Annotated in this window: 52 protein-coding genes and 1 tRNA gene (2 of these 53 running past the window's edge); 28 read left to right on the top strand and 25 right to left on the bottom strand. The window is 62.9% G+C overall.

Going from position 1 to position 55,967, the window contains the following annotated elements:
* The 11 genes from tsaB to trmB all read left to right on the top strand — a co-directional run.
* Window positions 1-144, top strand: the final stretch of a protein-coding gene (gene tsaB, locus AB4Z53_RS03865; RefSeq protein WP_441594786.1) for a tRNA (adenosine(37)-N6)-threonylcarbamoyltransferase complex dimerization subunit type 1 TsaB. It extends 516 nt beyond the left edge of the window; the window shows 144 of its 660 coding nt (coding positions 517-660); the start codon falls outside the window, past its left edge; it ends in the stop codon at window positions 142-144.
* Between the two features lie 6 nt (window positions 145-150).
* Window positions 151-648: a GNAT family N-acetyltransferase gene (locus AB4Z53_RS03860; protein WP_113536619.1), complete on the top strand. Its 498-nt coding sequence runs from the start codon at window positions 151-153 to the stop codon at window positions 646-648.
* A gap of 153 nt (window positions 649-801) precedes the next feature.
* Window positions 802-1,593, top strand: coding sequence for a lysophospholipid acyltransferase family protein (locus AB4Z53_RS03855; protein WP_113536618.1), 792 nt, complete (start codon window positions 802-804; stop codon window positions 1,591-1,593).
* A gap of 71 nt (window positions 1,594-1,664) precedes the next feature.
* The gene (gene miaB, locus AB4Z53_RS03850; RefSeq protein ID WP_291148459.1) at window positions 1,665-3,065 is read left to right on the top strand and encodes a tRNA (N6-isopentenyl adenosine(37)-C2)-methylthiotransferase MiaB; all 1,401 of its coding nucleotides are present in this window, start codon (window positions 1,665-1,667) and stop codon (window positions 3,063-3,065) included.
* Between the two features lie 27 nt (window positions 3,066-3,092).
* Entirely contained in the window at window positions 3,093-4,148 is a 1,056-nt protein-coding gene (locus AB4Z53_RS03845; protein WP_113536616.1) for a PhoH family protein, read from the top strand.
* An 18-nt stretch (window positions 4,149-4,166) separates the two neighbouring features.
* On the top strand, window positions 4,167-4,673 hold the full coding sequence (gene ybeY, locus AB4Z53_RS03840; protein WP_441594783.1) for an rRNA maturation RNase YbeY: 507 nt from the start codon (window positions 4,167-4,169) through the stop codon (window positions 4,671-4,673).
* A gap of 12 nt (window positions 4,674-4,685) precedes the next feature.
* The gene (locus AB4Z53_RS03835; protein ID WP_441594781.1) at window positions 4,686-5,852 is read left to right on the top strand and encodes a hemolysin family protein; all 1,167 of its coding nucleotides are present in this window, start codon (window positions 4,686-4,688) and stop codon (window positions 5,850-5,852) included.
* Window positions 5,853-6,105: 253 nt separating this feature from the next.
* Entirely contained in the window at window positions 6,106-7,701 is a 1,596-nt protein-coding gene (gene lnt / locus AB4Z53_RS03830; protein ID WP_441594779.1) for an apolipoprotein N-acyltransferase, read from the top strand.
* A 146-nt stretch (window positions 7,702-7,847) separates the two neighbouring features.
* Window positions 7,848-8,264 (top strand): helix-turn-helix domain-containing protein, encoded by a 417-nt coding sequence (locus tag AB4Z53_RS03825; protein WP_113536612.1) that lies wholly within the window; start codon window positions 7,848-7,850, stop codon window positions 8,262-8,264.
* Window positions 8,265-8,463: 199 nt separating this feature from the next.
* The gene (metK, locus tag AB4Z53_RS03820; protein ID WP_113536772.1) at window positions 8,464-9,732 is read left to right on the top strand and encodes a methionine adenosyltransferase; all 1,269 of its coding nucleotides are present in this window, start codon (window positions 8,464-8,466) and stop codon (window positions 9,730-9,732) included.
* 169 nt (window positions 9,733-9,901) lie between these two features.
* On the top strand, window positions 9,902-10,600 hold the full coding sequence (gene trmB, locus AB4Z53_RS03815) for a tRNA (guanosine(46)-N7)-methyltransferase TrmB (protein WP_441594776.1): 699 nt from the start codon (window positions 9,902-9,904) through the stop codon (window positions 10,598-10,600).
* A gap of 334 nt (window positions 10,601-10,934) precedes the next feature.
* Here the strand turns inward: trmB and AB4Z53_RS03810 are convergent, their stop codons facing one another.
* Both AB4Z53_RS03810 and AB4Z53_RS03805 read right to left on the bottom strand, forming a co-directional pair.
* Complete coding sequence (locus AB4Z53_RS03810) at window positions 10,935-11,192, bottom strand: DUF1150 family protein (RefSeq protein ID WP_113536610.1); 258 nt, start codon at window positions 11,190-11,192, stop codon at window positions 10,935-10,937.
* A 47-nt stretch (window positions 11,193-11,239) separates the two neighbouring features.
* A complete protein-coding gene (locus AB4Z53_RS03805) occupies window positions 11,240-11,671 on the bottom strand; it encodes an Hsp20 family protein (RefSeq protein ID WP_441594774.1) in 432 nt (143 codons plus the stop codon).
* 256 nt (window positions 11,672-11,927) lie between these two features.
* Here AB4Z53_RS03805 and AB4Z53_RS03800 point away from each other — a divergent pair, with 256 nt between their 5' ends.
* Window positions 11,928-12,872: a nucleoside hydrolase gene (locus AB4Z53_RS03800; protein ID WP_441594772.1), complete on the top strand. Its 945-nt coding sequence runs from the start codon at window positions 11,928-11,930 to the stop codon at window positions 12,870-12,872.
* 74 nt (window positions 12,873-12,946) lie between these two features.
* Here the strand turns inward: AB4Z53_RS03800 and AB4Z53_RS03795 are convergent, their stop codons facing one another.
* The 3 genes from AB4Z53_RS03795 to AB4Z53_RS03785 all read right to left on the bottom strand — a co-directional run bounded on the left by AB4Z53_RS03795 (window position 12,947) and on the right by AB4Z53_RS03785 (window position 17,896).
* The gene (locus tag AB4Z53_RS03795) at window positions 12,947-15,346 is read right to left on the bottom strand and encodes a methyl-accepting chemotaxis protein (RefSeq protein ID WP_441594770.1); all 2,400 of its coding nucleotides are present in this window, start codon (window positions 15,344-15,346) and stop codon (window positions 12,947-12,949) included.
* Between the two features lie 405 nt (window positions 15,347-15,751).
* Entirely contained in the window at window positions 15,752-16,651 is a 900-nt protein-coding gene (locus AB4Z53_RS03790) for a ribokinase (protein WP_113536605.1), read from the bottom strand.
* A 51-nt stretch (window positions 16,652-16,702) separates the two neighbouring features.
* Window positions 16,703-17,896, bottom strand: a complete 1,194-nt coding sequence (locus AB4Z53_RS03785) for a DNA recombination protein RmuC (protein WP_441594767.1) — start codon at window positions 17,894-17,896, stop codon at window positions 16,703-16,705.
* 151 nt (window positions 17,897-18,047) lie between these two features.
* On the opposite strand from AB4Z53_RS03785, the gene def reads away from it, so the two are divergent.
* From def to truA, 3 genes are all read left to right on the top strand, one after another.
* Window positions 18,048-18,572 carry a peptide deformylase gene (gene def, locus AB4Z53_RS03780; RefSeq protein ID WP_113536771.1) on the top strand — a complete coding sequence of 175 codons (525 nt, stop codon included), beginning with the start codon at window positions 18,048-18,050 and terminating at the stop codon, window positions 18,570-18,572.
* Between the two features lie 163 nt (window positions 18,573-18,735).
* Complete coding sequence (gene fmt, locus AB4Z53_RS03775) at window positions 18,736-19,671, top strand: methionyl-tRNA formyltransferase (RefSeq protein ID WP_441594765.1); 936 nt, start codon at window positions 18,736-18,738, stop codon at window positions 19,669-19,671.
* Window positions 19,671-20,414 (top strand): tRNA pseudouridine(38-40) synthase TruA, encoded by a 744-nt coding sequence (gene truA, locus AB4Z53_RS03770; RefSeq protein ID WP_441594763.1) that lies wholly within the window; start codon window positions 19,671-19,673, stop codon window positions 20,412-20,414. Before fmt ends, truA begins: the two co-directional genes overlap by 1 nt.
* An 85-nt stretch (window positions 20,415-20,499) precedes the next feature.
* Here truA and AB4Z53_RS03765 read toward each other — a convergent pair whose 3' ends face one another.
* The 5 genes from AB4Z53_RS03765 to AB4Z53_RS03745 form a co-directional block, all read right to left on the bottom strand.
* Window positions 20,500-21,096: a hypothetical protein gene (locus AB4Z53_RS03765; protein ID WP_441594761.1), complete on the bottom strand. Its 597-nt coding sequence runs from the start codon at window positions 21,094-21,096 to the stop codon at window positions 20,500-20,502.
* The gene (gene dapE / locus AB4Z53_RS03760; RefSeq protein WP_441594759.1) at window positions 21,083-22,276 is read right to left on the bottom strand and encodes a succinyl-diaminopimelate desuccinylase; all 1,194 of its coding nucleotides are present in this window, start codon (window positions 22,274-22,276) and stop codon (window positions 21,083-21,085) included. Before dapE ends, AB4Z53_RS03765 begins: the two co-directional genes overlap by 14 nt.
* A gap of 225 nt (window positions 22,277-22,501) precedes the next feature.
* Entirely contained in the window at window positions 22,502-25,687 is a 3,186-nt protein-coding gene (locus AB4Z53_RS03755) for an efflux RND transporter permease subunit (protein WP_113536599.1), read from the bottom strand.
* A 129-nt stretch (window positions 25,688-25,816) separates the two neighbouring features.
* The gene (locus AB4Z53_RS03750; protein WP_441594757.1) at window positions 25,817-27,019 is read right to left on the bottom strand and encodes an efflux RND transporter periplasmic adaptor subunit; all 1,203 of its coding nucleotides are present in this window, start codon (window positions 27,017-27,019) and stop codon (window positions 25,817-25,819) included.
* Window positions 27,020-27,103: 84 nt separating this feature from the next.
* Window positions 27,104-27,928 carry an alpha/beta hydrolase fold domain-containing protein gene (locus AB4Z53_RS03745; RefSeq protein WP_113536597.1) on the bottom strand — a complete coding sequence of 275 codons (825 nt, stop codon included), beginning with the start codon at window positions 27,926-27,928 and terminating at the stop codon, window positions 27,104-27,106.
* A gap of 140 nt (window positions 27,929-28,068) precedes the next feature.
* Here AB4Z53_RS03745 and AB4Z53_RS03740 point away from each other — a divergent pair, with 140 nt between their 5' ends.
* Entirely contained in the window at window positions 28,069-28,980 is a 912-nt protein-coding gene (locus tag AB4Z53_RS03740) for a LysR family transcriptional regulator (protein ID WP_113536596.1), read from the top strand.
* A 3-nt stretch (window positions 28,981-28,983) separates the two neighbouring features.
* Here AB4Z53_RS03740 and AB4Z53_RS03735 read toward each other — a convergent pair whose 3' ends face one another.
* Window positions 28,984-29,379 carry a winged helix-turn-helix transcriptional regulator gene (locus tag AB4Z53_RS03735; RefSeq protein ID WP_113536595.1) on the bottom strand — a complete coding sequence of 132 codons (396 nt, stop codon included), beginning with the start codon at window positions 29,377-29,379 and terminating at the stop codon, window positions 28,984-28,986.
* 83 nt (window positions 29,380-29,462) lie between these two features.
* On the opposite strand from AB4Z53_RS03735, the gene AB4Z53_RS03730 reads away from it, so the two are divergent.
* Complete coding sequence (locus AB4Z53_RS03730; protein WP_113536594.1) at window positions 29,463-29,780, top strand: DMT family transporter; 318 nt, start codon at window positions 29,463-29,465, stop codon at window positions 29,778-29,780.
* Between the two features lie 85 nt (window positions 29,781-29,865).
* Here the strand turns inward: AB4Z53_RS03730 and AB4Z53_RS03725 are convergent, their stop codons facing one another.
* From AB4Z53_RS03725 to dapD, 3 genes are all read right to left on the bottom strand, one after another.
* Complete coding sequence (locus AB4Z53_RS03725) at window positions 29,866-31,833, bottom strand: DEAD/DEAH box helicase (RefSeq protein ID WP_291148508.1); 1,968 nt, start codon at window positions 31,831-31,833, stop codon at window positions 29,866-29,868.
* Window positions 31,834-31,972: 139 nt separating this feature from the next.
* A complete protein-coding gene (locus AB4Z53_RS03720) occupies window positions 31,973-32,356 on the bottom strand; it encodes a DUF805 domain-containing protein (RefSeq protein ID WP_291148511.1) in 384 nt (127 codons plus the stop codon).
* 4 nt (window positions 32,357-32,360) lie between these two features.
* Window positions 32,361-33,218, bottom strand: coding sequence for a 2,3,4,5-tetrahydropyridine-2,6-dicarboxylate N-succinyltransferase (dapD, locus tag AB4Z53_RS03715; protein WP_113536591.1), 858 nt, complete (start codon window positions 33,216-33,218; stop codon window positions 32,361-32,363).
* Between the two features lie 367 nt (window positions 33,219-33,585).
* On the opposite strand from dapD, the gene AB4Z53_RS03710 reads away from it, so the two are divergent.
* On the top strand, window positions 33,586-34,485 hold the full coding sequence (locus AB4Z53_RS03710) for an LOG family protein (RefSeq protein ID WP_113536590.1): 900 nt from the start codon (window positions 33,586-33,588) through the stop codon (window positions 34,483-34,485).
* A gap of 198 nt (window positions 34,486-34,683) precedes the next feature.
* Here the strand turns inward: AB4Z53_RS03710 and AB4Z53_RS03705 are convergent, their stop codons facing one another.
* Together AB4Z53_RS03705 and AB4Z53_RS03700 are read right to left on the bottom strand one after the other, a co-directional pair.
* Window positions 34,684-35,205, bottom strand: a complete 522-nt coding sequence (locus AB4Z53_RS03705; RefSeq protein WP_291148516.1) for an EF-hand domain-containing protein — start codon at window positions 35,203-35,205, stop codon at window positions 34,684-34,686.
* A gap of 225 nt (window positions 35,206-35,430) precedes the next feature.
* Window positions 35,431-36,144, bottom strand: coding sequence for a pyrimidine 5'-nucleotidase (locus AB4Z53_RS03700; RefSeq protein WP_113536588.1), 714 nt, complete (start codon window positions 36,142-36,144; stop codon window positions 35,431-35,433).
* 152 nt (window positions 36,145-36,296) lie between these two features.
* Between AB4Z53_RS03700 and AB4Z53_RS03695 the strand changes: the two genes are divergently transcribed.
* The 5 genes from AB4Z53_RS03695 to bchE all read left to right on the top strand — a co-directional run bounded on the left by AB4Z53_RS03695 (window position 36,297) and on the right by bchE (window position 41,740).
* Window positions 36,297-37,088 carry a sterol desaturase family protein gene (locus AB4Z53_RS03695; RefSeq protein WP_113536587.1) on the top strand — a complete coding sequence of 264 codons (792 nt, stop codon included), beginning with the start codon at window positions 36,297-36,299 and terminating at the stop codon, window positions 37,086-37,088.
* 155 nt (window positions 37,089-37,243) lie between these two features.
* On the top strand, window positions 37,244-38,158 hold the full coding sequence (locus AB4Z53_RS03690; protein WP_113536586.1) for a DMT family transporter: 915 nt from the start codon (window positions 37,244-37,246) through the stop codon (window positions 38,156-38,158).
* 57 nt (window positions 38,159-38,215) lie between these two features.
* On the top strand, window positions 38,216-39,295 hold the full coding sequence (locus tag AB4Z53_RS03685; RefSeq protein ID WP_113536585.1) for a bifunctional transcriptional activator/DNA repair enzyme AdaA: 1,080 nt from the start codon (window positions 38,216-38,218) through the stop codon (window positions 39,293-39,295).
* Window positions 39,292-40,062 carry an isocitrate lyase/PEP mutase family protein gene (locus tag AB4Z53_RS03680; protein ID WP_113536584.1) on the top strand — a complete coding sequence of 257 codons (771 nt, stop codon included), beginning with the start codon at window positions 39,292-39,294 and terminating at the stop codon, window positions 40,060-40,062. Before AB4Z53_RS03685 ends, AB4Z53_RS03680 begins: the two co-directional genes overlap by 4 nt.
* Window positions 40,063-40,210: 148 nt before the next feature.
* Complete coding sequence (bchE, locus tag AB4Z53_RS03675) at window positions 40,211-41,740, top strand: magnesium-protoporphyrin IX monomethyl ester anaerobic oxidative cyclase (RefSeq protein ID WP_291148528.1); 1,530 nt, start codon at window positions 40,211-40,213, stop codon at window positions 41,738-41,740.
* 105 nt (window positions 41,741-41,845) lie between these two features.
* On the opposite strand, the gene argB is transcribed toward bchE, so the two are convergent.
* Window positions 41,846-42,733, bottom strand: a complete 888-nt coding sequence (argB, locus tag AB4Z53_RS03670; RefSeq protein WP_043616836.1) for an acetylglutamate kinase — start codon at window positions 42,731-42,733, stop codon at window positions 41,846-41,848.
* Window positions 42,734-43,113: 380 nt separating this feature from the next.
* Between argB and AB4Z53_RS03665 the strand changes: the two genes are divergently transcribed.
* Window positions 43,114-43,842 carry an anti-sigma factor gene (locus tag AB4Z53_RS03665; RefSeq protein WP_223726295.1) on the top strand — a complete coding sequence of 243 codons (729 nt, stop codon included), beginning with the start codon at window positions 43,114-43,116 and terminating at the stop codon, window positions 43,840-43,842.
* Between the two features lie 29 nt (window positions 43,843-43,871).
* A complete protein-coding gene (gene msrB, locus AB4Z53_RS03660; protein WP_441594749.1) occupies window positions 43,872-44,372 on the top strand; it encodes a peptide-methionine (R)-S-oxide reductase MsrB in 501 nt (166 codons plus the stop codon).
* Window positions 44,373-44,415: 43 nt separating this feature from the next.
* Here the strand turns inward: msrB and AB4Z53_RS03655 are convergent, their stop codons facing one another.
* From AB4Z53_RS03655 to rpmH, 6 genes are all read right to left on the bottom strand, one after another.
* Window positions 44,416-44,955 carry a DUF1269 domain-containing protein gene (locus AB4Z53_RS03655; protein WP_223726297.1) on the bottom strand — a complete coding sequence of 180 codons (540 nt, stop codon included), beginning with the start codon at window positions 44,953-44,955 and terminating at the stop codon, window positions 44,416-44,418.
* Window positions 44,956-45,115: 160 nt separating this feature from the next.
* Window positions 45,116-45,769, bottom strand: a complete 654-nt coding sequence (gene yihA, locus AB4Z53_RS03650) for a ribosome biogenesis GTP-binding protein YihA/YsxC (protein WP_441594746.1) — start codon at window positions 45,767-45,769, stop codon at window positions 45,116-45,118.
* Between the two features lie 56 nt (window positions 45,770-45,825).
* A complete protein-coding gene (locus AB4Z53_RS03645) occupies window positions 45,826-46,758 on the bottom strand; it encodes a DMT family transporter (RefSeq protein ID WP_223726298.1) in 933 nt (310 codons plus the stop codon).
* Window positions 46,759-46,915: 157 nt separating this feature from the next.
* A complete protein-coding gene (gene yidC / locus AB4Z53_RS03640; RefSeq protein WP_291148543.1) occupies window positions 46,916-48,703 on the bottom strand; it encodes a membrane protein insertase YidC in 1,788 nt (595 codons plus the stop codon).
* Window positions 48,703-49,101, bottom strand: coding sequence for a ribonuclease P protein component (gene rnpA / locus AB4Z53_RS03635; protein WP_057248057.1), 399 nt, complete (start codon window positions 49,099-49,101; stop codon window positions 48,703-48,705). The genes yidC and rnpA overlap by 1 nt, the downstream gene beginning before the upstream one ends.
* Window positions 49,102-49,121: 20 nt before the next feature.
* Complete coding sequence (gene rpmH / locus AB4Z53_RS03630; protein WP_077962533.1) at window positions 49,122-49,256, bottom strand: 50S ribosomal protein L34; 135 nt, start codon at window positions 49,254-49,256, stop codon at window positions 49,122-49,124.
* A gap of 395 nt (window positions 49,257-49,651) precedes the next feature.
* Here rpmH and AB4Z53_RS03625 point away from each other — a divergent pair, with 395 nt between their 5' ends.
* The 3 genes from AB4Z53_RS03625 (at window position 49,652) to AB4Z53_RS03615 (ending at window position 53,970) form a co-directional block, all read left to right on the top strand.
* Window positions 49,652-51,655 (top strand): methyl-accepting chemotaxis protein, encoded by a 2,004-nt coding sequence (locus AB4Z53_RS03625; protein WP_291148553.1) that lies wholly within the window; start codon window positions 49,652-49,654, stop codon window positions 51,653-51,655.
* A 504-nt stretch (window positions 51,656-52,159) separates the two neighbouring features.
* Window positions 52,160-53,641 (top strand): sensor histidine kinase, encoded by a 1,482-nt coding sequence (locus tag AB4Z53_RS03620; protein WP_113536576.1) that lies wholly within the window; start codon window positions 52,160-52,162, stop codon window positions 53,639-53,641.
* A gap of 252 nt (window positions 53,642-53,893) precedes the next feature.
* Window positions 53,894-53,970 (top strand) — tRNA-Arg (locus tag AB4Z53_RS03615).
* Window positions 53,971-54,164: 194 nt separating this feature from the next.
* Here AB4Z53_RS03615 and AB4Z53_RS03610 read toward each other — a convergent pair.
* A complete protein-coding gene (locus AB4Z53_RS03610; protein ID WP_441595224.1) occupies window positions 54,165-54,593 on the bottom strand; it encodes a 2'-5' RNA ligase family protein in 429 nt (142 codons plus the stop codon).
* A gap of 308 nt (window positions 54,594-54,901) precedes the next feature.
* Window positions 54,902-55,967: the 3' portion of an MFS transporter gene (locus tag AB4Z53_RS03605; protein ID WP_291148560.1), read on the bottom strand. The gene runs 509 nt beyond the window's last position; only the last 1,066 of its 1,575 coding nucleotides appear in the window; its start codon lies off the right edge, out of view; it ends in the stop codon at window positions 54,902-54,904.

Genomic DNA, 55,967 nt, shown 5'->3' with positions numbered 1-55,967 from the left:
GCCAAGGCCCCCGAATTCATCGATATTGCCTTCGTCGCCACGCTCGGCGCCGCTGCCGATCCAGCCTCGGCCAAGCCGCGACCGCTATATCTCAGAGGCCCCGACGCCAAGCCGCAGGCGGGCTTTGCGATTGCCCGAGCGTAGACCGAGATGAGCTTTACCGACTACTTCACCCGCCGCACCGAATTCGACATCTTCCCGCTGGAGGAAGCCGATCTGCTGGCTGCGGCAGCGCTGCATCGCCAACGGTTCGCTTCCCCCTGGAGCGATGGAGAAATTCACGCGCTGCTCGTGCAGGAGACGGTGTTCGGCTTTGTCGCCCGGCAGACCAATGGCAGCTTTCGCCCGGCCTTCGGCGGTTTCGTCCTGTCGCGCGCCGTCGCCGGCGAGGCCGAAATCCTGACGATCGGTGTCGAGCCGCGCTATGCACGCTCCGGCCTTGGCTGGCGGCTGATGCAGGCGGCGATGCGCGAGGCGCTGGTCAAGGGCTCCGAGGCGTTGTTCCTCGAAGTGGACGAGACCAATCAGGCGGCGATCGGGCTTTACCGTAAGCTCGGCTTCAACAAGGTCGGCGAACGCCGTGCCTATTACCAGGACAAGGCCGGCCAGCGGACCGCCGCGCTTGTCATGCGCCTCGATCTTCGCTAGTCCCAAGCGCATAAGAGCGCGATGAGGACAAGTGTATGCGGTATTCCGCCCGCATCCTGCTCTAACTTTTTTGGTGTCGATCACGTCATGATTTCGGGTGGATTCGACCCAGGACCATCGTGATCCAAGGTCGCGCAGGAACTCTTTTCCCGGATGATCAATTGGCTACGGATAGCGATCTTCGCAGCGCTTCTGGCGCTGGTTTCGCTCGTCCTGATGCCGATCCAGATCGTCTGCCTCTGGCTAAACCTGAAACTGCGTCGCCGTTTGCCGCGATACTGGCACCGGCTCGCCTGCTACCTGCTCGGCATCAAGGTGCGGGTCCATGGCGAGGCGGAGCGCCGCCGGCCGTTGCTCATCTGCGCCAACCATGCCTCCTGGAAAGACATTCTGGTGCTGTCTTCGGTCGCCGATGTCGTCTTCGTCGCCAAGTCCGAGGTGAAGGGCTGGCCGGTCTTTGGCGTCCTTGCCCGGCTGCAGGCGTCGATCTTCGTCGAGCGCGAGCAGAAGCGCTCGACCGGCAAGCAGGTGAACGAAATCGGCGAGCGCATGGCGGCGGGCGAGATCGTCGTACTCTTTCCGGAGGGAACGACGTCCGACGGCAACCGTCTGCTGGAGATCAAGACGTCGCTCTTCGGTGCTGCGGCTTCCGCCGTGCCGCATTCGCCGACCGGGCTCGTGCACGTGCAGCCAGTCGCCATCTCCTATACGGGCATCCACGGCATGCCGATGGGCCGCTTCAACCGGCCGATCGCCGCCTGGCCGGGCGATACCGAACTGGTCCCGCATCTGCTCGGGATCCTGCGCGAGGGTGCGATCGAGGTCGACGTCGATTTCGGTGAGGCCATCGACTACGACCGGCACACCAATCGCAAGGAAGTAAGCCGGAAGGTCGAGCAGCGCATCCGCAGCATGTTGTCGGATCGTTTGCGCGGAAGGGCCTGAAACCCTTTCGGCAACGGCGGCCATGCCGAAAATACTTCAACTTCAGACCGCTTTGCACTAAAGAACCCGGCATGACCCAGGAAACAGCCCTTCTGTCGACAACGCCCGTGACGGGCGAAGAGCGCGCACCGGCCCGCAAGGTCTTCGTCAAGACCTACGGCTGCCAGATGAACGTCTACGATTCCGACCGCATGTCGGATGCCTTGTCGCGTGATGGCTATGTCTCGACTGATGTGCTCGAGGATGCTGACTTCGTGCTCCTCAATACCTGTCACATTCGCGAGAAGGCGGCGGAGAAGGTCTATTCCGAGCTCGGCCGCCTGCGCGACCTGAAGAAGGCGAAGGCCAAGGAAGGCCGCGAGATGGTGATCGGCGTCGCCGGCTGCGTGGCGCAGGCCGAAGGCGACGAGATCCTCCGGCGCGCGCCGGCCGTCGATCTGGTGATCGGCCCGACCACCTATCATCGCCTGCCGGAAGCGCTGAAGCGGGCCCGCAACGGTGAGCGCGTCGTCCAGACGGACTATGCCGTCGAGGACAAGTTCGAGCACCTGCCGGCGCCCGACAAGGCAAAGACCCGCGCCCGCGGCGTCACCGCTTTCCTCACGGTGCAGGAAGGCTGCGACAAGTTCTGCACCTTCTGCGTCGTGCCCTATACGCGCGGATCCGAAGTTTCCCGCCCGGTGGCACAGATCGTCTCGGAAGCGGAAAAGCTGGTCGATGGCGGCGTCCGCGAAATCACTTTGCTCGGCCAGAACGTCAACGCCTGGCACGGCGTCGGCCCCGATGGCCGCGAATGGGGCCTCGGCGACCTGCTCACGCGTCTCGGCGAAATCGAGGGGCTCGCCCGGCTGCGCTACACCACCAGCCACCCGCGCGACATGGACGACAGCCTGATCGAGGCGCATCGCTCGATGGAAAAGCTGATGCCTTACCTGCACCTGCCGGTGCAGTCCGGCTCCGACCGCATCCTGAAGGCGATGAACCGGAGGCACACGGCGGCCGAATATCTGGCGCTGATCGAGCGCATCCGTGGGGTCCAGCCGGACCTCGCGCTATCGGGCGATTTCATCGTCGGCTTCCCCGGCGAGACCGACGAGGACTTTGAAGACACCATGCGGCTCGTCGAAGCCGTGGGTTATGCACAGGCATTTTCGTTCAAATATTCGACGCGTCCCGGCACGCCCGGCGCCGAGCTTGGCGACCAGGTTCCCGAGGAGGTGAAAGCCAAGCGCTTGGAAAAATTGCAGGCTTTGCTGTTTTCGCAGCAGCGCGCCTTCGCCGAATCCTGCGTCGGTCGCGAAATCGACCTGCTTTTGGAGAAGCAAGGGCGCATGCCGGGCCAGCTCGTCGGGCGTTCTCCGTGGCTGCAGCCCGTGAATGTTGATGCAAAAGCATCGCAAATCGGTGACATTATAAAGGTGCGAATCATCAAGGCCGGGCCGAACAGCCTGTTTGCAGAGATGATCGGGTAAGGACCGACAACAAGGAGCCTGAACCGCTTGAACGGACACGAATTGATCTCTTCATCATCGCGCCAGTCGAAAACCTCTGCGACAGACGCCAATCACTTCGTGCTGACATTCGAGAACAATCGGTTCGCCAGCGAACTCTTCGGCCAGTTCGACCAGAACTTGAAGCTACTTGAAGAGCGCCTGCGCATCGACGCCCGGCCGCGGGGCAATTCCGTCGCCATATCCGGTGACATCGTTGCCACCAATCAGGCGCGCCGCGCTCTCGATTATCTCTACGGACGATTGCAGAGCGGCGCATCGATCGATACCTCTGACGTCGAGGGCGCGATCCGTATGGCGGTTGCCGCCGACGATCAGCTACAATTGCCGACCATGGAGCGTAAAGCCAAATTGACGATGGCGCAGATTTCGACGCGCAAGAAGACCATCGCGGCGCGCACACCGACGCAGGATGCCTATATCCGTGCGCTGGAGCGTTCCGAGCTCGTCTTCGGCGTGGGCCCCGCCGGTACCGGCAAGACCTATCTTGCCGTCGCCCATGCCGCACAGCTTCTGGAGCGCGGCGCCGTCGATCGTATCGTGCTCTCGCGTCCTGCCGTGGAAGCGGGCGAGCGCCTGGGCTTCCTGCCCGGCGACATGAAGGAGAAGGTCGATCCCTATCTCCGCCCGCTCTACGATGCGCTCTATGACATGATGCCGGGCGACAAGGTCGAACGCGCCATCACCGCCGGCGTCATTGAAATCGCGCCGCTCGCCTTCATGCGAGGCCGCACGCTCGCCAATGCCGCCGTCATCCTCGACGAGGCGCAGAACACCACATCGATGCAGATGAAGATGTTTCTGACCCGCCTCGGCGAAAACGGTCGCATGATCGTCACCGGCGATCCGAGCCAGGTCGACCTGCCGCGCGGCGTCAAGTCGGGTCTGGTCGAGGCTCTACAGATCCTCAGAGGTGTCGAGGGCGTTTCCGTGGTTCGCTTCAAGGACGTCGACGTCGTTCGCCATCCGATGGTGGCGCGCATCGTCAGGGCCTACGAGGCCCAGACGGCCGTGCACGATGAAAGCGAGCAGGGCGACCGCTGATCGGCGGTCGTCGCGATCATGACCGCATTGGATATCCAGATCAGCGTCGAAGAGGGCGATTGGCCCGACGAAGAGACGCTTCTCGCATTTTCTTCACCAGTGCTGGAAGCCGCAGCCGCCTTCCTCGCGGCGGAAGAGGGCCAGCCGTTCCCGAAGATGCAGCCCGAACTGTCGCTGGTCTTCGCGGACGACGCTTCCATTCGGACGATCAACGCCGAATGGCGCAATCAGGACAAGCCGACCAATGTGCTGTCCTTTCCCGCCTTCCCGGTGACGCCGGGCGCGATGCCGGGGCCGATGCTGGGCGACATCATCGTCGCCCGCGAAACGCTCGAGCGCGAAGCCGTGGAACTCGAGAAGTCTTTCGATGCGCACCTGACGCATCTTCTCGTGCATGGATTCCTGCATCTTTTCGGTTATGATCATATGGCAGATGACGAAGCCGAAAGAATGGAAAGCCTGGAGACTCGCATTTTGGCGCGTCTTGGCTTATCTGACCCCTACGGGGATCGTACCCCGGATTAACAGTTTGGACCGATGAGCGATTACAAAACACAGCCTGTCGCGCTGGCGACCGAGGAGGCAGAGGCCTCCGGAGAGGCGGAGGCGGGCAGTAGTAGCACCGCCGCTCGACACGAGGGCACGAAATCCACTTCAACTTTCTGGAGCCGGGCCGCGCGCCTGCTGCGCGGCGCAAGCCCGTCGAGCTTGCGCGAAGATCTCGCCGACGCACTCCAGACGGATGCCGACAGCAACACGGCCTTCTCGCCCGGCGAACGGGCGATGCTCAACAACATTCTGCGTTTCCGCGAGATCAGGGTCGAGGACGTCATGGTCCCGCGTGCCGACATCGAAGCGGTCGACCAGAGCATCACCATCGGCGAACTGATGGTGATCTTCGAGGAGTCGGGCCGCTCGCGCATGCCGGTCTATAACGAAGGCCTCGATGATCCCCGAGGCATGGTGCACATCCGCGACCTGCTTTCCTACGTCACCAAGCAGGCCCGCAACCGTCGCCGCAACGGCAAGGCGCCCGCTGCCGCGACGGCTACCGGCGAAAAGACCGAGAAAACGCCCCGCTCGCCGAAGGCGAGCTTCGACCTCTCGCGCGTCGATCTCGGCAAGTCGCTGGAAGAAGCGGGCATCGTCCGCCAGCTGCTGTTCGTGCCGCCGTCGATGCTGGCGTCCGACCTGATGCAGCGCATGCAGGCCGCCCGCATCCAGATGGCGCTCGTCATCGATGAATATGGCGGAACCGATGGTCTCGTCTCGCTCGAGGACATCGTCGAGATGGTCGTCGGCGATATCGAAGACGAACACGACGACGACGAAGTGATGTTCGCCCGCACGTCGGACGACGTTTTCGTCGCCGACGCCCGCGTCGAACTGGAAGAAATCGCCGCAGCGATCGGTCCCGACTTCGATGTGCGCGAGCAGCTCGAGGACGTCGACACACTCGGCGGCCTGATCTTCGCTTCGCTTGGCCGCATTCCGGTGCGCGGTGAAGTCGTGCAGGCCATTCCGGGGTTCGAGTTCCAGATCCTCGACGCTGACCCGCGCCGCGTGAAACGCGTTCGCATCATGCGCAAGCGTCCGCCAGCTCGCCGTCGCGTGTCGCGACCGGAGGGCGAAATCGCTCCGGAGACAGTTCCCGTCAATCGTACCAATGGGGCTGCCCCCTCCGCGGCAGCCGACGAGCAATAATCGCTCCGCCCCGCGCGTTTCTTCGTGCGCGCGGGGGCGTATCTCCTGCCATCCGCTCCACGTCTCCCGGTTTGAAAGAGGACCGGGACGGATTGCAGCGGATCGCTGACCTGACGGAAGGACATGCCTTCCGCAGCCAATTCCCCTCCTGAAGGGGACAAACAGCCCGTTTTTTGGAAGACTGGCGCCGATTGATTCGGTGGTTGTTTCGCTCCGGCGCCGTGGCTAGCGGCCGGGATCGACTGGAGGCTGCATGGTAAGACTGGCTGGCAGGGTGATGCTTCTGTCCGGGTTCCCGAGGGTATTGCTCGCGTTCTTCGCTGGGCTAATCACCGTTCTGGCCCAGCCGCCCTTCGGCATTTTCGCCTTCGCCTTCGTCTCCTTCCCCATCCTCGTCTGGCTGCTCGACGGCGCGAGCGGAAATCCGGATGGCGGCATCGTCAGGCGGCTCTGGCCGGCGGCAGTGATCGGCTGGTGGTTCGGTTTCGGCTACTTCCTCGGCGGTCTCTGGTGGCTCGGCAATGCACTGCTGGTGGAGGCCGACGAATTCGCCTGGGCCTTGCCGCTCGCCGTCGTCGGTCTTCCGGCTTTTCTCGCGCTCTTCTATGCGCTTGCGACGCTGGCCGCGCGGATATTCTGGTCCGATGGGGTGGGGCGGATCGCGGCGCTTGCGCTGGCCTTCGGCCTTTGCGAACTGCTCCGCAGCTTCCTCTTCACCGGCTTTCCCTGGAATGCCATCGGTTACGCGGCGATGCCGATGCCGTTGATGATGCAGTCCGCAAGCGTGGTCAACCTTGCGACCATCAACATGCTGGCGGTCTTCGTTTTCGCGGCACCCGCCCTCCTTGCCACGGGCAGGGGGAGCCGGATCGGCCTGTCGGCGGCCCTCGTCCTCCTCACGGCGCATGTCGGTTTCGGCTTCTATCGGCTTGCGCAGCCGTCCCCGGCTTCGCCCGAGCCGCCGGTGACCGTCCGTCTCGTCCAGCCGGTGATCGACCAGGCAAAGAAGCTCGACGATCGCGAACGGGCGGCCGTCTTTGAGGAACATCTCTCGCTCACCACCGCTGCCCCCGAAAAAGGCGGCAAGCGACCGGACATCGTCGTCTGGCCCGAAACGTCGATCCCCTTCATCCTCACCGACAATCCCGACGCCCTGGCACGGATCGCCGAGGTGCTCGATGACGATCAGATCCTGATCGCCGGCGCCGTGCGCGCGGAGGATGCGGGCGCCGGTCTGCCACCGCGCTACTACAACTCGATCTATGTCATCGACGGACGCGGCCAGATCATCGGTGCTGCCGACAAGGTGCATCTGGTCCCGTTTGGCGAGTATCTACCGTTTGAGGAGTTGCTGTCCTCCTGGGGCCTGAGTTCCGTTGCTGCCTCGATGCCAGGCGGCTTTTCGGCGGCGAAGAGCCGTTCGCTATTGACCCTGCCGAGTGGCAGGACGCTCTATCCGCTGGTCTGCTACGAGGCGATCTTCCCCGACGAAATTGGCGGCGCCGCGCGTGGTGCGGACGCGCTTCTCAACATCACCAACGACGCGTGGTTCGGAGACACGCCCGGTCCGCGCCAGCATTTCCATCAGGCCCAACTACGCGCCGTCGAGACCGGAACACCCCTTATTCGCGCTGCCAACAGCGGTATATCAGCAATTGTTGATGCACGTGGGGTTTTAATGGTAGGATTGTCCTACAATTATAGGGGAGTGGTCGACACACTTCTGCCGGGAAAGATGCCTAGGCCTTTGGACGACGCTATGCGAAGCCGAATCTTCTGGCTGAGTGCACTGTTCCTTCTTCTGGTTGCAGTGTTTTCGCGTGTTGGTTTTAATATTAGGAAGAATTGACCTAAAACCCCTAAAATTGCATAGTGGTCCGCACCATCGTCCTTGTTGTGGCGGCATTGTCGTATCACCGTGGCGGTCGCCCCGGTGAGCGGCGCTCCCGTGTGAGGCGGTGGATCAAACGAAACAGCGTGTTTGGGAACGCAGATATGATCGAAAACAAAAAGAAGCCGAACCCGATCGACATCCATGTCGGTAGTCGGATTCGTCTTCGCCGCACGATGCTTGGCATGAGCCAGGAGAAGCTCGGCGAAAGTCTGGGGATCACCTTTCAGCAGATTCAGAAGTACGAGAAGGGCACGAACCGCGTCGGCGCGAGCCGCTTGCAGAACATTTCGGGCATTCTGAACGTTCCGGTTTCCTTCTTCTTCGAAGATGCGCCGGGTGACACCTCCGGCCAGCCGGGCATGGCGGAAGCCTCCAGTTCCAACTACGTTGTGGATTTCCTTTCGTCTTCCGAGGGGCTGCAACTCAACCGTGCCTTCGTCAAGATCACGGATCCGAAGGTTCGTCGCCGCCTCGTCGATCTCGTCAAGGCGCTCGCTGCGGAAGCGGAAAGCGAATAGTTCCAACGTTCCCGTCGGGACTTGAAAACAAAGCGGCCTCTTGTGCCGCTTTTTTCATGCGCGCTTTTCCGCCGGCGCACCAAAGTGATTGGCTTCGGTGGTGATATAAAGATATATTTATGTCGTTGTGCGCTTGTTTTTCGGGCGCAAAACCACTAACACCATGCCAGCGCTTTTCTTCATTGAGGGGACTTCCCGCATGCGTGCAAACTACCTGTTCACGAGTGAATCCGTAGCCGAAGGTCATCCGGACAAGGTGTGTGACCGTATCTCCGACGAGATCGTGGATCTGGTCTACCGTGAGGCCGCCAAGACCGGTGTCGACCCATGGGGCGTTCGCATCGCTTGCGAAACCTTGGCGACCACCAACCGCGTCGTCATTGCCGGCGAAGTGCGCCTGCCGCCGAGCCTTCTGAAGAAGGACAAGGACGGCAACGACGTCATCAACCCCTCGAAGTTCAAGTCCGCCGCCCGCAAGGCGATCCGCGAGATCGGCTACGAGCAGGACGGCTTCCACTGGAAGACGGCGAAGATCGACGTGCTGCTGCACTTCCAGTCGGCCCATATCGCTCAGGGCGTCGACAGCGCCGCCGACAAGCAGGGCGAAGAAGGTGCTGGCGACCAGGGCATCATGTTCGGCTACGCTTGCCGCGAAACCGCCGAACTCATGCCGGCCCCGATCTACTACTCGCACCGCATTCTCAATCTGCTCGCCGCCGCCCGCAAGAAGGGCGAGGGCGAAGTCGCCAAGCTCGGCCCGGACGCCAAGAGCCAGGTCACCGTACGATACGTCGACGGCAAGCCGGCGGAAGTCACCTCGATCGTCCTGTCGACCCAGCACCTCGACGACACCTGGGATTCCACCAAGGTTCGCTCGGTTGTCGAGCCCTATATTCGCGAAGCGCTTGACGATCTGAAGATCGCTGACGATTGCACCTGGTACATCAACCCGACCGGCAAGTTCGTCATCGGCGGTCCGGACGGCGACGCCGGCCTGACCGGCCGCAAGATCATCGTCGACACCTATGGCGGTGCAGCACCGCACGGTGGCGGCGCCTTCTCGGGCAAGGACACGACCAAGGTCGACCGTTCGGCTGCCTATGCCGCGCGCTACCTGGCAAAGAACGTCGTTGCTGCCGGTCTTTCGGACCGTTGCACGATCCAGCTCTCCTACGCCATCGGCGTTGCCCAGCCGCTGTCGATCTATGTCGACCTGCATGGCACCGGCAAGGTTTCGGAAGACCAGGTCGAACAGGCCATCCGCAAGACGATGGATCTGTCGCCGTCGGGTATCCGTCGTCACCTGGATCTCAACAAGCCGATCTATGCCAAGACGTCTGCTTACGGTCACTTTGGCCGCAAGGCTGGCCGCGACGGTTCCTTCTCCTGGGAGAAGCTCGACCTGGTCAAGCCGCTGAAGGCGGCGATCGACCAGGGCAGTGCCGTCAACGGCCGGGCCGCTGCCTAAGCGAGCGATCAGCGTGGCCGACAAAGCCGCGCATTGAAGATAGCGCAGTGGCCTGCTATCAGGCGCTTGCGAAATTCAGGGCGGGTGCTCCGGCAAGGAGCGCCCGCTTCGTTCATTTTGATTTTGGGTTGGCTTGATCCGGGATCAGCGTGACCAAGGGACAAACGACATGACCGAACCGCGCCGTGCCAGAGCAACCGAGGCCTTCTTCGGCCGCCGCAAGGGCAAGCCGTTGCGCGAGCGGCAGGCAGCGCATCTGGAAACCGTGCTGCCGACGCTGAAGCTTGATCTGTCGAGCGCTGCTCCGGCGGAGCTGAAGACACTGTTTCCTCAGGATGTCGGGCGAATCCGGCTGGAAATCGGCTTCGGCGGCGGCGAACATCTGATCCACCGCGCCGCCGAAACGCCCTCGACCGGCTTCATCGGTGTCGAACCCTTCGTCAATTCCATGGCCAAGCTCGTCGGTCACATCGAGGATCGCGGCGTCAGCAACATCCGCCTTTACGACGACGATGCCACCCAGGTTCTCGACTGGCTGCCGGCCGCATCGGTCGACCAGATCGACCTGCTTTATCCGGATCCGTGGCCGAAGCGCAAACACTGGAAGCGTCGTTTCGTCTCCAAGGTCAATCTCGACCGTTTTGCGCGCGTGCTGAAGCCGGGCGGCGCGTTCTGCTTCGCCTCGGACATCGACACCTATGTCAATTGGACGCTGTTGCATTGCCGCGATCATGCGGCCTTCGAATGGACGGCGCAGAAGGCAGCTGACTGGCTGACGCCCTACGAGGGATGGCCGAGCACACGCTACGAGGCCAAGGCGCGCAGGGAAGGCCGGAGCTCCGCCTATCTCACTTTCCGGCGCGTCTAAAGCAATTCCAGGAAAAGTGCGAAGCGGTTTTCCGTCCGGGATTGCGTTGCTCTAAATTCAATTCCAGGAAAAGTGCGAAGCGGTTTTCCGTCCGGAATTGCGTCGCTTTAAATCCAATTCCAGGAAAAGTGCGAAGCGGTTTTCCGTCCGGAATTGCGTTGCCTCGAATTCAACTCCAGGAAAAGCGCGACGCGGCTTCCCGTCGGGAATTGCGGACCAGAAGACCAATCCCAGGAACGGGCGCGAAGCGATTTTCCGCCCGGAATTTCAGGCTCGAGAGAGCGGCTGCGTCATCCCGAGAGGTCAGCCCCCACCGTCAATGGAGGGCGTAAGATCAGTGCAGTGTGACAGTGCGCAGATCGTCCTCGGCGGCCTTGAAGAAGGTGCTGGAACGGTTGTCGGTCAGGAGGATCGGCGTGCCGTCGGCGCCGAAGAGCGCCCAGAGATCAATACCCGGTCCCATCTCGGGTGCTTCCGGGAAGCAGCGCGACACTTCGTCCGAACGCATTTTCCGGATGTAACCGATTTCGCCTTCGCCCAGATGCGCGAGGTCGTTCTTCGACAGTGACGAGCTGATGGCTTTCAGTCCCATGGTGATACTCCGTGGTCGCCGGCCAGGGGAGAATCCCGCCGGTTATCCTACTCTGGGACTGAAATGTTAATTTTCTTTACCATACGCACCGGCTCAGGACGAACGAGGTCAACCGAGAGCAGGCCGTTGCGCAGCTCGGCGCCAAGAACCTTCATGCCATCGGCCAGAACGAAGGTGCGTTGGAACTGGCGCGCGGCGATGCCGCGGTGCAGGTAATCACGATCGCCATTGTCGATCTGGCGGCCGCGAATGACGAGCTGGTTCTCTTCGGTGGTGACCTCGAGGTCCTCTTCGGAGAAGCCGGCCACCGCAAGCGTGATGCGCAGCCTTTCAGGCTCGTCGATCGATGCATCGCCGCGAACGCGTTCAATATTGTAAGGCGGATATCCGTCGTTGCCCTTGGCGATACGCTCAAGGGTCTTTTCCATCGTGTCGAAACCCAGCAGCAGCGGGCTCGTAAAGGGCGTAATTCGGCTCATTCCTCAAGTCCTTGCGAGATCAAGCGACCGTTGTTCGGACCTGCCCAGCAGCATCCTTGCGGCAATATGGTAGCTGTGCGCAATGAGTGCAAGCCGCTTGCCTCAGACGTGCACGCAAATCATAGTCCGCTCTCGCAGAATCCAACAGCGAAGCGAGGAGGGCGCATGCGGCCTCGTACCCGCTCCGGTGCATTGTAATCGATCGCGCTTTGGGTCGGGTAGACCCAGCCAAACGTGATCCAGGGAGGACGAGAGAGTGCCCGTGCCGAGAAAGATAATCATAGACACCGATCCCGGGCAGGACGATGCCGCCGCAATCATGCTCGCGTTCGGGAGCCCGGAAGAGATCGACTTGCTCGGCATCACCACGGTTGCCGGCAACGTGCCGTTGGCCCTGACGGCCCGCAACGCCCGTATTCTTTGCGAGCTCTGCGATCGGCCGAAAGTTCGGGTCTTTTCCGGCGCCGACAAGCCGATCGCCCGCCCGCTGGTGACCGCCGAGCACGTCCACGGCAAGACCGGCCTCGATGGCCCGACGCTCGACGAGCCGACGATGAAGCTCGAAGAACAGCACGCGGTCGACTTCATCGTCGAAACGCTCCGCAACGAGGCCGAGGGCACCGTGACGCTCTGCACCCTCGGTCCGCTCACCAACATTGCGCTCGCGCTTCAGAAGGCGCCCGAGATCGCGCCGCGGGTGAAGGAACTGGTGATGATGGGCGGCGGCTTCTTTGAAGGCGGCAACATCACGCCGGCGGCAGAGTTCAACATCTATGTCGATCCGGAAGCCGCCGATATCGTCTTCCGCTCGGGCATTCCGATCGTGATGATGCCGCTCGACGTCACCCATCGCGTACTGACCTACAAGGCGCGGGTGCAGAAGATCCGCGACATCGGCAGCCGCCCGGCGATCGCCATGGCGGAGATGCTCGAATTCTTCGAGCGCTTCGATATCGAGAAATACGGCACCGATGGCGGCCCGCTGCACGACCCGACGGTCATCGCCTATCTGCTGCGCCCCGAGCTTTTCACCGGCCGCGATTGCAACGTCGAGATCGAAACCAAGTCGCCGCTGACGGCGGGCATGACGGTTGTCGACTGGTGGCAGGTCACTGGCCGGCCGCGCAACGCCAAGGTCATGCGCTTCGTCGACGACCAGGGCTTCTTCGATCTTTTGACCGAGCGGTTGGCGCGCATCTGATCCCGCGCCAGATCGCCACGCATCAAACAAAAACGGCGCCCCGAGGGCGCCGTTTCTTTTTCTCGATCTGTTGATCAGAACTCTTCCCAATTGTCCTGGGCAAGCGCGTTGGCGCCTGAGGTCTGGGTGAGTACCCGCTGCGTCGAGGCGGAGTAGCTGCTGCGTGCCGGGGTTGCCGCCGGAGCCGGTCGCGCCTCGCGGACAGGAGCCGGTGCCGGACGTTCGGCCGCACGCATGCGTTCGGCTGTGCCACGCAGCATCTCGGACGAGGAGGGCTGCGACGAACCGGAGGCTTGGGCGACGCGGAAGCGGGCAACCAGCGCGTTCAGCGTCCGGGCCTCTTCGTTGAGCGCCATGCCGGCGGCCGTCGTCTCTTCGACCATGGCGGCGTTCTGCTGGGTCACCTGGTCCATCTGGTTGACGGCCGAGTTGATCTCCTTCAGGCCGACGGCCTGCTCGGAGGCCGAGCTCGAGATCTGGCGGATGAGGCCGTTGATCTGAACGACCTGCTCAGCGATCTTCTCGAGTGCGCCGCCGGCCTTGCCGACGAGATCGACGCCTTCGCGCACCTGTCCGGCCGAGGTGTTGATCAGAGTCTTGATCTCCTTGGCGGCATTGGCGGAGCGCTGGGCGAGCTCGCGCACTTCCTGGGCGACGACGGCAAACCCCTTGCCGGCATCGCCGGCACGGGCGGCTTCGACGCCGGCGTTGAGCGCCAAAAGGTTGGTCTGGAAGGCGATCTCGTCGATGACGCCGATGATGCGGCTGACTTCGTGCGACGACTGCTCGATACCCTTCATCGCGGCAATGGCCTTCTGCACCACTTCGCCCGACTGTCCGGCATCGCTGCTGGCGACGTCCACCGACTTGGCGGCGACCTTGGCGTTTTCGGCGCTGGCGTTGACCTGCGACGTCAATTCGTCGAGGGCCGCCGCGGTTTCTTCCAGGCTTGCCGCCTGCTGTTCGGTGCGGTGCGACAGGTCGTTGGCGGCGCTGCTGATTTCGCTGGTGCCGTTGCCGATGTTGACGACCGAATGGTTGACGGTGCGGATCGTCTCTTCGAGGCTTTCCATCGTCGCGTTGAAGTCGCGCTTCAGCTGAGCGTATTCGCCGGGGAAATCGTCGGTGATGCGGAAAGCGAGATCGCCGGACGAGAGGTGCGACAGGCCCTTGCCGAGGCGGGCGACGATGTCGCGCTGAAGGGCGCCGGTTTCGGCACGCTCGGTTTCCGAGCGATTGCGCTCGCGTTCGGCCTGTTCGCGCTCGTGGCGGGCTTCGCCTTCCAGGCGCTTGGTGTCGGCAAGCTGATGGCGGAAGCCTTCGAGCGCCTTGGCGACTTCGCCGGTTTCGTCGGAGCGATCCTGGCCGGCAATCGACTTGGTGTAGTCGCCGTGGCTGAGGTTGGCGACGTCCTTGACCAGCGCCGCGAGAGGCTTCTGCACGAAACCACGCACGGCGAGATAGAGACCGAGCAGCACGGCGCCGAGTACGACGAGGCCGCCGACGATCATCATGTAGGTCTGGTCCTTGACCGGAGCATTGATCGCGGTGCGCGGCACGTCGACGAGCACGACCCAGTTGGTGTTCACGCCCGAGAGGGTGAACGGATAGACGAGACGGTCGAAGGGCTCGTTGCCGTCATAGGAAAGGTTGGAGATGATGCCCGGCTTGCCGGAGGCAAGCGCATTCTTGACGACATCGTTGCCTTCGCCGTCATATTCCTTGAGCAGGAGTTCCGGGATCGGCGCCACCAGCCACTTGCCGCTCTGCGACAGGAGGTAGACGCGACCGGTGTCGAAGGGCTTCAGCTTTGCCAGGCCATCGCCGAGCGAGGCCAGCGAAATGTCGACGCCGGTAACACCCAGAAGCTTGCCGCCGGACATGACCGGATAGGCGATCGAGCTCATTGCGGTCGGAACGTCGGTGTCCTGCGCGGTGTAGGGCTGGGTGATCGCGCCCTTGCCGCTTGTTGCAGCGAGTTTGTACCACTCGGCCGCGTAGTCGGCGCCGAACGTGGAGTACTGGATTTCATTGGTGCGGCTCTTCGACCAATAGGGCGTGAAGATGCCCTTGTCGTTACCGCCCAGTTCCTTGTTGTTGACGACGTCCTCCTGGCGGCCGTCGAAGGCCTTGGGCTCCTCCGCGAACCAGCTGCCGAAGGCAAACGGGTTCTGCTCGAGGTTCGCCCTCAGGATATTGATCACCCCGGTGCGCTCCAGCGACTTTTCGGCATGCGCGCGGCCAAGAATGCCGGCCATCGAGCGCGCTGCACTTGCAAGCTCGCCGATGTCGCCGGCGATGTCCGAGGCGATTGCCCGGGCTTCACCGCTTGCCTGTTCGAGGACCAGCGTTTCGACGCGATCCTGGGTCTGGGAGATGAGAACGAAATTCGAAGCGAGCAGGACTAGTGCGATCGTGCCGCCTGTCACCGCGATCAGTTTGGTCGCCAGCGATTTGGCTTGGAACTTGAACATGAAATCCTCACGTGCTGGGAGGTCCGCAGGCTTTCACCTGCGGTGGACGCATTTCGCAATGGGGGTGGACTCCATCATGGAGCGTCAGATGCCGACCGGCATGTCGGAGGCAACCGGGTCATTTTCGACCGGCTCTCTCAGGGTCCTGAATAGACTGGAGATTCTTAAGATAGGGCCAACGCGGACGCTGTTTTACCGATCGCTTTGATAAAATTGCGCGCAAAGTTTTATCTCCGCGACATCGCCTGTCCGGATTGCGCAAACGCTGATTTCAAGGGCTGGAGACGGCCGAGCGCCAGAGCGTGGCAGGAAGAAAGTGCGGGCGCGTTTCGCCCGCACTCGGCTTGGTTTTCGCCGAGCATTCGCATTGTGGGTCCGGTCGATCCGGCCCAGACGCGTTACGAACTAAAGGCGTGATGCCACTTCCGTGGCAAGCGGGATCGAAGGTTGCGCGCCGCGCTTGAGGCAGGCGAGCGAACCGGCAACTGCGGCACGGCGCAACGCATCGGGGAAGGCAATGCCGGCATCCAAGCTGGCCGCGAGATAGCCACAGAAGGTGTCGCCGGCGCCGACCGTATCCACCGGTTCGATCTTCAGGCCCTTGGCACGCTGGATTTCGCCCTCGTGCACCGCGACGACGCCATCGGCGCCAAGCGTGACGATGACAGTCTGTCCGGTCTCCGCATGGAGAGCCTTCATCGCGTCTTCGCGCTCCGCACTGCTGATGCCGCTCTTGCCGGCCAGCAGCTCGAATTCGGTCTCGTTGGCAATGACGATATCGGCCATGCGACCGAGACGTGCCGCATCCGGCGTCAGCGGCGCGATGTTGATGACCGAACGCACGCCCTTCTGTTTGGCTGCGTTCAAGGCCCTCTCGACGGATGCCGCCGGAATTTCGAGTTGCAGCATCAACGTGTCGCCAGGCTTCATGCCGTCGACGGCCTTCACCGCATCGGCCTCGTCGACGGTCGCATTGGCGCTCGCGACCACGACGATGACGTTTTCGCCGTCACCACCGACGAGGATATGCGCGGTGCCGGTCGGCTCATCTACCGTCTTGGTCAGCGACATGTCCGTGCCGGCACCCTTCAAGAGTTCCAGGGCACCTTCGGCGAAGCTGTCGGCCCCGATCGCACCCGCCATCTGCACTGTCGCTCCGGCACGTCGTGCGGCCAGGGCCTGGTTTGCGCCCTTGCCGCCGGCGGCGGTCGAAAAGCCCGTTCCGGCGACGGTCTCGCCCGGCTTCGGAAGGCGTGCGGTCGTGGCGATCAGGTCCATGTTGATGGACCCAAAAACAGTGATCATGTGAAAATTTCCCGTCGGATTGCAGAGTGGGCCGGAGAGTGCCCGAGAGCCTCAGTCCTCGTCAACCACCCGCAGGCGCAATTGCCCCACCCGGTTGTCGACGGCAGCGCGCGGGTCGGTCGTTTCCTGCGTGCCGCCTTCGGCCTCGAGTTCGAGCGCCTCGATCTTTGCGCCGCGCCGGGTAAGCTTGCTCGATGAGATCAGAATGTCCTCGACGTCTTTCTGGCTCATGGCGAAATGGCCCTGGAGCTTGCGCACGCGCTCGTCGAGACGGCCGAGATCCTCCATCAATCTGGCGACTTCGCCCTGGATCAGATGCGCCTGCTCACGCATGCGCGCATCCTTGAGGATCGCCTGAATCACCTGGATCGACAGCAGGAGCAGGGAAGGGGAAACGATGACGATCCGCTGGCGGTGTGCCTTCTGTACGATCGCTTCGAAATGCTCGTGGATTTCGGCGAAGATCGATTCGGACGGCACGAAGAGGAACGCGGTGTCCTGCGTCTCTCCGGAGATCAGATATTTGCTGGCGATATCGCGCACATGCGTTTCCATGTCGCGGCGGAAAAGCTGGGCGATCTGCTGGCGGCGTTCGGCATCCGGTGCGTCACGCATCGCGTTCCAGGCTTCCAGCGGAAACTTGGCGTCGATGACGAGCGGCGGCTGGCCGTTCGGCATGCGGATCGTGCAGTCGGGTCGTGCACCGTTCGACAGCGTCGTCTGGAAGGCGAAGGCGCCCATAGGCAGCCCGTCGGCGATGATCGCTTCCATGCGCGACTGCCCGAAGGCGCCGCGCGTCTGCTTGTTGGAAAGGATTGCCTGCAGCCCGGCCATGTCCTTGGCCAGCGACTGGATGTTGTTCTGGGCGTTGTCGATGACCGCCAGCCGTTCCTGCAGCCGCCTGAGGTTTTCGTGCGTCGCCTTGGTCTGTTCGGTGATCGAGGCGCCGATGCGATGGGTCATGCCGTCGATGCGCTGGCTGAGCGTCTGGTTGAGTTCTGCCTGCCGCGCGCCGAAGACCTCGGCCATGGCGGCGACCCGCCCTTGCATCTCCGTCTGGGCGGCGAGCAGCATTGCCATCTGCTCCTGCCGCTCCTCGTCGTCGTTGTCCCGTCGCCGCGAAAGCGCCATCAAAATTGCAACGACGACCACCAGGCCGACGGCAATCGCGAGATGGCCAAGGGTGATCGGCAAGGTGCCGATGAAAAACAGCGGCTGGGCGAAGGGAAGAGGCGCAGGTTCCATGCGCCAAACCTAACAGATTCTTTGGTTATGTGTAGATCAAAACAAGAACATTCGCGCCGTGCAGTTAACGCCGGCCCGTCCAGGAAAGGCTGCCGAAGGTGGCAAGCCAATTTCCTTGCACGCCGATGGAAAGATCGGCTATGGGAGCAGCATGACGATCAAGCCGCTTATCATCCTTCCCGATCCTGTGCTTCGCCAGGTTTCCACGCCGATCGAAACCGTCGACGCGGACGTCCGCCGTCTGGCCGACGACATGCTCGAAACCATGTACGATGCCCCCGGCATCGGCCTTGCCGCGATCCAGATCGGTGTCGCCAGGCGCATGCTGGTGCTCGACGTTTCGAAAGAGGGCGATGAGAAGACGCCGCTCGTCTTCATCAATCCCGAGATCGTCGCTTCGTCCGAAACCTATTCGGTCTACGAGGAAGGCTGCCTGTCGATCCCGGATTACTACGCCGAGGTCGAGCGCCCCGCGTCGATCACCGTCAAGCATCTCGACCGTGACGGCAAGCAGCAGACGATCGAAGCCGACGGCCTGCTCGCCACCTGCCTGCAGCACGAGATCGATCACCTGAACGGCGTGTTGTTCATCGATCACATCTCCAAGCTCAAGCGCGACATGGTGATCCGCAAGTTCACCAAGGCCGCCAAGACGCGCGGCGCCAAGGCGATCTGAGCTTCGATCGCACAAGCGGTCGCGAACAGATCGCGCGAACGGCTGAATTTGACTCCAGGAAAAGCGTGAAACGGTTTTCCTCCCGGGGTTGCCCTGTTTCAGAGAATGAGATCATTTCGCCGTTTCCCCGCATGAAGTGATCTGAGAGGACGGAGTTACCGCCTTGTCGCTTCGCATCATCTTCATGGGTACGCCGGAATTTTCCGTGCCGACGCTGGCAGCGCTCGCAGAAGCCGGTCACCAGATCGTTGCCGCTTATACGCAGCCGCCACGGCCCGGTGGTCGCCGCGGGCTCGATCTGCAGAAGTCGCCGGTGCACCAGGCAGCTGAACTGCTCGGCATTCCCGTGCTGACGCCGCTAAACTTCAAGGACGAGGCGGATCGCCAGACCTTCCGTGATTTCGACGCCGACGTCGCCGTCGTCGTCGCCTATGGCCTGCTTCTGCCCGAGGCCATCCTCACGGGCACCAAGCTCGGCTGCTACAATGGCCACGCCTCGCTGCTGCCACGCTGGCGCGGTGCCGCACCCATCCAGCGCGCGATCATGGCCGGCGATCATGAGACCGGCATGATGGTGATGAAGATGGAAAAGGGGCTCGATACGGGCCCGGTCGCTCTCACCAAGACGGTCCAGATCGGCGAGACGATGACCGGTGGCGAGCTGCACGACCGCCTGATGCAGGTTGGCGCCAGCCTGATGCGGGAAGCGATGGCGAAGCTCGAGGCCGACGATCTGCCGCTGACGGTCCAGGCCGAGGATGGTGTCGTCTACGCCCAGAAGATCAGCAAGGCGGAAACCCGCATCGACTTCGCCCGTCCTTCACGCGAGGTGCATGATCATATCCGCGGCCTGTCGCCGTTCCCGGGCGCCTGGTTTGAGCTCGAAATCGCCGGCAAGCCGGAGCGCATCAAGGTGCTGAACTCCGAGCCCGCTTCCGGCACGGGTGAGGCCGGAACGGTGCTCGACGACAGCCTGACGATCGCCTGCGGCGAAGGCGCGGTTCGGCTGACCCGCCTGCAGCGCGCCGGCGGCAAGGCGCTCGGAGCGGCCGACTTCCTGCGCGGAACACCGGTTGCGCCCGGCACGAGGATCGGCTGATGCCGCGGTTCAAGCTGACCGTCGAATATGACGGCTCGGACTATGTCGGCTGGCAGCGGCAGGACAATGGCGAGTCCGTGCAAGGGGCGATCGAAAAGGCGATCCTGTCTCTGACCGGCGAGGCCGTTTCGATCCGTGGCGCCGGCCGCACCGATTCCGGCGTGCACGCCAGCGGCCAGGTCATGCATGCCGATCTGACCCGTCCGTGGAAGCCCTATACGCTTCGCAATGCGCTGAACGCGCATCTGGGGCTTGCGGGCGAGCGCGTGGCGATCCTTGAGGCCGAGGAAGTGTCCGAGGAATTCGATGCGCGCTTCTCGGCGCTGCGCCGGCATTATCTCTACCGCATCATCTCACGGCCCGCGCCGCTGGCACTTGAAGCCCGGCGCGCCTGGTGGGTGCCGAAGCCGCTCGACCATGAGGCGATGCATGCGGGCGCCCAGCGCCTCGTCGGCCATCACGATTTCACCACCTTCCGCTCCGCCCATTGCCAGGCGACGAGCCCGGTGCGGACCCTCGACCGGCTGGACGTCGCGCTCGTCGGCGGCGTCATCGAAATCCGCGCGACGGCGCAGAGCTTCCTGCACAACCAGATCCGGTCCTTTGCGGGATCGCTGAAGCTGGTGGGCGAGGGCAAATGGTCGCCGGACGATTTGCAGGCAGCGCTTGAGGCGCGCAACCGCAAGGCCTGCGGCCCCGTGGCCCCGCCCGATGGGCTCTATTTCCTGCAAGTGGATTACTGATCGCAAGCCGATCCCGAAGCTCTGAAGCGCGATCTCACAGCATACCGTTGTAGCAAAACCGCAGCATACTTTTGCGCGGCGCACTCTAGCTCGGGATCAGGCCGAAGAAGCGCTGCAGCAGGTCGCCGATCATCATCGAGGGCAGCAGGAAGAGGGCCGTCAGCGCCGAGGCCAGCAGCGTCTCGTTGCCCGTCAGCATGCGCAAGAGCCGGAAGAGCACGGCGATGCTGACCACGAGCAGCGTCAGCCAGATCAGGCTCGTCAGGCCTTGGCTTCCGGGAATGGTGAGCCTGATCGCCGCCGGCACCGCCATCGCGTAGGAAAGCGGCACGGAGAGCCAGTTGGTGGTGACGATGATCGGCACCACTGCTCCTGCAAAACCGAGCGGACGGGACAGAATGGCGATCAGCACCAGCGGCAGCAGCCAGCTGACGAGATCGACGACAAGCAGCTTGAAGATGAAGCCTATGCCGATCGCCGTCCCATCGGGCATCGCCGACAGATAGTAGAACCGCCAGGACGCCCAGGTAACGGCGATCGCCGGCAGGCACCAGAGCATCGACGTGAACGAGCGCCAGAGGCCGCTCTCGCTGAAATCGAGCCAGCGGAAACCCTCTTCGTTGCCCTGAGCCAAGAGCCAGAGGCCCCTGATATAGGCAAGCACCTCGTCAAGCAGCGGCATGGCCGAACCAGCGCAGGACGAAGGTCTCGTAAATATTGGTCAGGGTTTCGAGGTCGGCGACGGCGACACGTTCGTCGACCATGTGCATGGTCTGGCCGACCAGGCCAAACTCCACCACCGGGCAATAGTCCTTGATGAAGCGCGCGTCCGAGGTGCCACCGGTCGTCGACAGCTTCGGCTGCCGGCCGGTGACGGCCTCGATGGCGCCCGAGAGCGAATCGATCAGCGCATTGTTGCGCGTCAGGAACACGTGGCTTGGGCGCTCGCTCCAGACGATTTCGTAGCGGACGGGCGCGCGGTCCGGGCGCAGGCTGCCGGCCGCTGCAGCGCGGTCGAGCCGTGCGATGATCTCGGCCATCAGGCTTTCGGCCGTCCACGAGTCGTTGAAGCGGATGTTGAACGCGGCGGTGGCTTTCGCCGGAATGACGTTGACCGCACCATTGCCGACGTCGATCGTCGTCACTTCCAGGTTCGATGCCTGGAAGCTCTCGGTGCCGTTGTCGAACGGCGGATCCATCAGCGCCTGTGTCAATTGCAGGATGCCGCGCACGGGACTGTCGGCGAGATGCGGATAGGCCGCATGCCCTTGCACGCCATGGACCGTGATGCGGCCCGACAGCGAGCCGCGACGGCCGATCTTGATCATGTCGCCGAGCTGGTCTGGATTGGTCGGCTCGCCGACGAGGCAGGCGTCCCAGCGCTCGCCCTTGTCGGCCGCCCATTGCAAGAGTTTGGTGGTGCCGTTGATCGCCGGCCCCTCTTCGTCGCCGGTGATGAGGAAGGAGATCGAGCCCTTCGGCGCGCCATGCTTCTCGATGTGGCGGGCGACCGCCGCGACGAAGCAGGCGATGCCGCCCTTCATGTCGACGGCGCCACGGCCGTACATTTCCCCGCCGGCGATCTCGGCCGAAAACGGCCCATGGCTCCAGGCGGCTTCGTCGCCGACCGGAACAACATCGGTATGACCGGCGAACATCAGATGCGGGCCTTCGGTGCCGAGCCGTGCATAGAGGTTCTCGATGTCGGGCGTGCCGGCGTCCTTTGCCACCACGCGGTCGACCGCAAAGCCGAGCGGCTTCAGCATGGCCTCGAGGGCGGAAAGCGCTCCGCCTTCGGCCGGGGTGACCGAGGGACAACGAATGAGGGTGGCGAGATTGGCGATTGGATCGGTGGGGGTCATCTAACGCTATGCCGTCTGCTTGGCCGCTGGAGCCAATGGAATGGAGGCTGCTGGTTTATCCGATCGTCAGTGAACTGTCACGTGGGATGGGCACCGCTACGCGGCAGGGCGATTTGTCCAGCGGGATGCAATGCGGCGCCGCGCCTGGGCGGAGGCGCAACGCCGCAGCTTCAACGGGCCGGAGTGATCCGGCCCGCCTGAAGATCGCGAAAGGGTAGGAGAGGCTTACTCTCCCGGTGCGAGATGCGGCGCCTCGATATGGGCCCCGGCGTGCTTCAAGGGCCGCTCGCCGGTGAGCTTGCGGATGAGCACGTAGAAGACCGGGGTCATGAAGATGCCGAACGCCGTGACGCCGATCATGCCGGCAAAGACCGCGACACCCATGGCCGAGCGCATTTCCGCACCCGCGCCGGTGGACATCACCAAGGGCACCACGCCCATGATGAAGGCCATCGAGGTCATCAGGATCGGGCGCAGACGCAGCCGGCTCGCCTCGATCGCGGCTTTCACCGGCGTGCTGCCTGAGAGTTCCAGTTCGCGGGCGAACTCGACGATCAGGATGGCGTTCTTCGCCGATAGGCCGACCAGCACGATCAGACCGATCTGGGTGAAGACGTTGTTGTCGCCTCCCGTCAGCCAGACGCCCACCAGCGCCGCCATGATGCCCATCGGCACGATCAGAATGATCGAGATCGGTAGCGTCAGGCTCTCATACTGTGCGGCAAGCACGAGATAGACGAGCAGCAGCGCCAGCGGGAAGACGAGCAGGCCCGAATTGCCGGCCAGGATCTGCTGGTAGGTGAGATCCGTCCATTCGAAGCCGATGCCGGGCGGCAGCGTTTCGGCGGCGATCTTCTCGATGGCAGCCTGAGCCTGGCCGGACGAGAAGCCCGGTGCCGGGCCGCCATTGATGTCGGCCGACAGGAAGCCATTGTAGCGGATCGCCCGTTCGGCGCCGACCGTCTGCTCGACCTTGAGAAGCGCCGACAGCGGGATCATCTCGCCGGACTGCGAACGCACCTTCAGCTTGCCGATGTCGTCGGCATGGCTGCGGTAGTTGGCGTCCGCCTGGATGCGCACGCTGTAGGTGCGGCCGAAGGCGTTGAAGTCGTTGACGTAGAGCGAGCCCAAATAGATCTGCAGGGTCTCGAAGACGTCGGTGACGGCCACGCCGAGCTGGCGCGCCTTGACGCGGTCGAGGTCGGCATAGAGCTGCGGCACGTTGATCTGGTAGCTCGAATAGAGACCGGCCAGTTCAGGTGTCTGGTAGGCCTTGGCGAGGAATGCCTTGGTTGCCTCGTCGAGCGCCTGGTAGCCGAGGCCGTTCTTGTCCTCGAGCTGCAGCTTGAAGCCGCCGGTCGTGCCGAGGCCCTGGACGGGCGGCGGCGGGAACATGGCGATGAAGGCATCCTGGATCGCGCCGAATTCCTGGTTGAGCTGCATGGCGATCGCGCCGCCGGACAGTTCGGGCGTCTTGCGTTCCTCGAAGGGCTTCAGGGCGACGAAGACAATGCCGGAGTTCGACGAGTTGGTGAAGCCGTTGATCGACAGGCCCGGGAAGGCGATGGCGTTCTCGACGCCCGGATGCTTGAGCGCGATCTCGCTCATGCGCTTGATCACGTCTTCCGAGCGATCGAGCGTGGCTGCATCCGGAAGCTGGGCGAAGCCGATCAGGTACTGCTTGTCCTGCGCCGGCACGAAGCCGCCAGGGATGGCGCGGAACAGCGTGAAGGTCACGCCGAGCAGCACCACATAGACGACCATGATCAGCGACTTGCGGGTCAGGATCCGTCCGACGCCGCGGCCGTAGGCTTCCGAGCTTGCTCCGAAGAAGCGGTTGAAGCCGCGGAAGAACCAGCCGAAGAGCTTGTCCATCGCCCGCGTCAGCCAGTCCTTCGGCGCGTGGTGGTCCTTCAAGAGAAGGGCGGCCAGAGCCGGAGACAGCGTCAGCGAGTTCAGCGCCGAGATTACCGTGGAGATCGCGATCGTCAGCGCAAACTGACGATAGAACTGGCCGGTGAGACCGGTGATGAAGGCAAGCGGGACGAAAACGGCGACGAGCACCAGCGCGATTGCGATGATCGGGCCTGACACTTCCTGCATGGCGCGGTAGGTTGCCTGGACAGGCGACAGGCCCTGTTCGATGTTGCGCTCGACGTTCTCGACTACCACGATCGCGTCGTCGACGACGATGCCGATCGCCAGCACCAGGCCGAAGAGGCTGAGCGCGTTGATCGAGAAGCCGAAGACGTACATCACCGCGAAGGTACCGACGATCGAGACCGGAACGGCGACGAGCGGGATGATCGAGGCGCGCCAGGTCTGCAGGAAGACGATGACGACGATGACGACGAGGGCGATCGCTTCGAGCAGCGTATGGATGACCGATTCGATCGAGGCGCGCACGAACTGGGTCGTGTCATAGACGATTTCGTAGTCGACGCCCTCGGGCATGGTGAGCTTCAGCTCGGCCATGGCCTTGTGCACGTTCTCCGAGATCTGGATCGCGTTCGAACCCGGCGCCTGGAAGATACCCATGCCGACGGCCGGCTTGTTGTCGAGCAGCGAGCGCAGCGAATAGTCGGCAGCGCCCATCTCGACGCGGGCGACGTCGCCAAGGCGGGTGACTTCGCCTTCTGCGCCGGACTTGACGACGATGTTGGCGAAATCCTCAGGCGTTTGCAGGCGGCCCTGCGCGTTCACGGAAAGCTGCAGGTCGAGGCCCGGAACGGAAGGCGAGGCGCCGATGACGCCGGCGGCTGCCTGGACGTTCTGCCCGCGCACGGCGTTGGCGATGTCGCTCGCCGCAAGGCCGCGCTCGGCTGCCTTTTGCGGGTCGATCCAGACGCGCATAGAATAGTCGCCGCCGCCGAATATCTGCACCTGGCCCACGCCCTCGACGCGCGCCAGCCGATCCTTGACGTTCAGCACACCGTAGTTGCGCAGATAGTTGATGTCGTACTGCCCGTTCGGCGAGATCAGGTGCACGACCAGTGTCAGGTCGGGCGAGCTTTTGACGGTGGTTACGCCGAGGCGGCGCACTTCCTCGGGCAGCCGCGGCTCGGCCTGCGAGACGCGGTTCTGTACCAGCTGCTGGGCCTGGTCGGGATCGGTACCGAGTTCGAAGGTGACGGTCAGCGTCATCAGGCCGTCGGCGGTCGCCTGGCTCTGCATGTAGAGCATGCCTTCGACGCCGTTGATCTGTTCTTCGAGCGGCGTTGCCACCGTCTCGGCAATGACGGCCGGGTTGGCGCCCGGATATTGCGCCCGCACCACGATCTGCGGCGGAACGACTTCGGGATATTCGGAGATCGGCAGACCGGTCATGCCGATCAGGCCGGCCACGAAGATCAGGACCGAAAGGACGCCCGCGAAGACCGGGCGGTCGACGAAGAAGCGTGAGAAATTCATGGTATCCCCCTTGGGACGTTTTAGGCAGACCTCGGGCGTTCGCGGCGAAATCTCCGCCGCGCGGCATAGTCTGCTGAGTGATGCCTTGGCTGGCTGCTCGTCGCGCTCAGCGAGGAGCAGCCAGGACCATTACTTGGCGATCGAAGCGGTCGTTTCCTCGACCTGCTGTGGCGCGACGACGACGCCGGGGCGAACCCGCTGCAGGCCGTTGACGACGATGTTCTCGCCGGACTTCAGGCCGCTTTCGACGATGCGCAGACCGTCGGAATTCGGTCCGAGCTTGACCTGGCGGTACTCGACCTTGTTGTCGGTACCGACGACGAAGACGAACTTCTTGTCCTGGTCGGAACCGATGGCGCGGTCGCTGACCACAAGCTTCTCCTCGGGGTCCGGCTCGCCGATGCGGATGCGGACGAACTGTCCGGGGATCAGCTTGCCTTCGGCGTTTTCAAGCGCCGCACGCACCCGGATCGTACCGGTCGCCGCATCCACCTCGTTGTTGATGAGCTGGATATGGCCTGTGATCGGCGTGCCGTCGTCGGCAGCGGTGCCGACCTGCACCGGGAGGCGCTCGATCGCGCTGCCGCCGGCAGAGGCCGCGAGCTTCGCAAGCGCGGTGGTTACCACCTCTTCGCTGGCGTTGAAGCTTGCATAGATCGGGTCGACCGAGACGAGCGTCGTCAGCACCGGCGAGGCGGAACCGGCGGCGACGAGATTGCCGGCGGTGATGTCGAGCCGGCCGACGCGGCCGGAGATCGGGGCACGCACTTCCGTGTATTGCAGGTCGAGCTCGGCGGTGCGCAGGGCTGCCTTGGCCGAGCGCACCTCTGCCTGGGCTTCGTCATAGGCGCTGGCGCGCTGGTCGACGCCGCTCTGCGGAATGGCGCTGGTGGTCACAAGCTTGCGGCCACGCTCGAGTTCGATCTTGGCGAGTGCGACGCGTGCTTCCGCTGCCTCGACCTGTGCCTTCGCCCGCTCGACGGCGGCCGCATAAGGCTCGGGATCGATCGTCACCAGGAGGTCGCCCTGCTTGACGAGTGCACCTTCGCGGAAGTGCGCCTTGAGGATGGCGCCGCCGACGCGCGGGCGAACTTCCACGCGCTCGATCGCTTCGAGACGGCCGGAGAATTCTTCCCAGGTGGTGATGCGCTTGGACTGTGCTCGCGCCACCGAGACCGGCACGGCCGGAGGTGGCGCCGCGGCGGTCTCGGTTGCGGCGTCGGCTTCGAAATGCTGCGGCAGGCCGAGCATGACGGCACCACCGCCGGCGACAGACAAAAGGATACTCAGGCCGGCGCCCCAGAGGGCCCGACGGGTCACTGTCGATGTCATCTTTTCTCTCCTTGCCGGTTGGGAGCCGGCGCTTTGCTTTCGATGTCAGATCGAGGGAATGGGCTGGGTGATCGCCGCCCCCGTCTAGCGCACCGTCATTTCCGCCGGCTTCGCCCCCGTCTTCTGGAAGAAGCGGGAGAAGATGCCGGTAATCTCTTGCCGTTGTGCCGGCCAGCCTTCGCCGGAAGCCGCACTTTGCGGCAACCATCCGGCTCGTCCGGGCAGGACATGGGATTCAACCGTCACACCCGCCTGCCGCAGGCGCTCGGCATAGGCTTCGGCCTCGTCGCGCATCGGGCACTCTTCGCTGGTCACGATCAGCGAAGGCACAAGGCCGGCGAGCCGTGTGCAGTGGGCCGGCGCGGCGTACGGGTGGGTGAATCCGCCGCTTTGACCAAGGTAACGCTGCCACCCATCGGCGATCGATTGCGCCGAGGATTGCGGACAGTATTGCCGGAACGATTCCGTGGCCAGGCATGGATCGAGCATTGGCGACAGCAGGATCTGGCCCTTGAGATCGGTCAGATACTGGTCACGCGCCATCAGCGCGGCACCGGCGGCGACATTGCCGCCTGCCTCTTCGCCAGCCACGAACAGCGACGATTTCTTGTGCGCGAATTGCGGGCAGCGCGAGCGCATCGACGACAACATGGCATAGGCGACGTCCAGCGCCGCGGGAAACGGATTGAGGCAGGCCGCGGAATATTCCGGAGAGATCACTACCGCTCCGGCTGCCGCGAGTGCCTCGGCGACACGCTCACCGGCGGCGATCGTTCCGCCGACGAAGGAGCCGCCATGCAGGTGCAGCACGACCGGCGGCGGATTGAGCAAAGCTTCGCCGCGGTAGACGCGTGCCGTGCAGCAGCCTTGGCCGGTCTGCATCGTCTCCACTTTGAACAGTTCGCCCATCTCTCTTGCCTTCGGCCCGAGCTCAACCCACATGTGGCGACAACAAGCCACGATAGGAGAATAACATTATCTTCTGTCTGGAATAGTCTTTTCAATCTGACTACACTATTCGTATTCTCGAACAATCACGGCTCTTGAAAATGGACCAGCTCACGGCCATGCGCGCGTTCCTCCGGGTCGTCGAGACCGGAAATTTCACCCGCGCCTCCGCTTCGCTGAATATGCCCAAGGCAACGCTTACCAATCTCATCCAGGGGTTGGAGGCACATCTGCGCACGAAGCTCCTCAACCGCACCACCCGCCGGGTGCTGGTGACGCCGGACGGCGCACTCTACTACGAACGCGCCGCACGCCTGCTGACCGATCTCGACGAACTCGACGGCAGTCTTTCGAGCGCCCAGACCCTGCCGAAGGGTCGGATCAGGGTGGAAATGGCAAGCGCGATTGCCAACCTGATCGTCATCCCCGCGCTGCCGGAATTTCACAAGCGCTATCCCGACATCCAGATCGATCTCGGTGTTTCGGACAGGACGGTCGACTATGTGGCGGAGAACGTCGATTGCGCCATCCGCATCGGCGCACTCACGGACCAGTCGCTAATCGCGCGGCGCATCACCGAGATGAGCTTCGTCGCCTGCGCCGCCCCTGACTATCTCCAACGCCACGCGGTGCCGCAGCACCCGTCGGATCTTTCGAAGAACTGCTATGTCGTCGGCTATTTCCGGCCACAGACCGGCCAGCAGATGCCGTTCTATTTCAAGCGCGGCAACGAAGAAATCGAGGTAAACGGGCGCTACACCGTGGCGGCCAACGAAGCGACCACCTATCTCGCGGCGGCAAGGGCCGGCCTCGGCGTCATTCAGGCGCCGCGCTTCATGGTGCGCGACGACCTCGTGTCCGGCGCCATGCGGCCTGTTCTGGAGGACTGGGAGGTCGAGTCCATGCCGATCTATCTGGTCTATCCACCGAACCGGCATTTGAGTAGCCGCCTGCGCGTCTTTGCCGATTGGGTGGTCAAAGTCGTCGCCCAGTCGCAGCTCGATGCGGCCTGAGCTTCATTTGCCGCGGTCGGCGTCGTAACGTTCGCGTGCCGCATCCAGCGCACCGAAATGCGTCTCCGCCCAGCGGTCAAGCACCAGCAGGGTTTCGCTGAGAGAACGGCCGACCGGGCTCAGGCTGTATTCCACGTGCGGCGGCACGGTCTTCTTGTCCTCGCGGATCACGAGGCCATTGCGCTCCAGTTCCTTCAAGGTCTGCGTCAGCATCTTTTGCGAGATGTCGCCGAGCCGGCGCATCAGCGCGGCGTTGCGCATCGGTCCGCTTTCAAGCGCCGAGATGATCAGCATTGGCCACTTGCCGGCGACGAGTTCCAGCGCGTGGCGTGACGAACAGGTCGGATCGAAGACGTCGGGAATGGATGTCGCGGGCGCTGACGTGTCGGGATTTTCCATAGTTACCAAAAGGTGCGTAATTGTCTTCTGGTGCCTATGCTATCAGCTTGTGGGCCATGTGAGAATTCCAGTGGAGACGAAACATGGCATGGATCATTCTGATAGTGGCGAGCCTCATCGAGATCGTCATGGGGCTGGCGCTGAAATATGCGGAGGGCTGGACGAAACTGGTGCCGAGCGTGATCGGCATCGCCGCAGCACTCGGCAGCGTTTACCTCCTGACGATCGCGATGCGGGACCTGCCGGCCGGCACCGCCTACGCCGCCTGGACCGGTATCGGCTCGGTCGGCATCACCGTGCTCGGCATCGTGCTCTTCGGCGATCCGGTGTCATGGATGCGCATCACCTGCATTGCGATGATCATCGTCGCCGTCGCCGGCCTTCGCTTCCTGGAAGCCTGAGCCGGCAAGTCACGATCCTCGAAACGAAACAGCGCCGCGATCGGATCGCGGCGCTGTTTCGTTGGCCATCATGTCTGCGCCGGCGTTAGCTTTGGCGGTTCTTGGCGTTGCCCTTGGGCTTGGTCTTGGCTTTGAAGCCGCCGTCCTTGCCGCCTTGCGGCTTGTCCTTCTTCTTGCTCCAGGGCTTGTCTGCGCCCTTGGCTGGCGGCCGGTCCTCGGTGTAGGCCGGTCCTTCGGAGTATCCGGCTTTCTTCTCGAACTTGCGCTTCGGCTTGAAGTCGCCGCGGTCGTCATTACGAGGAGCGTCGTCGGAATAGGGGCGCTTCTTGGCAAAGCCCGGCTTATCCTTGGAGAAGCTCGGCTTGTCCTTGGAATAGGCAGGCTTTTCCTGGCGCTGCTGCGAAAGGTCAGGCGCACCGGCGAGCGGCTTCACGCGGATGCCCTTTTCCAGCATCTTGTCCTTGCCGATCGCCGACAGGAAGCGTTCGGCGCCTTCGGCCGTCATCTCGACGAAGGTCTCTTCCTGCTGCATGCGGATCGCACCGATGTCGCGCTTGGTCAGCTTGCCGTGGCGGCAGAGCATCGGGATCAGCCAGCGCGGTTCGGCGCTCTGCTTGCGGCCGACCGAGAGCGAGAACCAGCTGCCGTCGCTGAAATCGGCCCGGTCGGCGCCGAAGTCCTCGCGCGGTGCACGATCATCGCGCGGTGCGCGTTCGTCTCGGCGCGGCTTGGCGCCGACAGCGACTTCGATCAGGTCTTCCGGAGCGGACCGTCCCGAACGGAACTGGCGCACGAAGGCGGCGGCCATCTGTTCGGCGCCGTGGCGCTCGAGAAGCGCTGCCACGATCGCCTGCTCGTCCTCGCGGATCGGCTCGGCAAAGCTCGTATCGGCAAGCAGACGCTCGTCGTCACGCTGGCTGACTTCGTCAGCCGACGGCGGGCGTGCCCAGGTCGCGGTGATCCGGCCGCCGTCGAGCAGGCGCTCGGCCTTGCGGCGCTGGTTGACCGGAACGATCAGTGCGCTGACGCCCTTCTGGCCGGCCCGTCCTGTGCGGCCGCTGCGGTGAAGCAGCGTCTCGGAATTGGTCGGCAGATCCGCGTGAATGACCAGTTCCAGGCCCGGCAGGTCGATGCCGCGGGCAGCGACGTCGGTGGCTATGCAGACGCGGGCGCGGCCGTCGCGCATGGCCTGCAGCGCATGGGTGCGCTCGTTCTGGCTGAGCTCGCCCGAAAGCGCCACCACCGAGAAGCCGCGATTGTTGAAGCGGGCGGTCAGATGGTTGACGGCGGCACGCGTCGAACAGAAGACGATGGCGTTCTTCGCTTCGTAGTAGCGAAGCACGTTGATGATCGCGTTCTCGCGATCGTTCGGCGCAACGGTCAGCGCGCGATACTCGATGTCGACATGCTGCTTCTGTTCGGAAGCGGTGCTGATGCGCACGGCATCGCGCTGGTAGTTTTTCGCAAGCGTCGCGATCGACTTCGGCACGGTGGCCGAGAACATCAGGGTACGGCGGTCTTCCGGGGATTCTTCCAGAATGAACTCGAGATCCTCGCGGAAGCCGAGGTCGAGCATCTCGTCGGCCTCGTCAAGCACGATGGCCCGCAGCGACGAAATGTCGAGCGAGTTGCGGCGGATGTGGTCGCAGAGACGGCCGGGCGTGCCGACGACGATGTGGGCGCCGCGCTCCAGCGTGCGCTTCTCGGTGCGCATGTCCATGCCGCCGACACACGAAGCGATGGTCGCGCCGGTCTCGCCGTAGAGCCATTCGAGTTCGCGCTTGACCTGCAGCGCCAGTTCACGCGTCGGCGCGATGGCGAGCGCCAGCGGTGCGCCGGCCGGTCCGAAGCGGCGCTCGCCGCCAAGCAGCGTCGGTGCCAGCGCCAGGCCGAAGGCCACCGTCTTGCCGGAGCCGGTCTGTGCGGAAACCAGCGCGTCGCGCTCGGCGAGTTCCGGGTCGCGCATCGCCTGTTGAACCGGCGTCAATTCGTTGTAACCGCGTTTTGCCAACGCCTCGGCGATCGCAGGCGCGATCCCTTCGAATTCAGTCATATCTTGTCTTTCGGATTTCGGTCGTCATGCCCAGGACGATCGGATCGTCATCGGCGCGAATTGCCGTGGCCAACACGTCGCGGGCCTGTCATGGCGCGCTACATACGCGCTCGCACGGTTCTTGTACAGGGGCGAAGGGTCAGGGGCCGGGCTCGTCGCTGCGCGCGCCGAATTCGTTGGGTCCCGGCTCCCCCGGCCAAAGGCAAAGGGCGAGGAAGACGACCGGGCTGAGAACGGGGATGAACAGACAGAGCGAGAGCGGGCCGGGATAGCCGATGTCGTGCAGGCGCTTGATTGCCAGCATGGCGATCGAGGGCAGGGAGACGATCGCCGAGATGGCGAACGCCAGTGTCCAGAGGGCGAGCGCCGTCTCGTATTCCTCGTTGGCAACCATCCTGGCGACGATGAAACCGCCGATCAGAAACCAGAACAGCCAGGAGAGAAAGAAGGGCAGACGGCCGATGCGGCCGGAGGGGCTGAAGAACAGCCAGGTCATACTCGGCTGCGGCCCCTCCGGTGTCATCGCATCAGTCTCGGAGCAGTTCGTTGATACCGGTCTTCGAGCGGGTCTTTTCGTCGACGCGCTTGACGATGACGGCGCAGTAGAGGTTCGGTGCGGGCTGGCCGTTGCCCATGGTCGAGCCCGAAGGCATCGAGCCTGCGACGACGACGGAATAGGGCGGAACTTCGCCATAGGTCACTTCGCCGGTGGCGCGGTCGACGATCTTGGTTGACTTGCCGATGAACACGCCCATGCCGAGGACCGAGCCCTCACGCACGATGCAGCCTTCGACAACTTCCGAGCGGGCGCCGATGAAGCAATTGTCCTCGATGATCGTCGGGCCGGCCTGCATCGGCTCCAGAACGCCGCCGATGCCGACGCCGCCCGAGAGATGCACGTTCTTGCCGATCTGGGCGCAGGAGCCGACGGTTGCCCAGGTGTCGACCATCGTGCCTTCACCGACATAGGCGCCGAGGTTGACGAAGGAGGGCATCAGGATCGCGTTGGGGGCGATATAGGCCGAACGGCGCACGACGCAGTTCGGAACGGCGCGGAAGCCGGCTTTTTCGAATTCGTTGACGCTCCAGCCATCGAACTTCGACGGCACCTTGTCCCACCAGACGGACTGGCCGGGGCCCCCCTTGACGATTTCCATCGGGTTGAGCCGGAAGGACAGGAGTACCGCCTTCTTCAGCCACTGATTGACCGTCCACACACCATCCGCGCCGCGTTCGGCGACGCGGACCTTGCCGCTATCGAGCAGGTTCAGAGATGTTTCCACGGCGTCGCGCACCGCGCCACGCGTTCCGGTGTTGATGGAATCGCGGTCTTCAAAGGCGGTCTCGATCGTCTGCGACAGGGAGGCGAGGTCGTGGTTGTTCATCGGAATTCCTTAAAGTTCGGCGGTTATCCTGCGAAAGCTCTACTGCATAATTCCTTAAATCGGAATCGATTTAAGGACAAAAACATGCAGCAGTTCAGAGTGCTACAGCGACCTCGCGGCCTTGAAGGGAACGCGGCGCTGTAGAGCGTGATCCTGAAAAGTTGAAGGGCTTTTCGGGTTCATGCGCCCCGCCGGGGCTTGGCAAGTCTCGGCGAGTCCGGCACTACAGCGCCGCGCACCGGTGCAGGATGCGCAAGGGCCGCTGCGACGCGTTGATGCGTTTGCGACCTTCATGACCGAGGAAACAGGATAGGACGCGTCCGGACGAGATGCAGATTGTCCGGAACGCGACGGGAAAGACGACACTATGGCACGTATGAAGAAACGCGCGCTGCGCCGCAAGGATGGGGTCTGGGATCCGCTGGCCGACAGCACGCAGAGCCGCCAGCGCGCGCAGACGGTTCCGGTTACGCCGCAATCGGCCTCGCCCTCCTATCGCCTCGCCTATATCGACGACGATTTCCTGTGCCGCGAGGAGCTGCGCCCGATCCGCCTGCAGCTTGAGCTGCTGAAGACCGAAATGATGCTCGAAGAACGCGGCATCAACTCGACCGTGGTCATGTTCGGCGGCGCCCGCATTCCGGAGCCCGGCGGCGATGCCTGGGCGGCAAAGAATGAGACGCAGCGCAAGAACCTGGAGGCGGCCTCGGTCTATTACGAGGAAGCGCGCAAGTTCGCACGAATCTGCTCGGAACACTCGGCCAAGCTGGGTCACAAGGAATATGTCGTCGTCACCGGCGGTGGACCGGGTGTGATGGAGGCGGGCAACCGCGGTGCCGACGACGTCGGCGCCCCGTCGATCGGTCTCAATATCGTGCTGCCGCATGAGCAGGCGCCGAACCGTTTCGTGACGCCGGAACTGTCGTTCAACTTCCACTACTTCGCCATCCGCAAGATGCACTTCCTCTTGCGCGCCAAGGCCGTCACCGTTTTCCCCGGTGGCTTCGGTACGCTTGATGAACTCTTCGAAACGATGACGCTGATGCAGACCGGCCGCCTGGCGCTGGTACCGCTCATTCTGTTCGGCGAGAAATTCTGGCGCTCGATCGTCAACTTCGACGCACTTGCCGAGTTCGGCACGATCGCGCCCAACGACGTTGACCTGGTACAGTTCGTCGATACGGCGGATGAGGCCTGGGAGATCATTTCCCGCTTCTACGAAACTGTCGACCCAAAGTCGGTGCCGATGGCGAACGGACGACGTTAGCGTTCGCGGCCCGATCAGGCCCTCTTCGTCAGATGAAAAGACAATGCCGCGCGCCTAGCTGGCGCGCGGCATTGTCTTTTTGGGAGGATTGGTTTCTGGGAATTCACGCCTCCCCCTGGCGATCGCGTCCGATGCGAGGGGGAGGCGCCACGCAGACGACACGCTCCACCGGGCGGGAGAGCGCGTCGTCATCCGGGTTTAGATCTTCTTGGTGAAATCGGCGGCATCGATGACGCCGTCGCCGTTCTTGTCACGCCGCTTGAACATCGTCTCCGCGGCGCTCGAAACTTCGTTCGCGCTCAAGGACCCGTTACCGTCGGTGTCGACACGCTTGAAGGCTTTCGGCCGGAGACCCGGCAGCATGCCGGGGTGAACTTCCTTCAGCTTGGCAAGTGCTGCCTCGCGGTCGGTGCCGCTCTTGTCCTTGGCTTCGCGCCAGGCTTTGCGCGCCTCGCGGAAGGCTTCGCGTTTCGCCTTCATCTCGTCGGCGCTGATCTGGCCGTCACCATTGGTGTCGAAGGTCTTGAAATTGGCGGCGACACGCGCCTGGAACTCGTCCAGGCTGACCTTCTGGTCCTTGTTGGTGTCGAGCCGCTGGATCATGCGTTCGCCGCGCTGCTCGGGCGTCAGCTTCTCGCGCGCTGCAAAGGACGGGGCGGCCATTCCGGTGACGGCTACGGCCAGTGCGGTCACACCGAGGATCAGGGTCTTTTTCGGCATCATGCTTCCTTTCGATCGGGTTGTCCCTGATCGAAAGGATAGACGGAGCCGCGCGCCGCACCAGTTAAACTTTTGTAATTTAAGTCATTGGCCGAAAAGGGGTTTTTCAGCGGCCAAATTGTGTCGGGGCGGGTCGGAAATGTGCTTGCGGTCGTCCGCCCGCCGGTATCCCGCTCGAACTTGTGAGAAGCGATTTTGGGTCGATCCGACCCAAATGATCGTGACCTAGAGGCCGGTGACCAGACGGCGCAGGAAGCTGGTGAGATCTTCCGTCACGTAGTCGATCTGCTCGTCGGTGTCGTTCGACTTCTCCCAGGATTCGGCAAAGGTGTATTCGAGATTGCGCGGCACGAGCAGCACTGTCTTCATGCCCAGCGCCTTCGGCACCAGGAGATTGCGGGGCAGGTCCTCGAACATCACGGCGTTGCGGGTGTCGACCCGGTGCAGGCTCATGAACTTGTCATAGGTTTCGCCGGCCGGCTTCGGTACGAAATCGGCAGCGACGATGTCGAAGATGTCGTTGAAGTGGTCGAGGATGCCGAGCGCCCGCGCAGTCATCTCCGCATGGGCGACGCTGCCATTGGTGAAGATGAACTTGCGGCCGGGCAGCGACTTGATGGCTTCGCCGAGCGCCGGATCCGGCGGCACGATGCTGTAGTCGATCGCATGCGCCTGCTCGAGGAATTCATTCGGATCGATGCCATGGTGGACCATCAGTCCCTTCAGCGTCGTTCCGTGGTCGCGGTAGTAGTCCTTCTGCAGCTTCTTTGCGTCCGCCGGGTCCAGCGACAGCAGTTTCGCCACATAGGCCGTCATGTTGCGGTCGATCTGCGCGAACAGGTTGACGTGATGCGGATAGAGCGTGTTGTCGAGGTCGAACACCCAGTCGGTGACGTGGGCGAAGTCGGAATGGGTCGGCAGGCGGTCGAGCTTTTTCATGCCGCCTTATGACATGGGGAACGGTGGCGGCAAACGAGAAAATGCAAATCGCTGCTCGAGCCGCAATGCTGGTGCAAAGAATTCCACTTTGAATTGCTAAACCGGCGTGGCATCTTCGGCCCGCGGTTTTGGCATCAAGGATGCAGGCGCCAATGTCGGACGAACGTTTCTATCTGCTGTTCCTGTTTGGATTCTATGCGTTCACCGTCGTCACCTACTTTGCCCTCGGCTACGGCCTGACCTGGTTCAACCAACGCAATCCAGAGCGAAAGATCCAGAAGGGGCGCAGTTCCGACAAGCGCCGCAACGCTGAAATCCGCCAGAGCCTCGCATCGATGTTCAGCGCCTGCCTGCCGCTGACGATAGGCCTCTACGCCCAGCACAAGGCCTGGGCACCGGCCCCCTGGGCCCTCAGCTGGTGGGCCGCGGTGCCGCTCTTCGTGCTCTGCATGTTCCTCTACGACACCTGGTTCTATTTCATGCACCGGTTGCTGCACACCAGGTGGCTCTATCCGTTGCACGCCCTGCACCACAAAAGCGTCGCGCCGACGATCTGGAGCACCTATTCGGAGGATGTCTTCGACAACTTCCTGCTGCAGAGCTATTCGGCGGTCATCGTCTTCCTTGTTCCGTTCCCGCCCGCGATCCTCATCGGGCACCGGCTGTTCGAGCATTTCAACGGCATGTTCGGGCATTGCGGCTTCGAGTATTTCGCCGCGTCGACGGCGCGTTATCCGTCGCCCCTGCTGTGCACGACTTTCCACGACCAGCATCATTCCGCGTTCCGTTACAACTACGGCAACTATTTCTCCTTCTGGGACCGCGTGCTCGGCACGATCTCACCGCACTATGATCAGCGGGTGAAGACCTTCGAAGAAGAAGGGCCGTCGCTCACTCTCAAGCCGGTCAATACTCCGGTGGAGGCTGCAGAGAAGGCGGACTGAAACGCCAAGATCCGGAGTTCTTGGCAATAGCCGGACCTGTGTGCTAGATGGCTTGATCTTCCTTGAAACAGTGAAGCGATCCAACTCCCTGAAATTATGTAATTTCAGGTGACTGACCGTTTCACACTCTTCCTGAATTGCTCTCGCTCGCAGCCATGGAAACCTGGGTCCTCATCACCGTCGCCGCGGCATTCCTTCAGAATGTCCGCTCCGCCATGCAGAAACACCTGAAAGGCGTCATGGGCACGACGGGCGCGACCTTCGTGCGCTTCGGCTTCGGCCTGCCTTTCGCCTTCCTTTATCTGTTCCTGCTCTGGCAGGTGGCGGGCCGTCCGCTACCGGTGCCAAACGGCACCTTCTTCCTCTGGGCCGTCATCGGCGGGCTGGCGCAGATCGCCGCGACCTTCCTGCTCGTCCATCTCTTCTCCTTCCGCAACTTCGCCGTGGGCACGGCGTATTCGCGTACCGAGCCGGCTCAGGCGGCCCTTTTCGGGCTGATCTTCCTCGGGGAGAAGGCAAGCGAGGGCACGTTGGTGGCAATCGCCATCTCGGTCGTCGGCGTCATGCTGATCTCGGTGGCGCGCACCACCCTGAGCCCGCGCACGCTGGTGACCTCCGTATTCTCGCGCACGGCTGGTATCGGTCTGTTATCCGGCACCTTCTTCGGTCTTTCGGCCGTCTCCTACCGTTCGGCCTCGCTGGCGCTGGCGCCGAGCCTACCGGCGCCGGACTACGTGATGCAGGCGAGCTATACGCTCGGTTTCGTCATCCTTCTGCAGACTATCGTTATGCTCATCTGGATCGTGCTTCGCGAGCGTGACGAGCTGCCGCGTATCGCGGCTGCCTGGAAACCGGCCTTCATCGTCGGCTTCGTCGGGGCCTCTGCTTCCTTCGGCTGGTTCATGGCGATGACGCTGCAGCAGGCGGCCGTGGTCAAGGTCGTGGCCCAGGTGGAAATGCTCTTCACCTTCGCCTCGTCCTTCTTCATCTTCCGCGAATGGATCAACCGGTTGGAGCTCTTCGGCTGCCTGTTGATCGTTCTTGGCGTGGTGATGCTCGTCCTGATCTGAAAATAGACGCCCGAAAACCGGCGCCCTTGCGAATGCGGGCATGGTAGAACCGCCAGCATGTTGTTCGATCTTCCTTCCGACGAAACGCTCTACGACGCCTTGATTGCGCGAAGCACAGAGTACGAGGGCGCCGCCTTCGTCTGCGTCAAGACGACAGGCGTCTTCTGCCGCCTGTCCTGCCCAGCCCGTAAGCCGAAGCGGGAGAACACGATCTTCGTCGGCTCGATCGGCACCTGCCTGGAGACGGGATTCCGCCCGTGCCAGCGCTGCCGGCCGTTGGCTTCCATCCGCACCAAGGACCCGCTCGTCGAGGATCTCCTGCGGGCGCTGGAGGCAGCACCGGAACGCCGCTGGAGCGAAGGCGATCTCGTGCGCCGCGGGCTTGATCCTTCGACGGTCCGGCGCGCTTTCAAGCGCAGCCTGGGCATCACCTTCCTCGACCTTGCGCGCCATCGTCGCCTGGGGCTCGCTGCCCGCCAACTTGCCGATGGCGGCCGGGTGATCGATGCCCAGCTCGAAGCGGGATACCAATCGCCGAGCGGCTTTCGGGCCGCCTTCCAGCGCCTGCTCGGTGACGCGCCGGCGGCGGCTCAGGGAAGGGCCCTGCTTTTCTCCGATTGGATCGAAACGCCGCTCGGGCCGATGGTCGCGGTTGCCGACGCGACACATCTCTATTTGCTGGAGTTCCATGAACGCAAGGCGCTGCCGGCGGAACTGGAGGCGCTGAAGCGCGCGACGCGCTCGGCCATCATCCCCGGCAGGACGGCGCCGATCGACCAGATCGAAAGCGAGCTAACGGCCTATTTCGCAGGCGGGACGGGCGGGTTCCAGACGCCGCTCGCGCCCGGCGGCACGCCTTTTGAGCGCAACGTCTGGGCGAAGCTTGTGAAAATTCCCGTCGGCGGAACACGTTCCTATGGTGACATTGCCCGCGAGGTCGCTACGATCCAGTCCGCACGTGCCGTGGCCAAGGCCAACGGCTCCAACCGGATTGCCATTGTCATTCCCTGCCACCGTTGCCTGGGCTCGGACGGTTCCCTGACGGGTTACGGTGGTGGGCTCTGGCGGAAACAGTGGCTACTCCGGCACGAGGCGAAAGCGAAACCTGTCAGCCTGTTCGTGGAGGAAATGCAATGAACCAGAAGGAAAAGGCGCTCGCCTTTGCTGCTCTGCATCGGAAGGGCGATCCGGTGGTGCTCTACAACATCTGGGACGCCGGCAGCGCCAAGGCGGTGGCTGAAGCCGGTGCCAAGGCGCTTGCCACCGGAAGCTGGTCGGTTGCCGCTGCCCATGGGTTCGGCGATGGCGAGAAGGTACCAATGGCTTGGCTCGCCGATGTCTCGCGGCTGATCGTTGCCTCGACGGAGCTGCCCGTTTCCGTCGATTTCGAAGGCGCCTACTCCGAAGACCCGGCAACGGGCGCTGCCAACGTCTCCCGCATCCTCGACGTCGGCGCCATCGGCATCAACTTCGAGGACCAGGTGGTCGGCAAGGGCGGGGTGCATGCCGTCGAAAAACAGGCGGCGCGCATCCGTGCGATACGCGAAATGGCCGACCGTCGCGGCATCCCGCTGTTCATCAACGCCCGTACCGACCTGTTCCTACAGGAAGGTGATGAGACGCGGCACGCTGGCCTTGTCGACGAGGCGATCGGACGCGGCAGGGCCTTTGCCGAAGCCGGTGCCAACGGTTTCTTCGTGCCGTGGCTGGTTGATGAGGGTCTGATCGCCAAGGTCTGCGCCGCCTCGAACCTGCCGGTCAACATCATGATGCGCCCGGCCGCACCCGACCTGAAGTCACTCGCCCGCGCCGGCGTCGCGCGCATCAGTTATGGTCCTGGCCCCTACCGGGCGATGATGGAAAAGCTGAAAGCCGCGGCGACGGAGATCTATTCGCCTCGCTAGAGCCCAGGGCTGGGCGTGCCGTGCGGAGCATGGCGCGCCATCTTACCGCGAAATCGTACGGTTTCGGCCACAGCCTGGAAGCGAAATTTCCGCAATCTTCAGTTTTATCGTGTCTCTGGTTGGGGCCCTCCGGACATAGAGACACCCTATGAAGATTGTCCTTCTCAATCCACCGCATACGGCGATCGGGAGTCGCATTCCCGACGACCATCTTCCACCGCTTGGCCTCCTCGCGGTTGGTGGGCCGCTGATCGACGATGGCCACGAGGTGCGGCTGATCGATTGCGAATTCGGGCCGTTGAGCTTTGCCCAAATTCTCGAACGGGTGCTCGCAGATCGGCCGGAACTCGTTCTGATCGGTCATTCCGGCTCGACATCCGCGCATCCGACTGCCAGCCGCATCGCCAGAGAGATCAAGGCAGCCATGCCGTCGGTTCGGATTGTTTATGGCGGGGTCTTCCCGACGTACCATTGGCGTGACGTTCTGAGTGAAGCGGATGTCTTCGATTACGTCGTGCGGGGCGAGGGCGAAGAGACCGTACGGCGGCTCGTTCGTGCCTTGTCCTCCTCAGGATCGTTCAGCGAGGTTCCCGGCATTGCCTATCGTGAAGACGATGGCATGCCTGTTGCCAACCGGCCTGCAGAGGCGATCGCGGACCTCGACGCTTACCGCATCGGTTGGGAATTGATCGATCACCAGGACTACAGCTATTGGGGCGGAAAGCGAGCCGTTGTCTTGCAGTTCTCGCGCGGGTGCCCCCATCTTTGCAATTACTGTGGCCAGCGTGGCTTCTGGACACGCTGGCGTCACCGCGACCCGGTTGCCTTCGCGAAGGAAATCGCGCGCCTTCATCGCGAACAGGGCGTTGAACTGATCAATCTTGCCGACGAAAACCCGACCTCGTCACCCAAGGCTTGGCTTGCATTTCTGAACGCGATGATCGCCGAAAACGTACCGGTGCAGATCGTGGGCTCGACACGCGCCGACGATATCGTGCGCGACGCCGATATCTTGCATCTCTACCGCAAAGCCGGAGTCGTCAGTTGGTTACTCGGAATCGAGAACACCGATGGCGCGACCCTGAAGCTGATCAAGAAAGGCGGAACCGTCACCAGCGATCGGCAGGCGATCGCCCTTCTGCGCAAGCACGATATCCTGTCGATGGCGACATGGGTCGTCGGCCTCGAGGAGGAGCGCCTGAGGGATCTGTGGCGAGGCCTCCGACAGCTGCTTTCCTATGATCCGGACCAGATCCAGGCCCTGTATGTGACGCCGCACCGGTGGACGCCGTTTTTCGGCCTGGCGAAGGACCGGACGGTTATTGAACCCGACATTCGGAAGTGGGATTACAAGCATCAGGTGCTGAAAATGAAGCACCTGCATCCGGCGGTGCTATTCTGCTGCGTCAAGCTGATCGAGGTTGCGATCCAGGCGCGGCCGAAAGTGTTGGCGCGTATCTTCCTTCATCGTGACCGTCAGCAGCGCCACTCCATGCGCTGGTATACCCGCATGGGGCGGAGGGTCTGGCTCCATGAACTCTACGAGTTCATGTTCCGACGCCGCCATCTCTATGCCGGGCCTTCACTTCAGGCATTCTGGGGAGCGCCACAGGAGGCGGAAGAAGAAAGCATGCTGCCGCCGCACAGACCGCGCCCGAAGAAAATGGCCACCGCCTAGAGGAGTTCCGGGAACGGAAGCTTCCGCGCCCCGGAATTGCTAGGCATGAACTGCATGGTGCTGGATCACTCCATCGCTCGCTGAAGCGATGGAGTGATCGCGTCATCAGGGCACGATCAGCGTGCCGGCGCCGCGTTCGGTGAAGATTTCGAGCAGCACCGAGTGCGCCGTCTTGCCGTTGAGGATGACGACGCCCTGCACGCCGGCCTTGATCGCGTCGATGCAGGTCTCGACCTTCGGGATCATGCCGCCGGAAATGGTGCCGTCGGCGATCAGCGCGTGGGCCTGGGAAACCGAAAGTTCCTTGATCAGGTTGCCCTGCTTGTCGAGAACGCCCGGAACGTCGGTCAGAAACAGGAGGCGCGTGGCGTTGAGCGCACCGGCGATGGCACCGGCGAAGGTGTCGGCGTTGATGTTGTAGGTGTGGCCGTCACGACCGGGCGCCACCGGCGCGATGACCGGGATCATCTCCGAGCGGGCGAGCAGGTCGATCAGCGTGCGGTCGACTTCGACCACTTCGCCGACGAAGCCGAGATCGAGCACGCGCTCGATGTTGCTATCCGGATCCTTGATGGTCTTGCGCGCCTTTTCGGCGAAGACCATGTTGCCGTCCTTGCCGCAAAGGCCGATCGCCCATTCGCCCGTCTGGTTGATGAGCGCCACGATCTCCTTGTTGATCGAGCCCGCGAGAACCATCTCGACGATCTCGACCGTCTTTTCGTCGGTGACGCGCAGGCCGCCTTCGAACTTCGATTCGATACCCATCTTCGTCAGCATCGCGCCGATCTGCGGGCCGCCGCCGTGCACGACGATCGGGTTGACGCCGGACTGTTTCAGAAGCGCGATGTCGCTGGCAAAGGCGCGCCCAAGCTCGCTGTTGCCCATGGCGTGGCCGCCATATTTGACGACGATCGTCTTGTTCTCGTAGCGCTGCATGTAAGGCAGGGCCTGGGTGAGCAGGCGTGCCTGGATTTCACTTTCATTGGCGGACATGGCGGACCCTCGAAAAATACCGGCTGCTGTTTAGCGCAAGTTCCGGACCGATGGAATGATCGGCGAGCAAGATAAAGCCGGAATGACAGGGCTGGTGCTCGGCGCATCGTGCCCTACCTTGCCGACAGGTGTAAACCAGCAGGGAACGTGATTGACGAAGCCCGCGATTTGTCTGATCCTGCTGCGGATCCGGAAAAATTGGCGGTTTTCAAGCGCAAGGGGCAGGTGGATCGATGCCTGCATGGAGGAGCTTGAAGGACCGCAACACTGTGTGGCGAAGGTCTTTTTCACCGGGAACCGGAGGAGTCTTCGTCGCCGCTGAACACGATGCGGTCTTGGTTGAGGCGTAGCCTCATGAAGGTACGAGAGCGTAGGGAGCGATGACAGCACCAACCCCAGAGGGCCGGGATTTCCGCCGCGACGAAGTGATCGCCGGGGAATATGTTCTTGGCGTTCTGTCCGCCGATGATCGCCGCAAGGTCGAGGCTCGCCTTGTCTCCGATCGCAACTTTGCCGCCATGGTCGACCGTTGGCAGAGCAACCTGTCTTCCTTCAATGAAGCCTACGAGGTGCTTGCACCGCCGCCCCGAATGCTTTCCGCCAGCGAGCGGCGGTTTCTTGAACAGTCGCGACCCGCACCAATGGGGCCGCCGCGCGGAGGACTTTGGCGTTCGCTGCCGCTGTGGCGCGGTCTCGCGCTGGCTTCGCTCGCAACGCTGACGGTGATCGGCGCATCCATGGCCGGCCTATTCGACGCGCCGACGACTAAGGCGTCGCTGGTGGCCGAATTATCAGGCAAGGCCAACGGCGCGATCGATCTCGTCGCCCGTTTCGATCGGGTTACGGGTCATCTGAAAGTGACGCCGATCGCTACCGTCCAGCCCGAGCAGAAGTCCCTTGAACTCTGGCTGGTCAACGGCAGCAATCCTGCGATCTCACTTGGCGTGCTGCCGCAGACGGGTGAGGGCGAAATCGCCGTGCCCTCCCTGTACCAGCAACGAATGTCCGCCGGTTCGGTCTTCGCTGTCAGCGTCGAGGCCTCTGGAGGATCGCCGACCGGGCAGCCGACCGGGCCGTTTATTGCACTCGGCAAGGCGCGAAAGTTCTGATCTCGATCACAGGGGCCGAAGGAGGTTCCATGATCAGCAGGCGTGTGTTCTTGATGGCAGGTACCGCGTTCGCCGCAGCCGCGGCAATCCGCGGCCTTGCTCCTTTTGCCCGGGCGAGCGCGACACAGACCTTCGAGATCGTCAAGACAGATGCGGAGTGGCGGGCGATCCTGACGGAGGACCAGTATCGGATCCTGCGGCACGAGGACACGGAGCGCCCCTTCACCAGCGCCCTCAATCACGAAAAGCGCAAGGGTGTCTTTCGATGCGCCGGCTGTGCGCTTCCGCTCTATTCGTCCGAGGCGAAGTATGACAGCGGCACAGGCTGGCCGAGCTTCTGGCAGTCGCTGCCCGGTGCCGTGGCGACGCGAGATGATACGTCCCTGCTCATGACCCGCACGGAGTGCCATTGCCGCCGCTGCGGCGGACACCTGGGCCATATCTTCGACGACGGCCCGCCACCGACCGGCAAGCGCCATTGCATCAATGGCCTGGCGCTTGCCTTCGTACTGGCGGCCAAATCAAGCTAGCCACTGCCGGCTGGAGCGCCTTGCATCCGGTGTTGCCCGGGGCTTAGAACGACCCGGCCGGCGGCGAGGCTGCCGCGGCACCGGAGAGTGCCGCTTGCAGCTTCTGCTCCTGCTCTGGCGAAAGCGACGTCTTCAGGACACGGCCACGCAGGTCCGGGAATTCGGCGAGCACCTTCTCGGGCTGTACCTTGCGCACGAGGATGAACAGCGCCGAGGAATTGTTCGGGATGGTGTTGCCGAGCGATTTTATGAACTCGTCGTCGATGCCGTAGTCGGCCAGCGAGCCGGAGAGAGCGCCGGCACCGGCGCCGAGGGCGCCGCCGATCGCAAAGCCTGCCAGCGGGTTGAGGAAGAGAAGGCCGACGAGCCCGCCCCAGATCGAACCGGAGAGCAGCCCGGACGTCGCGCCGACGGCGGTCAGGTTCAGGCTCTGCTTCAGATGAACCTTGCCTTCCGTGTCGCGCACGACGACGACCGCGTCCTCAAGGTCGATCAGGTATTCCTTCTTCAGCCCGGCAAGCCGGACCAGAACCTTATCGGCTTCCTCGGGGGAATCGAACCCGACAACGATCAAATCGGACATGTCTCTCTCCTATCTCTGGCCACGCCACCGAACTGGACGCAACGCAGAGATAGAGCGGATTGCATGTCGGGGTAGTGACAGAGATCAAAGACTTTGAGGTGATCGGTCTTGTCGGGAGCGCGCAACTCGGGCCGCGCTTCGAACGAAAGCCGGAATTACCCTAGCGCGTGATCGCCGTGTTGATCGCGGCGCGCAAGTGCTCGATGCCGTCGCCCTTTTCCGAAGATGTCGAGAGAACCTCCGGGAAGGCCGCCGGGTGCTTCTTGATCTTCTCGAGCGTCTCGGCGATCAGCCTCGGCACGCCGGCTGCCTTGATCTTGTCGGTCTTGGTCAGGACGATCTGGTAGGAGACAGCCGCCTTGTCGAGCAGTGCGAGCACGTCTTCATCGTTCTTCTTGATGCCGTGGCGGGAGTCGATCAGCACATAGACGCGCTTCAGCGTCGAGCGGCCGCGCAGATAATCGAACACCAGCTTGGTCCAGGCGTCGACCTGTTCCTTCGGCGCCTGGGCATAGCCGTAACCGGGCATGTCAACGAGCGCCATAGGTGGCAGGTCGTCGGCCTCGCCGGAATAGCCGTCCGGCACGAAATAGTTGAGTTCCTGCGTGCGGCCCGGCGTGTTCGACGTTCTCGCCAGTCCCTTGTGTCCGACCAGAGCGTTGATCAGCGACGACTTGCCGACATTCGAGCGGCCGGCAAAGGCGATCTCCAGCGGGCCCTCGGGCGGAAGGAACTTCATTGCAGGCACGCCGCGAATGAAAATCCACGGCCGGCCGAACAGCGGCTTGTCGTCTTTGGTTCTGGTTTCGGCCATCGGCGGTCGGTCCTTCATCGAGAAAGCTCATGGCTTCCCGGTTTTGGCCGTGGATGTCAAGGCGTCGGCGTGCGGACCGGTCGTGTCGGGATGGTTTGCACCCGCCGGAACTCGTTGAGCAGGTAGGCAAGCAGCGCCAGAAAGATGAAGGCGCCGCCGATGATCGTCCGGCCGCTCGGCACTTCACCGTGGATGATCGCGACCCAGAGCGGACCGAGCACGGTTTCCGCCGTGCCGAGCAGGGCGGCGAGCGCCGAGGGTACAAGCCGGGCTCCGGTGACGAAGAGCGCCATGCCAAGCCCAAGGTTGAAGGCGCCAAAGACGAAGAGCAGGGCGAGCTCGCCTGAGGTCACCGCAAGTCCGGACGATTGGCTTGCCGCAATGGCGCTGGCGGCGAAGCAGCCGAAACACGTAGCCGGCGTCATCCGCACATGCGGATAGCGGCGGGTGATGACGGTCGCCAGCGCGAAGACGATGGGGATGAGCAGCGCCAGCGCATCACCGGCCGGCGAAACACTGCCCGTGAGGCTCTCCGACACCATGATCGCGACGCCGACGATGACGGCCGTGATCGCGCCCCAGGTAAAGCGCGAGACCCGTTCGCGAAACAGGACCCAGCTCATCAGAGCAGCAAACAGCGGCACGCCGGCGCCAAGCAGCACGACATTGGCGATGGTCGTATAGGAAATGGCGATGATGAAGGAGGTCGAGGCGATGGTGAAGCAGAGCCCGACGGCAATGCCAGGCCAGCCCATGTCCTTGAACAGGGCCAGCGTGCCGCGTGGTCCGTCGCGCACCAGCATGAAGGCCAGAAGAAACAGGCCGGCAAACAGGCAGCGCCAGAAGACGATCGTCCAGCTGTCGGGGATCTCCAGGAAGCGAGCGATGGCCCCGCCGAAACTCCAGAAGAAGGCAGAGCCGAAGACGAGCAGGGCGCCAAGCTTCTCGTTGGCAGCGAACGGAGCGGAGGTGGCCGACGGGTCGGTCATGGCAAATTGTCCTGGAGCGGAGGCGCAGTGTTTTCAATATCGCCTGATGCCCGTGCTGCGCGCCCGCGTCAACGTCATTGCGTGTCGCGCGATGGCACCGAAACGAAAAAGCCCCGGACCATGGTCCGGGGCTTTGGGATTGTCGTACCGTCCGGCGTCACTCCGCCGGTTTGGGTTTCTTCGAAAACAGGCTCTTCAGGTTGTCGAAGAGTTCGATCTTCACGCCCTGGCGCTTCATGATGATCGACTGCTGCAGCACGGAAAGCGTGTTGTTCCAGGCCCAGTAGATCACGAGGCCGGCCGGGAACGATGCCAGCATGAAGGTGAAGACGACGGGCATCCAGGTGAACAGCATCGCCTGGGTCGGGTCCGGCGGCGTCGGGTTCATGCGCATCTGCACGAACATGGTGACACCCATGATCAGCGGCCAGACGCCGAGATGCAGGAAAGTCGGGCCATCGAACGGCAGCAGGCCGAAGAGGTTGACGATCGTGGTCGGATCCGGCGCCGAAAGGTCGTGGATCCAGCCGAAGAACGGCGCATGGCGCATCTCGATGGTGATGTAGATCACCTTGTAGAGCGCGAAGAACACCGGGATCTGGATGAGGATCGGCCAGCAGCCCGCCAGCGGGTTGATCTTCTCTTCCTTGTAGAGCTGCATCATTGCCTGTTGCAGACCCATGCGGTCGTCGCCGAACTTCTTCTTCAGTTCCTCCATCTTCGGCTGAACCTTCTTCATGTTCGCCATCGATGCGTACTGCTTGTTGGCGAGCGGGAAGAAGAGGCCCTTGACCACGATCGTGGTGATCAGGATCGCGATGCCGAAGTTGCCGAACAGACGGAAGAAGAAATCCATCATTTTGAACATCGGCTTGGTGATGAAGTAGAACCAGCCCCAGTCGATCAGCTTGTCGAAGTTGGGGATCGAATAGGCCACTTCATAATTGTCGACGACGGGAACTTCCTTGGCGCCGGCGAAGACGAGGTTCTTGACCTCGGACGTCTGGCCGGGGGCCACGGTCACGGCGTCGCTCTTGTAGTCGCTCTGGTAGCGGGGGCGTCCGTCGGTGAAGTGCGTGAAGCGCGTGTCGTACGGCGTTGCCTGCGGCGGAACGATTGCCGCTGCCCAGTACTTGTCGGTGATGCCGAGCCAGCCGCCGGTCGCCTTGCCGGGTTCGACGGACTTCTCGTCCTCGATCTTGCCGTACTTCAGTTCCTGCAGGCCGTGTTCGCCGAGCACGCCGATGAAGCCTTCATGCAGCACGTAGACGCTCGGCGTCGTCGGCTTGTTGAAGCGGGTCACACGACCATAGGACGAAAGCGCGAGCGGCTCGGCCGTGTCGTTCTTGATGCTGTCGACCACCTGGAACATGTAGTGGTCGTCGACCGAGACCGTGCGGGTAAAGGTGACGCCCTTCTCGTTGGTGAAGGTCAGCGTCACCGGGGTCGCAGCGGTCAGCTTGTCGCCACCCGAAAGCGTCCAGACGGTCTGCGGGCCCGGCACGCTGCCGGTCGCATCGCTGCCGACATAACCGAGTTCGGCGAAGTAGCCGTCGGTCGTCTCGGCAGGGCTGAAGAGCGTGATGACCGGGCTCTGCGGATTGACCGTTTCGCGGTATTCCTTGAGCTTCAGGTCGTCGAAGCGTGCGCCGGTCAGGTTGATGGAGCCGGACAGGGCCGGCGTGTCGATCGCAACGCGGGCCGACTTCGCAATCGCCTGGTCGCGGTTTTCACCAGCGCCCGGGATAGCGCCGCCGCCCGGCAGGGTCTGGCCCGGCGTCGCCGGAGTCGGAGTTGCCGACTGCGACTGCGCCTGTTGCGCCTGCAGGGCTTCCGCGGCGATGCGTTCCTTTTCCATCTTCGGATTGACGTAAAGGAACTGCCAGGCAATGAGGATCAGCACGGACAGGCCAATCGCCACGAAATAGTTGCGGTTTTTTTCCATCATGGTTTCCTGGAACCGGCCGGCGGCCGCTTCTGTTTCGGCTTGTTTTCGATGCGCTCGCCAAGCCCCCGGGTCAAGGCGTCGAAGGGGGCATTCAGGAGATCGCGTCGCGCGACAATCACATAGTCGTGTCCGGGTTTCATTGCAAACCCGGCGGAAAGCCGCACCGCCTCTTTCAGGCGTCGGCGCATCCGGTTTCGCTCGACGGCATTGCCGTGTTTCTTGGTAACGGTGAAGCCGACGCGGGCTTCGCCTTCCGGATCGTTGCGGTCGAGCACTTCGAGGAGAAACAGCGGGCCTCTACGGCTTTCTCCTGCCCGAACGGCCAAAAACTGCGGACGGCTTTTCAGCCGCCCGACAGTCGTTTTGTCTTTATCTGACGTCATGTGCCCGGACACTGGTTTCGGGCAACTTCGGCTTAAGCCGAAAGACGCTTGCGGCCACGAGCCCGGCGGGCTGCGAGGACCTTCTGGCCACCCTTGGTAGCCATACGCGAACGGAAGCCGTGACGACGCTTGCGAACAAGCTTGGACGGTTGGTAGGTACGCTTCATTTATTTAATACCGCGGTGTGCGGCCCTTCTTGGGTTTGCGTGTAGCAAGGAGCGTTTACGTTACCGGACACGGCTCCGCCTTGCGGGCAGGAGGGCTTGACCGGACGTGCGCGGCTTATAAGAGGAAATTTCCCGCAAAGTCAATTGCGGCCGGCGATTCAGTGATGCCAGGCCCACAAAAGTGACCAACCCTCCCCGAAAGAGGCCCGGACAGACGCGCAAAAAGGCGGGCATCTAGCCGAGATTGGTAAAGAGAACTCTAATCGGCGCTCCCCAGAATGCCGGCTGGCGGCGACGAGCTTTATTAACCACGCCTATTTTAGGGTCGCCCCGGTGCAATGGGGTGGCGGCATGTCCGATAATCGGACAGGTCTCGCGGCCTTGTGGAGGTCGGGATGAAAATACGCGGTAAGATCAATCTAATCGTCGGCATCATGAGTGTGCTGGCGGTTGCGGTGACCGGCATGTCGCTGGTCGCCGTCAGCAAATACAACGAGAAATTCCACCAGTACGAGAATGTCGCGGCGCGCGCCTTCAACGCGGAACGCCTCAACCGTCTGGTGACCGCGGTCGTCATGGAATCGCGTGGTGTCTACGCCGCCCCGACCATCGAGAAAGCCAAGCCGTTCGCCGAGGGCATTCGCAAGAACCTCGACAAGATCGACACGCTGCTTGCCGAGTGGCGGCCGCTGATCCCCGCCGAATCGAAGGCGTCTTTCGATACGCTCGTCGCTCGCGCCGCGGAGTTCAAGACCTTCCGCGTCGAGACGGCGCGGCTTGGCGAAGAAGTTTCGCCGCAGGCCGCCAACGAGCAGGGCAATACCGACGCCAATCGCGCCAACCGCAAGGCTTTCCAGGAGCAAATCGACGGCGTCGTCGACATCAACCTGAAGACGCTTGAAGTCGTTACGGCTGACACTGCCACCTTCGAGCGTAGCGTGATCATCACCATTCTCGCCATCGCCGGCCTTGGCCTCATCGCCGGCATTGGAGCGGCATTCTACATCGCTACCAACCATTTGAGCCGTCCGATCCTTGAATTGACCGGCAAGATGAAGCAGCTGGCCGGCGGCGATCTCACCGCGGACGTGCCTTTTGTCGGCCGCAAGGACGAGATCGGCGAAATGGCCGAGGCCGTTCAGGTGTTCAAGCAGAACGGCCTTGCCGTTCGCGACCTCAACGCCCAGGAAGCGGTGCTGCGTGAAAAGAGCGCCGACCTCCAGTCGAGCATCGGTGTCGTCGTGGCGGCTGCGGCCGCCGGCGATTTCACCAAGCGTATCGGCAAGGACTATGAGAACGAAGACCTCAACCGGTTCGCCGCCAGCGTCAACGAACTGGTCGGCAGCGTCGATGCCGGTATCGCCGAGACCCGTCGGGTTGTCGCGAGCCTGGCCGGTGGTGACCTCACCCAGAGCATGAGCGGTCATTTCCAGGGCGCCTTCGCCGAGTTGCAGAAGAACGTCAACGAGACGCTGTCGACCCTGCAGAAGACGCTGCGCGAAGTCCGCGTGACGACCGACACGATCAACGGCAACTCGTCCGAGCTGCGGGCCGCTGCCGACGATCTGTCGAAGCGCACCGAGCAGCAGGCGGCCGCCCTTGAGGAGACATCTGCCGCACTCGACCAGATCACAGTCGCGGTCAAGAGCTCGACCGAGCGGGCGCAGGAAGCGACCGTCATGGTCAACGAGGCCAAACACAGTGCGGCGCAATCTGCGGCCGTCGTGCGCAATGCCGTCGATGCCATGGGCCGCATTGAGCAGGCCTCGAGCGAGATCGGCCAGATCACCAACGTGATCGACGAAATCGCCTTCCAGACCAACCTGCTGGCGCTGAATGCCGGCGTCGAGGCGGCACGTGCCGGTGATGCGGGCAAGGGTTTTGCCGTCGTCGCCCAGGAAGTGCGCGAGCTGGCGCAGCGTGCGGCAAGTGCTGCCAAGGACATCAAGTCGCTGATCTCGAAGTCGGGCAGCGAAGTGGCGACCGGCGTCCGGCTGGTGCAGGAAACCGGTTCGGCCCTCGGTGAGATCGAGGACCGCGTCTTGAAGATCAACGATCATATCCACTCGATCGCCACGGCGGCGCGCGAGCAGTCGACGGGTCTTAGCGAAGTGAGCACCGCGGTCAACCAGATGGACCAGGTGACCCAGCAGAACGCGGCGATGGTTGAAGAGGCGAATGCCGCCACCCACAAGCTCTCCGCAGAAGCCAACAACCTTGCCAACCTGATTGCCTACTTCAAGGTGGACAATATCGCGGCAAGACCGGTGGTCGTGGCGCGTGAAACCACCCGCCCGGTCGAATCGCCGGCCCGTCGGATGATGGGCAACGTCGCCCGCGCCTTTGGCGGCGGCGGTTCCGCTGCGGCGGTCGCGAAGGACGACTGGCAGGAGTTCTGATCGGCGGCTCGTTCCGCGACGGCATGTTTCCTTGGGTTGTTGCCGACCAAGAGTAAAAGCATGCAGCACTTGAAAGCATGTTTCCCTGAGCCCGCGGCGTCGTCATGGTGCCGCGGGTGTTGTTTTTGGCGGCCTCGAATRTCGGCTGCGGCTGTCGTCACCGCCGGCGCGCGCCGATCCCCGCAGGATTGCCAAATTGTTCCCTGGGTGACTTACACCGATCCGGATTCTGTGCAGGTAGATCCCGAGCGAGGCGGCATTGCGTCGAGGATTTTGCCTTGGTGATGCGAGGGGAGAGAGTTGATCGGGATGTGGTTCTCAGCGATTGCCAATGGCGCGACCCCGAAAGACGTCCGCGCCTATGTCGCACCCGGGCGGCTCCCTCCGAGATTGGAAAACAATTCGGCATCTCCTATTATGCGCCCTTCACACGAAGCCCGTTGGCTCGGGCGCTTGTGTAGGGACTCGGGCGTTTTGATCGACGGGCAGGGAAGTTTGTAAGGCATGGCGGAAGAGACGCGTCCGGCAACGGCAAGCGAGCCACTGAAGACGAGCGCGGGGTTCTTCCGGGGCCTTTCCGGCAAGCTGCTCCTGTTGACCATCGTCTTCGTCATGCTCGCGGAAGTGCTGATCTTTGCGCCGTCCGTGGCGACCATGCGCATTCGCTGGCTTGAGGATCGGCTGAACACGGCCGCTGCCGCTGCCGTCGTCGTCGACGGCCTGCAGAATGTCGAGTTGCCGCGCAGCGTCCAGAAGGACACGCTGATGGCGACCGGCACCAAGGCGATCGTTATCCGCCGCAAGGACGCGTCGCGCATGATCGCGCTCACCGACATGCCGCTCGAGATCAAGGGCGAGTACGACGTCGCCAATGCCACCGCCATTGGCGCCATCCGCGATGCCTTCGATACCCTGCTCTTTGGCGGCGATCGCGTGATCCGCGTCTATGGACCGCTCGGGGAAAGCGATGCGACGATCGAGCTCCTGATGAAGGATGCGAGCCTGCGCAAGGCGATGCTCGTCTATTCGCGCAACGTATTTGCCCTGTCGCTTGTCATTTCGCTGATTACCGCGGCGCTGATCTTTCTCGCCATCAACCGCATGCTGATCACGCCCATTCGGCGCATGACGGCAAGCATGCAGGAGTTTTCCGACGACCCGGCCGATCCGGCTCGGGTGCTGGTGCCGCCGGAGGGGCGCGACGAACTTGCCGTCGCCGGCCAGCATCTCGCCAGCATGCAGCGCGAACTGCAGAAGACGCTGAAGCAGCAGAAGAGCCTTGCCGAACTTGGCCTTGCGGTGTCGAAGATCAACCACGACATGCGCAACATCCTGTCGTCGGCACAGCTGATCTCCGACCGTCTGGCCGACGTGGACGACCCGGTAGTCAAGCGCTTCGCTCCGACCCTGCTGCGTACCATCGACCGGGCGGTCGGGTATACGCGCGAGGTCCTCTCCTATGGCCGTACCACCGAGGCCGAGCCGCACCGCCGCTTCGTGGCATTGAAGCCGCTCGTTTCCGATGTCGCCGAACTGCTGGCGATCGACCCCCAGGCGGGCATCGATTTCCAGATCCAGATGCAGGACGACATCGAGGTCGATGCGGACAGCGAGCAACTGTTCCGGGTTGTGCACAATATCTGCCGCAATGCCGTCCAGGCCCTGACCAATCACGAGCCGGAGGACGGCCGCCCCCGGCTGCTCACGGTGTCGGCCATGCGCATCGGCAGCGTCGTCACCATCTCCGTCGACGATACCGGCCCCGGCATGCCGCCCAAGGCGCGGGAAAACCTGTTCGCCGCCTTCCGCGGTTCGGCCCGTTCCGGGGGCACGGGCCTTGGCCTTGCGATCGCCCGCGAACTGGTGCTTGCCCATGGCGGCACGATCGCCCTTGTCGAAAAGCCGACCCCCGGCACGCTTTTCCGCATCGAACTCCCTGACCGGCCCGTGCCTCTCGACGCGTTCCGCTCGAAGTTTCGCCAGTAGCGGACGGGAAATCCGACCTGTGAAGCGGGCAGCCGCTAGGGCCGCCGCAGCCGCCAAATTTTTTCTGAAGACGCTTCCACTGCGCAACGCCCTGCTTTTCAGGGCGTTGCTGCACCGCCGTCGTCGCGACTGTCCACAGTCAGCCGTGCCATCGTCGTAAAAATGAAATTTTTTCCAGAACGGCGCTTGCAATCCCCGAAAGGACCCTTTAGAGAACCGCTCACGCAAGCGGTTTGACCGCTGCAGGCGAAAGCACCCGTAGCTCAGCTGGATAGAGCACCAGACTACGAATCTGGGGGTCAGGAGTTCGAATCTCTTCGGGTGCGCCATTCTTCTTCAAGCCTCAAGTCGAGGCTGATTATTTCCTAGAAGAACTGAAATAAAAGCCGCGAATTGCGGCTGCTTCTTCGATTAAGTTCAATGAACGATAGCCGCCAATGCTGACTCCTGTTTGGGTCGTATCGGTTGTCTTCTTTGCGCGTCGCAAAGCGCCCTTGGCGGCGAATATTGGCTGACCTTCCTGCTAAGCCCGCAATTTACATTCCCGCCTGACAACAACGGGTGGAAACCGAACGAGGTCTGCGACCTCGAAGTCCACCGATACAGCAAGACGTTTCTGTTGCGCCCATTCCATCGCCTGCTGACGCCGAGGTGGTGGAATTTTTGTCGCTAGGCTACAGTGCGGCACCCATTGCCCTACGCGGTAATGTTCATGACAAGCGCCGGGATCCAAGTGCCGATGCAAGCTTGCATGCAAGTTGAAGAGCGCATCGACGTGGCTTGGCCGTGCCCAGAGAACTAGGTATTCGTTTTCGAAGTAGCTCACGCTTTCGAAAGAAATGGACAGCGGTGACTGACCCGCGAAAACCTCTTTGAATATCTCGCTCGCGTTCTCTGGCTCCTTGTCAAGAACGGCGGGCGTGAGGTGTGGAGGGTACCGCAATCCCGACATCGAGGCGGCTTCTTCGAACCCGCTTGCCTCATCCCACAGGGCCATGATCGGGACTGCGGTCGCGTTGATACATTTGATGCTGATCGCAAAAGGCATTGCATCACCAAATTCGTTCTAGGCGTGGACCTTGGACTGAAGTCCCGTTGCTGTCATCTCGAAAGCTCTAGCTGTTCCCCCCGGGGTGGGCCGTACGTCCGGCCGCAGGCTGCTGCTATATCGCCTTGCGGCTTGTGGTGGCTAGGAATCCACAGTCGTTCGGCTGCACGGGTGCGAAGCCGAATCGCCACGGCGCGGCCCGCGATCTCGCCTCACTCGGATGACGGCTCGAGTTTCTTGATATGACGTAGCGCTAGGGCCGAAAGGACCGCAAGCATGGTCACGGCGATAGTGCTGAGGATGGCTGCGGTGTTGAAGCCCGTCACGAAGGCGGCCCGGGCATCCTCGATGAGGATTGCCGGCACCTCCGCTCGCACTGCCAGGGCGCCCCACAGGCTGTCGCTGACGGCCTCATGGGCTGCCGGGCCGATGTTGTCCGGGGCGCTGCGCGCAATCGAATGGCGATAGATGGCAGTCGAGATGCTGCCGAGGATGGCGATGCCGAGTGAAATGCCGAGATCCTGCACGGTTTCGGTCATCGCCGAGGCGGAGCCCGCCTTCTCCGGCGGTGCGGAGCCGACGACGAGGTCGGTGCCGAGCGCGGCAATGGTGCCGTTGCCGAAATAGGCAAGTGTGAGCCCGGCAACGGCCAAGGCGACACCAAACGACGTGTCACCGCCGATGGTTGCCATCAGCAGGTAGCCGACCGCGGAGAGGGCGAGCGAGGCGGCGACCACATGACCCGGCCGGAAATGGCGAGCGACCAGCGGTGCCGCAACCCCGCCCGCGATCATGCCCAAGGCTGCGAGCCCCATCCACAGCCCCGCGCCGAATGGCGCGTATCCCGCCACAAGCTGGAGATATTGTGCAACGAGCAGCATGGCGCCGCCGACGGCGACAAGTCCGATCAGGAGGATGATCAGGGCCACGCAAAGGGCTCTGCTGGAAAACAGCGTGATATCGAGCAGCGGATCGCTCAACCGCCGTTGCCGGTGGATGAAGAGGATCGCGACGGCGAGCCCGACCGCAATTGCGGTCAGCGCGTCGGCCGCGAAGCCGTATTTGGCGATCTGTTTGATGCCGTAGATCACCGGCAGCATGGCGGCGAGCGACAGGGCGACGCTCGCGAGGTCGAGCTTCTCGCTATTGGCAGCGCGATACTCCGGGAGCAGGAACGGGCCGAGGATCAGCAAGAGCAGGACGATCGGAACGGCAATGAGAAACGCCGCACCCCACCAAAAAAGCTCCAGCAGAACGCCGCCGACAACCGGCCCCAAC

The organism is Ensifer sp. 2TAB8 (assembly GCF_052115125.1).
Lineage (GTDB): Bacteria > Pseudomonadota > Alphaproteobacteria > Rhizobiales > Rhizobiaceae > Ensifer.
This window is presented reverse-complemented; position numbering and strand designations above follow the sequence as displayed.

What these genes read in the sequence shown, in the direction of transcription:
- AB4Z53_RS03860 (WP_113536619.1), top strand. Translation starts at nt 151, where the DNA reads ATGAGCTTTACCGACTACTTCACCCGCCGCACCGAATTCGACATCTTC.
- AB4Z53_RS03855 (WP_113536618.1), top strand. Translation starts at nt 802, where the DNA reads ATGATCAATTGGCTACGGATAGCGATCTTCGCAGCGCTTCTGGCGCTG.
- miaB (WP_291148459.1), top strand. Translation starts at nt 1,665, where the DNA reads ATGACCCAGGAAACAGCCCTTCTGTCGACAACGCCCGTGACGGGCGAA.
- ybeY (WP_441594783.1), top strand. Translation starts at nt 4,167, where the DNA reads ATGACCGCATTGGATATCCAGATCAGCGTCGAAGAGGGCGATTGGCCC.
- AB4Z53_RS03835 (WP_441594781.1), top strand. Translation starts at nt 4,686, where the DNA reads ATGAGCGATTACAAAACACAGCCTGTCGCGCTGGCGACCGAGGAGGCA.
- lnt (WP_441594779.1), top strand. Translation starts at nt 6,106, where the DNA reads ATGGTAAGACTGGCTGGCAGGGTGATGCTTCTGTCCGGGTTCCCGAGG.
- AB4Z53_RS03825 (WP_113536612.1), top strand. Translation starts at nt 7,848, where the DNA reads ATGATCGAAAACAAAAAGAAGCCGAACCCGATCGACATCCATGTCGGT.
- metK (WP_113536772.1), top strand. Translation starts at nt 8,464, where the DNA reads ATGCGTGCAAACTACCTGTTCACGAGTGAATCCGTAGCCGAAGGTCAT.
- trmB (WP_441594776.1), top strand. Translation starts at nt 9,902, where the DNA reads ATGACCGAACCGCGCCGTGCCAGAGCAACCGAGGCCTTCTTCGGCCGC.
- AB4Z53_RS03810 (WP_113536610.1), bottom strand. Translation starts at nt 11,192, where the DNA reads ATGGGACTGAAAGCCATCAGCTCGTCACTGTCGAAGAACGACCTCGCG.
- AB4Z53_RS03805 (WP_441594774.1), bottom strand. Translation starts at nt 11,671, where the DNA reads ATGAGCCGAATTACGCCCTTTACGAGCCCGCTGCTGCTGGGTTTCGAC.
- AB4Z53_RS03795 (WP_441594770.1), bottom strand. Translation starts at nt 15,346, where the DNA reads ATGTTCAAGTTCCAAGCCAAATCGCTGGCGACCAAACTGATCGCGGTG.
- AB4Z53_RS03790 (WP_113536605.1), bottom strand. Translation starts at nt 16,651, where the DNA reads ATGATCACTGTTTTTGGGTCCATCAACATGGACCTGATCGCCACGACC.
- AB4Z53_RS03785 (WP_441594767.1), bottom strand. Translation starts at nt 17,896, where the DNA reads ATGGAACCTGCGCCTCTTCCCTTCGCCCAGCCGCTGTTTTTCATCGGC.
- def (WP_113536771.1), top strand. Translation starts at nt 18,048, where the DNA reads ATGACGATCAAGCCGCTTATCATCCTTCCCGATCCTGTGCTTCGCCAG.
- truA (WP_441594763.1), top strand. Translation starts at nt 19,671, where the DNA reads ATGCCGCGGTTCAAGCTGACCGTCGAATATGACGGCTCGGACTATGTC.
- AB4Z53_RS03765 (WP_441594761.1), bottom strand. Translation starts at nt 21,096, where the DNA reads ATGCCGCTGCTTGACGAGGTGCTTGCCTATATCAGGGGCCTCTGGCTC.
- dapE (WP_441594759.1), bottom strand. Translation starts at nt 22,276, where the DNA reads ATGACCCCCACCGATCCAATCGCCAATCTCGCCACCCTCATTCGTTGT.
- AB4Z53_RS03755 (WP_113536599.1), bottom strand. Translation starts at nt 25,687, where the DNA reads ATGAATTTCTCACGCTTCTTCGTCGACCGCCCGGTCTTCGCGGGCGTC.
- AB4Z53_RS03750 (WP_441594757.1), bottom strand. Translation starts at nt 27,019, where the DNA reads ATGACATCGACAGTGACCCGTCGGGCCCTCTGGGGCGCCGGCCTGAGT.
- AB4Z53_RS03745 (WP_113536597.1), bottom strand. Translation starts at nt 27,928, where the DNA reads ATGGGCGAACTGTTCAAAGTGGAGACGATGCAGACCGGCCAAGGCTGC.
- AB4Z53_RS03740 (WP_113536596.1), top strand. Translation starts at nt 28,069, where the DNA reads ATGGACCAGCTCACGGCCATGCGCGCGTTCCTCCGGGTCGTCGAGACC.
- AB4Z53_RS03735 (WP_113536595.1), bottom strand. Translation starts at nt 29,379, where the DNA reads ATGGAAAATCCCGACACGTCAGCGCCCGCGACATCCATTCCCGACGTC.
- AB4Z53_RS03730 (WP_113536594.1), top strand. Translation starts at nt 29,463, where the DNA reads ATGGCATGGATCATTCTGATAGTGGCGAGCCTCATCGAGATCGTCATG.
- AB4Z53_RS03725 (WP_291148508.1), bottom strand. Translation starts at nt 31,833, where the DNA reads ATGACTGAATTCGAAGGGATCGCGCCTGCGATCGCCGAGGCGTTGGCA.
- AB4Z53_RS03720 (WP_291148511.1), bottom strand. Translation starts at nt 32,356, where the DNA reads ATGACACCGGAGGGGCCGCAGCCGAGTATGACCTGGCTGTTCTTCAGC.
- dapD (WP_113536591.1), bottom strand. Translation starts at nt 33,218, where the DNA reads ATGAACAACCACGACCTCGCCTCCCTGTCGCAGACGATCGAGACCGCC.
- AB4Z53_RS03710 (WP_113536590.1), top strand. Translation starts at nt 33,586, where the DNA reads ATGGCACGTATGAAGAAACGCGCGCTGCGCCGCAAGGATGGGGTCTGG.
- AB4Z53_RS03705 (WP_291148516.1), bottom strand. Translation starts at nt 35,205, where the DNA reads ATGCCGAAAAAGACCCTGATCCTCGGTGTGACCGCACTGGCCGTAGCC.
- AB4Z53_RS03700 (WP_113536588.1), bottom strand. Translation starts at nt 36,144, where the DNA reads ATGAAAAAGCTCGACCGCCTGCCGACCCATTCCGACTTCGCCCACGTC.
- AB4Z53_RS03695 (WP_113536587.1), top strand. Translation starts at nt 36,297, where the DNA reads ATGTCGGACGAACGTTTCTATCTGCTGTTCCTGTTTGGATTCTATGCG.
- AB4Z53_RS03690 (WP_113536586.1), top strand. Translation starts at nt 37,244, where the DNA reads ATGGAAACCTGGGTCCTCATCACCGTCGCCGCGGCATTCCTTCAGAAT.
- AB4Z53_RS03685 (WP_113536585.1), top strand. Translation starts at nt 38,216, where the DNA reads ATGTTGTTCGATCTTCCTTCCGACGAAACGCTCTACGACGCCTTGATT.
- AB4Z53_RS03680 (WP_113536584.1), top strand. Translation starts at nt 39,292, where the DNA reads ATGAACCAGAAGGAAAAGGCGCTCGCCTTTGCTGCTCTGCATCGGAAG.
- bchE (WP_291148528.1), top strand. Translation starts at nt 40,211, where the DNA reads ATGAAGATTGTCCTTCTCAATCCACCGCATACGGCGATCGGGAGTCGC.
- argB (WP_043616836.1), bottom strand. Translation starts at nt 42,733, where the DNA reads ATGTCCGCCAATGAAAGTGAAATCCAGGCACGCCTGCTCACCCAGGCC.
- AB4Z53_RS03665 (WP_223726295.1), top strand. Translation starts at nt 43,114, where the DNA reads ATGACAGCACCAACCCCAGAGGGCCGGGATTTCCGCCGCGACGAAGTG.
- msrB (WP_441594749.1), top strand. Translation starts at nt 43,872, where the DNA reads ATGATCAGCAGGCGTGTGTTCTTGATGGCAGGTACCGCGTTCGCCGCA.
- AB4Z53_RS03655 (WP_223726297.1), bottom strand. Translation starts at nt 44,955, where the DNA reads ATGTCCGATTTGATCGTTGTCGGGTTCGATTCCCCCGAGGAAGCCGAT.
- yihA (WP_441594746.1), bottom strand. Translation starts at nt 45,769, where the DNA reads ATGGCCGAAACCAGAACCAAAGACGACAAGCCGCTGTTCGGCCGGCCG.
- AB4Z53_RS03645 (WP_223726298.1), bottom strand. Translation starts at nt 46,758, where the DNA reads ATGACCGACCCGTCGGCCACCTCCGCTCCGTTCGCTGCCAACGAGAAG.
- yidC (WP_291148543.1), bottom strand. Translation starts at nt 48,703, where the DNA reads ATGGAAAAAAACCGCAACTATTTCGTGGCGATTGGCCTGTCCGTGCTG.
- rpmH (WP_077962533.1), bottom strand. Translation starts at nt 49,256, where the DNA reads ATGAAGCGTACCTACCAACCGTCCAAGCTTGTTCGCAAGCGTCGTCAC.
- AB4Z53_RS03625 (WP_291148553.1), top strand. Translation starts at nt 49,652, where the DNA reads ATGAAAATACGCGGTAAGATCAATCTAATCGTCGGCATCATGAGTGTG.
- AB4Z53_RS03620 (WP_113536576.1), top strand. Translation starts at nt 52,160, where the DNA reads ATGGCGGAAGAGACGCGTCCGGCAACGGCAAGCGAGCCACTGAAGACG.
- AB4Z53_RS03610 (WP_441595224.1), bottom strand. Translation starts at nt 54,593, where the DNA reads ATGTCGGGATTGCGGTACCCTCCACACCTCACGCCCGCCGTTCTTGAC.